The organism is Dyella kyungheensis (assembly GCF_016905005.1).
GTDB lineage: Bacteria > Pseudomonadota > Gammaproteobacteria > Xanthomonadales > Rhodanobacteraceae > Dyella > Dyella kyungheensis.
The window spans coordinates 57,672-113,968 of record NZ_JADIKC010000012.1 but is presented as its reverse complement, the minus strand read 5'-3'; the positions used below and the strand labels follow the sequence as shown (position 1 = coordinate 113,968).

Below are 56,297 nucleotides of genomic sequence, written 5' to 3'. Positions count from 1 at the left end.
CCAGGTGAGGTAGCCCAGGCCGGAGACGTCCTGCAGCTTGTAGCCGCCACCGCCGGCGTAGTCGGCGTTGTGCTGGCCGATGTTCATGGCCACGCCGCCGGACCAGTTGTCGTTGAAGCGCACGTCCGCACCGAAGGTCAGGTTGACGTTGTCGCTGGAAGTGCGCGGCGAGCCCGAGCTCGCATCGAAGCGCTGGTCGCCGTAGTCGACGTTGGCGAACACGCGGGTGTCGCTACCCTGGACGTCGGCCAGCATCTGGTTGCGGATGGCGCGGTTCTGGGCCTGGATCGAGGCCAGCGGCGCTTCCGCCAGCAGCGAGGCGTAGCCCGGCGCACTGAGGATGGAGATCACGTACTGGCCCAGCATCACGTCGGCCGCGGTGGTCGGGTGCACGCCGTCGGCGAACAGGTAGGTCTGGTTGGCGCCGGCCGCGTAGGTGTACGGCAGGCCCGAACCGGCCGGGCCGCAGGCCACGGAGCTGGAACCCACGCCGCAGGCCTCGTTGGTGACGTTGGTGAAGCCGTAGGCGCCCGGGTTGGCGATCACTTCATTGAGCAGGCTGTAGGTGTCGACCGGGACGATGCCCTTGCCCATCTGGGCGAGGCCGGCGCTGAGCGTGCCGTTGAAGATCAGGCTGAGGCCGGTCAGCGAGGCGGCGGCGCTGGCGCCCTGCTCGAGCGCGGACGGGGTCAGGCCGACATTGGGCAGGTTGAACACCAGGATGTTCTTGGCACCGGCCTGCTGCATCTGGCCGATCAGCTTCACTTCCTGCTGCGCGGCGGCGGCCACCGAGGCCTGCGCCTGGGCGGCGGTCTGGAAGCCCGTCACGCCGGCGGCGGCGAGCACCTGCTGGGTCACGGCGGCGGTCACGGCCTGGGTGATCTGCGGGGTCAGCGCGGCGATCTGCGCGGCGGGCACGCCGGCGTTCTGCAGCTGGGCGATCTGCAGCTGCACGTTCTGCTGGATCAGCTGCTGCGCGGTGGCGCCGGCACCGGCGGCGGTGGCCGCGTAGAAGATGTCGTTGGCACCGCCCCAGATGGAGTACAGCGCCTTGCTGTCGAACTTGCCGGCAGCGAGGTAGGCGTTCACCTGGGTGGTGATGGTCGGCACGGCCGCGGGCGTACCGGGCGAATTGGTCAGCACGCCGGCGCCGCCCCAGGCGTAGTCGCTGCCGCCCGCCAGCGAGGCGGTCAGGCTGTAGCCGTAGTGGCCCGCCACGTTCTGCACCGTCACCGCGCCCGGGTTGGTGGTGAATTCCAGCGGCGGCTGGATGGCCGGATTGGTGGCCAGCGAGATATTGCCGGCGTCGCTCAGGCTGTCGCCGAACACAACCACGCTGTCGAACTGGGATTTGGCGGCGAACGCCGGGGAACTGATCAGCAACGCGGCGGCAATGGCGCCTGCAATCGTGCGAGTACGAAGCATGTCGGTAACACTCCTTGAACCGGGGCGGTTTTGTTATTACTGCGTTACGGTAATGCATGCCCATACGTCAGCGCATGCTGCGCTGCACCGCGAAACAGCGGGGCTGGTCCAGCCCTCGACGAGGCAGGAGCGCACCTTGTGTGCGACCGGGGAGACGACAGGCTTCTGTCGCCGCCGGTCGCGCACAGGGTGTGCTCCTACAGGGGCTGGCTTTTAGCGCTTCTGCGCCTTGGAGAAGGCGTCGGCGAAGGCGCTGTTGGACGGCGCCGGCGCGGGCTTGGGCGCACCGCCACCCGGACGCGGGCCGCGGTTGTCGCGCGGGCCGCCGCGCGGGGCATCGCCGCCGCCAGCGGGGCGACCGGCGCGGGCCTGGCCTGGTTCATCGTCCAGGCGCATGGAGAGGCCGATACGCTGGCGGGGCAGGTCGACCTCCATCACCTTCACCTTGACGATATCGCCGGCCTTCACCGCATCACGGGGGTCCTTCACGAAGGTGTGCGAGAGCGCCGAGACGTGCACGAGGCCGTCCTGGTGCACGCCGATGTCGACGAAGGCACCGAATGCCGCCACGTTCGTCACGCGGCCTTCCAGCACCATGCCGGGACGCAGGTCCTTCAGGTCTTCCACGCCTTCGGCAAAGCTCGGTGCCACGAATTCCGGACGCGGATCGCGGCCGGGCTTCTCCAGCTCCTTGAGGATGTCGCGCACGGTCGGCACGCCGAACGTCTCGTCGGTGAACTGCTCGGCCTTGAGGCCGCGCAGGAAGCTGGCGTCGCCGATGATGGAACGCACTTCGCGGCCGCACTGGGCGATGATGCGCTCGACCACCGGATAGGCTTCCGGATGCACCGCGCTGGCATCGAGCGGATTGTCGCCGTTGGGCACGCGCAGGAAGCCCGCGCACTGCTCGTAGGCCTTGTCGCCCAGGCGCGGCACCTTCAGCAGCGCCTTGCGGTTGGCGAACGGGCCGTTGGCGTCGCGATGCTTCACCACGTTCTCGGCCACGCTGGCGCTGAGGCCGGCGACGCGCGAAAGCAGCGCGGCCGACGCGGTGTTCACGTCCACGCCCACCGCGTTCACGCAGTCCTCGACCTTGGCATCGAGCGCGCGCGCCAGCTTCACCTGGTTCACGTCGTGCTGGTACTGGCCCACACCGATCGCCTTGGGCTCGATCTTCACCAGTTCGGCCAGCGGGTCCTGCAGGCGTCGTGCGATGGAGACCGCGCCACGCAGGCTCACGTCCACATCCGGGAATTCGCGGGAGGCGACTTCCGAGGCGGAATACACCGAGGCGCCGGCTTCGCTCACCACTACCTTGGACAGCTTCGCGTCGCCGAGTTTCTTGATCATCTCGCCCGCGAGCTTGTCGGTTTCGCGCGAGGCGGTGCCGTTGCCGATGGCGATCAGGTCGACGTTGTGCAGCTTGCACAGCTTGGCCAACTGCACCAGCGATTCGTTCCACTGCTTGCGCGGCTCATGCGGATACACGGTGTCGGTGGCGAGCAGCTTGCCGGTGGCATCGACCACGGCCACCTTCACGCCGGTGCGGATGCCGGGATCCAGGCCCATCACGTTCTTCGCACCGGCGGGCGCGGCGAGCATCAGATCCTTGAGGTTGTCGCCGAACACGCGGATGGCTTCGTCTTCCGCGCCTTCGCGCACGCGGCCGAACAGATCCAGCGTGAGATGCAGATGCAGCTTCACGCGCCAGGTCAGCCGCACGGTTTCGCGCAGCCACGCATCGGCGGCGCGGCCGCGATCGCGGATATCGGCATGCGCGGCCACCCGGCCTTCGCCTTCGAGATGGCCTTGTTCCATATCCAGTGCCGGCGCCAACTCCAGTTCGATCACGCCTTCGTTGCGTGCGCGCATCAGCGCGAGCAGGCGATGCGAGGGAATCTTGCCGATCGGTTCGACGTGATCGAAGTAGTCGCGGAACTTCGCGCCTTCGTTTTCCTTGCCCTCGACCACCTTGGCGCGGATCTGGCCCTTGTCCCACAACCAGTCGCGCAGTTCGCCGAGCAGGCCGGCGTCTTCGGCGATGCTTTCCATCAGGATCGCACGGGCGCCATCGAGCGCGGCGCGCACGTCGGCCACGCCCTTCTCGGCGTCGACGAACGCTTCGGCAAAGGCTTCGGGCGACTTGCTGGGATCTTCGCGCAGGCCGATCGCCAACGGCTCCAGGCCCGCTTCGCGGGCGATCTGCGCCTTGGTGCGGCGCTTGGGCTTGTACGGCAGGTACAGATCTTCCAGGCGCGCCTTGGTGTCGGCGGCGAGGATGTCGTTCTTCAGCGCATCGCTGAGCTTGCCCTGTTCCTCGACGCTGGCGAGGATCGCGCTGCGGCGCTCTTCCAGTTCGCGCAGGTAGCGCAGGCGTTCTTCCAGCAAGCGCAGCTGCGTGTCGTCGAGACCGCCGGTGGCTTCCTTTCGGTAGCGTGCGATGAACGGCACGGTGGCGCCGCCGTCGAGCAATTCCACCGCAGCGTGAACCTGGTCCGGTTTGGCGGCGATGTCCTGGGCAATGCGTTGTTCAATGCTGAGCATGAGGCTGAAGCGATTCCTTAGCGATCGACAAGACGACGGGGCACGAGGTGATCCGCCGGACTCTCGATCATAGCAAGTCGACGAGCGCCACCGGCATCGCCACCAACCCAGGCTGTGGCATCACACGCGGCTGGCGGCCGGCATCCGCAGGCGCGTGCCACAGGCTGACGGCGGCGAGCACGGCCACGATCACGGCGAGCGTGATGGCCGCCGCTAGCCAGCGCGTGGCGGGCGGCGGCACGGGAGGTCGTGTCGTGGGTGTCTCTTCCGCGGTGACCAGCTCATCGTTGCTGGCGACGTCGGGCAGCAGTTCATCGGCGGGCAGCGGGCAGGAGGGCGTCCGATGCACCTCGCCGATGAATCGATAGCCGAGGCTGTACACGGTGGCGATATAGCGTGGCTGCGACGCGCAGTCGCCGAGCGCGTGGCGCAATTGCGAGATCACCCGCGTGAGCACCCCGGGAGTGACGTGCCGATGGCCCCAGGCGGCATCGAGCAGGGTGTCCTTGCCGACCACGTCGCCGGCTTGCTGCAGCAGCACCACCAGCACCGCATAGGCTTTGGGCTCGATCGAGATCGATTTGCCCGCCCGTTCGAGACGGTGGGCTCGCGGCTCGACGACGATGTCGTCGCACTGGTAAATCCAGCCGCAATCGGGATGTGACTGGGCCATGATCTTGCCCGATACACCGCCCCCTGCGCGTTAAGCATGCGCCTCTTGCGCCACGCCGAGCATCCGCCATAGGTCATAAACGTGAGACGGCGCGATGGCATGCTCGCGTGAACGCGATGTTCCGAGCGCGTCAGTTCCGCCGTGTTTTCACGGCGGAACGTCTCACGATAAGAAATCCCCTACGCCAAAGGGTCAACGCATCAAGCGTTGAACGAGCTGTTGCTTCCATCGGTGCGACGCGGATTCGCAGCGACATCCTTGGCGCGGCCGTTGAGCACCAGCGTTTGCGCGAGCAGGTCGTGGAGGCCCTGCTTGCGCTGCGTCCAGGCCACCATCAGGAAGCCGAAGCCCAGCATGAGCGCGCTGAGGAACTTGGCGAAGTAACGCCCCGTCGCGCGCGGGAAGCTGATGCGCGTGCCGTCCATGCCGGTGACGCGCAGTCCCAGCGCGAGCTTGCCCAGCGTGCCTTGCCACGCCGAACTTTCCAGCAAGGCGAAATACAGCCACGACACGATGGTCTGCGCGAGGATCGCCGGACCGATCGCATGCAGGTAGGTATCCATCGCCTGCAGCATCAATTGCGGATCGTTGCCGGCGGCGTGGATGGCCTGTGCATAGATGTCGGCAGCCTGGCTGGCGCCGAGCAGGCTGTTCAAGATCATGTTGGGAATCCACAACACGATGCCGTCGATGATGTAAGCGGCCGCGCGCTTCCAGAAACCCGCGTAATCGTCCAGCGCGGCCACGGCGCCAGCGCTCGAGGCCATCGGGGCGGCATAGGGCGGTGCCGGTGGTGGCGAGGAGAAGGCGGGCTCGGCGCGCGGCGGTTCGTCCGGAAACAGCGTTGAAAGCGGTGCCCAGTCGGTCATGCCTTCATGCCAGCCCAGATCGTTCGGGCTCAGCTGGCCGCTCTGCAGCCACTGGCGTACTTCCACTTCCTTGTACGGGCCGTGTCGCTCGCCATCGCGTCCGATCCAAACTTCCATGGTGTGCTCCGAGATCAACCGTCAGACCCGCATGATGCCATGCGGGAGCGATGTCTTGGGCCGCTGGGTGGCCTTGGATCAGGCCGCGTCGCGGCGCTTGAGGTGCACCAGCAGCAGGGAAATGGCAGCGGGCGTGACGCCGCTGATGCGTGCGGCCTGACCCACGGTCTCGGGCAGCACGCGCTTGAGCTTCAGCAGCACTTCGGCCGACAGGCCGCGCACCTTGTCGTAGTCGAAGCTGCTGGGAATCGCGGTCTGTTCGTGGCGGCGCTGGCGTTCGATCTCTTCGCGCTGGCGCTCCAGGTAGCCGGCGTACTTGGTCTGCACTTCCACCTGCTCGGCCACGCTGGCGTTGTCCACGGCGGGGCCAAGCCCATCGACGGTGGTCAGGGTGGCGTAGTCGAGTTCGGGGCGGCGAAGCAGATCGAGCGCGTTCGTCTCGCGGCTCAGCGTGATGCCGAGCGTCTGCGCCACGCTGGCGCCGAGTGCATTGGCGGGCGCGGCCCAGATCGCGGCAAGACGCTGCATCTCGCGTTCCACGGCGTCGCGTTTCGCACGCAGGGCGTCGTAGCGGGCCTGCGGGACCACGCCCAGGCGATGGCCTGTTTCGGTAAGACGCAGATCGGCGTTGTCCTCGCGCAGATGCAGGCGATATTCCGCCCGCGAGGTGAACATCCGATACGGCTCGATGGTGCCATTGCTGGTGAGATCGTCGATCAGCACGCCGATATACGCCTCGTCGCGGCGCGGATACCACGGCGTCTCGCCCTTCACCGCCAGGGCGGCGTTGAGGCCGGCGATCAGGCCCTGCGCCGCGGCCTCTTCGTAGCCGGTGGTGCCGTTGATCTGGCCGGCGAAATACAGGCCGGGGATGGTCTTGGTCTCGAGCCACGGATGCAGGCCGCGCGGATCGAAGTAGTCGTACTCGATGGCATAGCCGGGACGCGTGATGTGCGCCTTCTCGAAGCCCTTGATCGAGTGCACCAGCGCCAGCTGCACGTCATAGGGCAGCGAGGTGGAAATCCCGTTCGGATAGACCTCGAAGGTATCCAGGCCTTCCGGTTCGATGAAGATCTGGTGCGAGCTCTTCTCGGCGAAGCGCACCACCTTGTCCTCGATGGACGGGCAATAGCGCGGGCCCACGCCTTCGATCTGGCCGCTGTAGAGCGGCGAGCGGTCCAGCGAGCCGCGGATCAGTTCGTGCGTGTGCTCGCTGGTGTGGGTGATCCAGCAGCTGACCTGGCGCGGATGCTCGTCACGCGACCCCAGGTACGAGAACACGGGCGCCGGATCGTCGCCGGGCTGTTCTTCCAGGCCGCTGAAATCGATGCTGCGCAGGTCGATGCGGGGCGGCGTGCCCGTCTTCAGGCGCTCGGCCGCCACTGGCAGTTCGCGCAGCTTCTGGGCCAGCGTGCTGGCCGGCGGATCGCCGGCGCGGCCGCCGGCGTACTGCGCGGGACCAATATGGATCTTGCCCGCCAGGAACGTGCCGGCGGTCAGCACCACGCTGCGGGCGCGGAACGACAGGCCCATCTGCGTCACCACGCCGGTGACGCGGCCGCCTTCCAGGATCAGGTCGTCCACCGCCTGCTGGAACAGCTCCAGGTTCGGCTGGGTTTCCACCATCCGCCGGATCGCGGCCTTGTAGAGCGAGCGATCGGCCTGGCACCGGGTGGCGCGCACGGCCGGGCCCTTGGACGCATTGAGCGTGCGCCACTGGATGCCGGCGAGATCGGCTGCGTGCGCCATGGCACCGCCGAGCGCATCGATCTCCTTGACCAGGTGGCCTTTGCCGATGCCGCCGATGGCCGGGTTGCAGCTCATCTGGCCGATCGTTTCGATGTTGTGGCTCAGCAGCAGCGTGCGCGCGCCCGCGCGTGCCGCGGCGAGCGCAGCCTCGGTACCGGCGTGGCCGCCACCGATCACGATGACGTCGTAGGAAACAGGGTGAAACATAGGAAACTGCCCCGGAAGCGCAGATTTGGACCCAATGGGACGCTTATGGTAACTCCGCCGCGGCGTTCCGGTTGTTGGCACGCTTCCTGCTTTTATTTCCCCGCACTTTCCACGGGCAGAAGCTGCGCGGTCAACGCGCGCCGAGGTCGAACGACAGGGGTTCGATCGCGTGCCGGGGAGAGGAAGCAAGAAGGCGCCCCTCGGGGCGCCTTCGCCTTTTTCTGAGCTTCGAATGAGGCGGGAAATCAGCCTGCAAGCGCTCTGAATAAGATCTGGCGCCCGGCGGTCTCAGGAACAGGGGGAATCCAGGATGACCGTGTTGCCGGGCGCCAGAAACCGGAAATGCGTTCTGGCAGCAGTACTGCACTGCGCTAGTGGGTTGAATATTTACCCCTGGCGCGTGAACGTGAAGTGACTAAAACGCCCGTTTGTGCCGAGTCTTGGCACCTCATGACGTACAGCGTCATTCCGTGATCCGCGGCCAAAATGAATGTGATGAAGATCACGTTGCTGGCACGCCCATTGCTTCGTCTCCCATGCCGGAAAAGGCGATTGGTTTGGGGGACTCAGATCATGGATAACAGTTTCGATTTGCAACCGGTGTACCAGCACCACGATCTGTTGATCGAACTTGGCCGCGTCGAAATGGCCATGGACTATCTGGAAGAACGTAGCGAGAACGAACGCCAGGCCTTGCGCCCGCGTCTGCTCTCGCGCATGACCCGCTTGCGCGACGAACTGGCGCAGCTGGCGATCTGATCGCCGCGTCCGCGGGCCGGCAACACCGCTTCATCAGGTTTCATCCTCTCGCAAGACCCCATTACGCCCGGGTGCCCCGTCCAAGGACGGGACGCACTCGGGTGTTTTTCTATGCGGGTACGCCTCAGCCGTGCTGCATGCTGCGCACGATCTCGCCGAGGTTGCGCGAGAGTTGGGGTTGCGCCGCCAGCGACTCGATGGCCGCGCGTGCTGCCGCGTGGCGCGTCGGCTCCAGCCGCTGCCAGCCGTTGAATGCGGTGGCGAGGCGGGCGGCCACCTGCGGATTGAGCGCATCGAGCTGGTGCAGGCGCTGCGCCAGCAGCTGATAGCCGCTGCCGTCGGGGCGATGGAAGCCGTCGGGATTGCCGCGAGCCCACGCGCCGAACAACGAGGTGACGCGATTGGGATTCTTCAGCGTGAAGGCGCCATCGCGCTCCAGTGTCTGCACGCGTTCGATCACGGCGTCGGCCGGCAACTGCGTTTGCACCGAGAACCACTTGTCCATTGCCAGCGGATTGTCGGCGTAGCGTTCGCGGAAGTGCAGCAGCGCCGCATGCGCCTGCGTGGCATTGCCGCGCACCAGCACCGACAGCGCCGCGAGGCGGTCCGTCATGCTTGGCGCGTTGTCGTACTGCAGCGTGGCGAGCGTGTGTGCGTTCCACGGATCGATCGAGGCGATCAGTTCCAGCACGCGGCGCTTCAGGCGGCGCTGTGCCTGGCTTGCGGCATCCAGCTGCAGATTGGTTTGCGCAGCCAACGCGTCGTAGCGCTGCTGCAGGGGTTCGCGGCCGATGCGCAGCGCCAGGTGCTCGTGCAGCTTCAGGCGCAGGGCGTGCACGTGCGAAGGATCCACCACGCGCTCGCGCTCGGCCAGTTCGATTTCACCCGGCGGCGTGAGCAGGTCGGCGAGCAGGGCGTCGTCGATGGCGTCCTCGCCGAACAGCGCGGCCAATGCATTGCACCAGGCATCGAGCGCCTGCGTGGCGTTGCCGTCGCGCAGATTGTCGAACGCGCGCGCCGCCAGCTGCTGGCCCGCTTCCCAGCGATTGAAGCCGTCCACGTCGTGACGCAGCAACAAGGCCAGTTGCTCGGGCGAGTAATCGCATTCGAGGATCACCGGCGCGGAAAAACCGCGCAGCAGCGACGGCACCGGCGCCGATGGCACCTGCTGGAACACGAACGACTGCTCGGCGCGATCGAGCACGATCACGCGCTCGGTGGCGCCCGATGTCTCGGCGCTGTCGTCCGGCAGGTGCAGCGGCATCAAGCGGCCCTCGCCATCGAACAGCGCCAGCTTCACCGGAATCGGCAGCGGCTGCTTGGTCGGCTGGTTGGGCGTGGGCGGCGTGTGCTGCGACAGCGTGAGCGTATAGCTGCGATGCGCGGCATCGTAGTGACCGCGCGCGGTCAGGCGCGGCGTGCCGGCCTGCGCATACCAGGCGAGGTAGGGCATCAAATCGATGCCGTTCGCTTCGCCGAGCGCGCCGAGAAAATCTTCCAGCGTGGCCGCGCGGCCGTCGTTGCGCGAGAAATACAGATCCATGCCGCGGCGGAAACCTTCGCGCCCGAGATGGCCCGCCACCATGCGCACCAGTTCCGAACCCTTCTCGTAGACGGTGGCGGTGTAGAAATTGTTGATCTCGCTGTACTGCGCCGGACGCACCGGATGGGCCAGCGGGCCGGCATCTTCGGGGAACTGCGCGCGACGCAACAAGGCCACGTCCTCGATGCGCTTGAGCGGTGCGGAGTTCATGTCCGCCGAGAATTGCTGCTCGCGGAACACGGTCAGCCCTTCCTTGAGCGACAACTGGAACCAGTCGCGGCAGGTCACGCGGTTGCCGCTCCAGTTGTGGAAATACTCGTGCGCCACCACCGCCTCGACCGCGCGGTACTCGTCGTCCGTGCTCGAATCGGGATCGGCCAGCAGGTACTTCGCGTTGAAGATGTTGAGGCCCTTGTTCTCCATCGCGCCCATGTTGAAGTCGTGCGTGGCGACCACGTGGAACACATCGAGATCGTATTCGCGGCCGTAGGTCTCCTCGTCCCAGCGCATGGAGCGCTCCAGCGCATCCATGGCGTAGCCGCACTGGCCGATGGCGTCGGGCTCGGCCCAGATCACCAGCTGCACCTTGCGGCCGCTATGGGTGGTGTAGTCGTGGGCGATCTTCTGCAGGCGTCCCGCCACCAGCGCGAACAGGTAGCTGGGCTTGGGATGCGGATCGACGAAGCGCGCCCAGTGACGGCCGCCTTCCAGTTCGCCGCTGCCATCGGGATTGCCGCCGGCCAGCAAGACGGGAAAGCGCGCGCGATCGGCGCGCAGCGTCACCGTGTAGCTCGCCAGCACGTCGGGGCGATCGGGGAAGAAGGTGATGTGGCGGAAGCCTTCGGCCTCGCACTGCGTCAACAGGAAGCCGGCCTCGCGCGAGCCGGACAGGTACAGGCCTTCCAGCGCGGTGTTGGCAGCCGGGCGCACGCGCACGCGCGTCTCCAGCACGCTGCCGTCACGCGCGCCATCCACTTCCAGCACGTTGTCCGCGTAGCGCCAGGCGTCGTCGGGCAGCGCATCGCCGTCCAGCGAGATCGACAGCAGCTCCAGGCCTTCGCCATCCAGCCGCAGCGCTTCGTCCTGCGCGGGATCGCGTTGCAGATGAAGGCGCGAGGTGACCTCGGCGGTATCGATGCCCAGATCGAAGGCCAGCTCGATCTTCCCTACGCGCCAGGCCGGCGCCCGGTAGTCGCTGAGCCGGATCAGGGGGGAAGCGGTGTCGTTGCGGTTGCTCATGGGGCCGGAACTGCGGAAGCGGGGGATGAGTCAGGCTAACATGCGGACCTTTCCCAGCAGGACAAGGCAATGGCGGAGTTTCTTGCGGAACGCGGGCAGGTGGGCGAGCACGGCATCGTGGTGCTGACCGACGTGGCACGGGGCCGGCGCGTGCGCATCGCGCGACGCGGTGCCACCGTGCTGAGCTTCGAGGTGCCGTCGCCGGAGGGCGTGCGCAACATTGCCGACGGCTATCGCGATGCCGGCGAGCTCGATACCCGACCGAGTTCGCGCTACGCGATCATGGTGCCGTTCGCCAATCGCATTGCCGACGCCCGCTATGTGTTCGATGGCGTGCCGCACGATCTGCAGCCGGGCATCGAAGGCGCCTCGCGCGCGGCGCGCCACGGCTTCGTGCGTGGCGTGGATTTCGACGTCACGGACCTGCGCGCCGATGCCCAGGGCGCGCACGTCACCTTCGTCACGCAGGCGATTCGTCCTGGCGTTCACCCCGGCTATCCCTTTGCCATCGACCTGGCGGTGAGCTTCACGCTCGATGCGGGCGGACTCGCGCTGGACGTCGTCATGCGCAACGTCGGCGAACGCGCCGCACCGTGTTTCTTCGGCTGGCATCCGTACTTCCGTCTCGCCGATTCGCCCATCGAGGGTTGGGAGCTGCAGATTCCGGCCGACAGCGTCGTGCGCACGGACGAGCAGTTCATCCCCATCGCCGGCGAAGGCGCACGCGCGCCGCTGGAGCAGGCGCCGGAACTGGATTTTCGCCGGATGCAGGCGATCGGTCCGCGCGAACTCAATCACGCGTTCGCCGATCTTCGCTGCGATACCGATGGTCGCGCACGCACGCGACTGCGCGATCCGCAAAGCGGCTTGACCATTGCGGTATGGCAGCCCTCCGGCGTCATGCTGGCCTTTACGGCCGATACGGTGACGCGCGATATCCGCCGCTCGGTGGCGCTGGAACCGATGGAAAGCTGGTCCGATGCGTTCAATCGCCCCGATTGCGCCGACGCCATCCGTCTTGAACCCGGCGCCGAGCGCCGCTTTACCTGTGGCGTGGAGATCGAGAGCCCATGAGTGCTTCATTGAATCGTGCCGCCCTGCCCACCTTTGCACAGGTGCAGGAAGCCGCCGCGCGCATCGCGCCGTATGCCGTAGTGACGCCAGTGCTGCGCAGCGCGGTGTTGAATGCGCTGACCGGTGCGGATCTCTACTTCAAATGCGAAAACCTGCAGCGCGGCGGTGCATTCAAATTCCGCGGCGCCTGCAACGCGGTCTGGTCGATGGACGATGAACAGGCCGTGCGCGGCGTGGTGACGCACTCCTCCGGCAACCATGGCAACGCATTGGCCATGGCGGCCGCTACGCGCGGCATTCCTGCCCACGTGATCGTGCCCGAGGGCGCGGTGCGCACCAAGCTGGCAGCGATCGAGCGTGCCGGAGCGATACTGCACCGCTGCGAGGCGACCCAGGCCGCGCGCGAAGCGAAGGCCGACGAAGTGCAGCGCGCGACGGACGCGGAGCTGGTGCATCCGTTTTCCGATACGCGCGTGATGGCGGGTCAGGGCACGGCCGTGCTGGAATTGCTGGAGCAGAGCGGCGGCGTGGATATCGTGGTGACACCGGTGGGTGGCGGCGGCCTGATCGCGGGCACGTCCATCGCGGCACACGGGGTGGCGCCGCAGTTGCTGATTCACGGCGCCGAACCGACGGGCGCGGACGATGCTGCCCGTTCGCTGGCGGCGGGCGCGCGCGTGGGGCCGTTCGTGCCGGACACGATTTGCGACGGGCTGCGTACGTTGATCGGCGAGACGAATTTCGAGGTGCTGCGGATGCATCGCGTGGAAGTGACCACGGTGAGCGACGCCGAAGTGGTCGCTGCGATGAAGTTGCTGTGGAACGAGTTGAAGCTGGTGGTGGAGACGTCGAGTGCGACGGTGTTGGCGGCGGTGTTGCGGCGGCCTGAAGTGTTTCGGGGGAAGCGGGTGGGGTTGATTCTTAGTGGGGGAAATGTGGATATCGAGGCGTTGCCCTGGTGACGCTTTTCTCCCTCTCCCCGTCGGGGAGAGGGTTGGGGTGAGGGGTCAATCTTGACTCAGTTCCTCTTTATGCCGGCAGCGCCTCAGACCTTCTTGATGAAACAGGTCTTCAGCACCAGCGTCGACCGCCCATCACGGCATTCGACTTCTTCCGGGTTGTCCTCGTCCACGCGGATCGACTTGAAGATCGAGCCGCGCTTGAGTGTCTGGGACGAGCCTTTGACCTTGAGGTCCTTGATCACCTGTACCGAGTCGCCGTCGGCGAGTACGGCGCCGTTGCTGTCCTTGACGTTCATGGGGTGCCTCCGGGGCGATGCAAACCGCGCATGTTAACCGGGCGCGGTGCGCAGGCTGCGTAGGCGCACGCCGCTTACGGCGATCAGCCCGAGCAGGATGAACACGATACCGAAGATTTCCATCCGGCTGGGCTGCTCGTGCAGGATCGCCCACGCCAGCAGCACGCTGACGATGGGCACGCCCAGGCTGGCGACGCTGGCGATGGCGGTCGGCAGGCGCTGCAGCACGATCAGCCACAGGCCCCAGGCGATGCTCGATGCCATGATCACGCTATAGGCAAGGCCGGCGATGAGGTCCCTCGTCCATTCGAACGGACGCTGCGGCACGCACAGCGCGACCACGATCAATGCCAGCGCACCGAACAGCATCTGCCACGCGGTGAGGTTGAGTGGCGTGGGCTGGTGGCGTACGAACACCCGTTTGCTCAGCACCGTGCCCATCGCCCAGGCCAGGCCGGCGCATATCGCGAGCAGGGTACTCTCGGTGCTGCCCAGGCCGTGCCAGGGTTCGATGATGCAGATCAGTCCGATTGCCGCCAACCCGAGGCCCAGCCAGCGGCGCCGGGTCAGCCGCTCGTCGAGGATCATCCACGCCAGCAGCACCGACCAGAACGGCATCGTGTACGCCAACAGGGCCACACGCCCTGCGCCTCCGGTTTCCAGCGCCAGTTGTCCCAAGCCCTGGAAGGCGGTGGTCTGACACAGGCCGATGGCTACAGTGGGCAGCAGCGGTGGCGGCCGCAGCGATTGCCGGCTTACGACCAACGCGCTGAACAACACGAGCGCTCCCAGCGAATAACGGAGGGCGGAAAAGTTGAACGGCCCCGCGTGTTGCAGCACCTGCTTCATCACGATCCAGCTGTAGGCCCAGATCAGGATGGTGGCGAGCAGGGCCAGCAGGGCGCCGCGCGGGACGGAAGGCGGGGTCATGTGATGATGCCTGCAAGATTCGGCTGAGCGTTCAAATGGCGACCTTGTTTGGCGCGTGTGAGTGGGATAGCGTCACGCTTCGCACCGCAACGATGCAGTGGAACGGACATGACTGGAAAAACCGATTGGAGTCGTCTCATAGCCTGTCTTGGTCTCGCTGCATGCGCGGACATGTGGCCGCTTGGACGGGTATTACGTGCCGTGATTCCAACCGGTGAAATGTCTGTGCTCCGTGGCCTGTACATCATTCTTGGTGTCTTGTTGTTGGCAGTGGCGAGTATGCGGTTGCTGGTGAAAGGGTCTACGCGTGGCAAGATGTTCTTGATCGCGGCAGGCCTCATGCTCGTCAACCTGATTCATTTCTACGACTGGCCTGTGTATTCGTACAGGTTGGGTCCCGGTGTGGCGATGGCGCTGGTTGGTGCCGCTTTGGGCTTCTATGCGCGACGCGGTGCCAAGCTCGCCGTAGCGGAAGAACCGCAATGATGGCAACGGCGATCTTGAAACAGCGCTGCCCCTGGGGCAACAGTGAAGACATGCACGACTACCACGACACCGAGTGGGGTACGCCGCTGCATGACGACCAGGCGCTATTCGAGTTCCTCTGCCTGGAAGGTGCGCAGGCCGGCCTGTCGTGGCGCACCATCCTGCTCAAGCGCGACAACTACCGCCGCGTCTTCCACGACTTCGAGATCAAGCGCGTCGCCGCGATGAAGGAGCGCGAACTGGAGAAGGCGCTGCTCGATCCCGGCATCGTGCGCAACCGGCTCAAGGTCTACTCCACGCGCGACAACGCTCTCGCGGCACTCAAGGTCATCGAAGAGTTCGGCAGCCTCGATCGCTACCTGTGGTCGTTCGTCGACGGCAAGCCCATCCGCAACAAGTGGACCGGCCAGGGCGACGTGCCCGCCAGCACGCCGCTGTCGGACCGCATGAGCAAGGATCTGAAGAAGCGCGGCTTCCGCTTCGTCGGCACGACCATCTGCTATGCCTTCATGCAGGCCACCGGCATGGTTAATGACCATGTGGTGAGTTGCTTTCGCTACAAGCAGGTGTGATAAGCCGCGTGCCTCACTATCGGGCGCGCGCAGCCTGACGGAGGTCGCTCGGACCTCCGTCAGCCGGTCGATCAGTTCATGAGCGTCTTGAAGCGCGGATCGGAGATCGCTTTCTTGATCAGGTCCTGCACGGCCGGTCCGAGCGCCTGGGCGGTCTGATTGCAGGCGGTAATGGCGTCGAAACCGCTCTTGAACTCGTACTTGTTCTCGACGGCAAGCGATTGCCCATTGTTGGATTTCAGCGTCAGCGACAGATCCCACCAGCCACTGGTCAAGCCGGCGCTGGAAGAGAAAGCGATCTTGTCCATGCGCCCGTTCAGAACAGCGCTGCCGTCGCCGTAGACGCCGGCGAACTTGAACTCATCGTTGAAGGCCTTGCGCACGAACTCCGGAATCGTGACGCCGTCGGAAGCCTTGATGGGACCCATCAAGCGGCAATTCGCATCGTAGTCTGCGGGAGCATCCAGGGACGCGAGGCTCACCGTCTTGCCTTGGTAGCCCTTGAGAATCATGTCGTTGTCGACCGATACGGAATACCGTGCGGGCGTCATGGTGGAGCAGCCAGACACAGCGAACACCACGCCCAAAAGAGCGAGTCGAATCCTTTTCACGCTTTTCCCCTGTTCTGAGATCACGCACGGACGCAAGCTTCGCACCCGCGCAGCACGGCCGCCCCCCGGCGGCCGCGAGCAATCTAGCGAACCTGATTTCGGAAAGCGAGGTGCTTATATCGAAAGTAATGTCATCCGACAGCCTCTCTTCCGGAGGGCCCATCGACGAGATCAGCGTCGACGCGTGCCGCGCAGGCTGTCGACGGAAAAACTTGCGATCTCGCCGCCGCCCGCGATGCGCCGCGATTGCCCCGGCGGCGGACCCCATGCATGCGCGGTGACCACTTCCCACGTGGCGGGAATGCGGCCGTCGACGCGCATCGTTTCGTAAGCCGCCAGCATGCGCTGGTAATGCTGTTTGCCCAGCAGGTGGCGCTCGCGTTCGCGGTCGGCGTTGGTGGCGCCCAGGCCCTGCAGTTCCTTGAGCAGCATGCGCGGCTCGCTGTAGGTGAGCGTGTAGCGGTCCACGTCGAGCACGGGATCGCGCAGGCCGGCGCTGATCATCGCGTCGCCCAGGTCGTGCATGTCGAGGAAGCGGCTCACGTGCGGCTGCTGATCGGCTTCGGCCCAGGCAGCGCGCAATTCCTTCAGCGTATCGGGGCCAAAGGTGGAGAACACCAGCAGGCCGCCGGGTTTGAGCACGCGCACGCATTCGCCGAACAGTGCCGGCAGATCGTCGATCCACTGGAAGCACAGGTTGGAATGCAGCACGTCGACGCTGTGATCGGGCAGCGGCAGCGACGTCGCTTCGGCGCACACGCGCTGGAAGGGTTTCAGCCAGCTGCTGTGCTTCTTGGCGGCGCGCAGCATTGGCAGCGCCAGGTCCATCGCGATCACTTGCGCCTTCGGATACTGCTTGCGCAGCAATGCCGCGCCGCGACCGGTGCCAGCGCCCACGTCGATCACGCGCTCCGGGGTTTCCAGATAGAAACCCAGACGCTCGAGCAGCAGCGACTGCACTTCGCGTTGCAGGGCGTCGTGCTGCTCATAGGTGTTGGCCGCCCGGCCGAAATTGCGGCGTACCTGCTGGCGGTCGAAATGCGAGTCGGTCATCGAAAGCTGTCCAGCAGCGGCGCCAGTGCGTTGGCGACGTCGCCCGCGTAGCCGAAGAAAGGTGCGTGACCCGCGTGGGCGATTTCCACATAGCTGCCGTGTGCCTGCTCGGCCGACCAGGCCATCGCGGGCGGCGGCACGATGCGGTCGCGACGGCCGACGATCCACGCATTGGGCACGGACAGCGTGGCCAGTTCGGCGCGGCGGTCGGTGACTTCCAGGATGCGGATGCCTTCCTGCAGGACGCGCAGATCGGGTTCGCCACGCTGGAAGATCAGGCTGCGCAGGTGGCGCACTTCGGCCATCGGATCGCGGCTGCCCATCGCTTCGAGGGCGATGAAGCGCTCCAGCGTGCCGTGGTAGTCGGTTTCCAGATCGGTGGCGAGTTGGCGCACCAGTTTCGGGTCGCTGCCGTGCGGCCAGTCGTCGCTGCGCGAGAACTTCGGCGTGCCGTCGATGACGCCGAGCGCGCGAGCGTGTTGCGGGTGCTCCAGTGCTGCCGTCATCGCGATCAATCCGCCCAGCGACCAGCCTATCCAGATCGCCGGCGGCGTCATCCGCGCAATCGCTTCGGCGCAGGCGGAAGGTTCGAGCGGCAGGGTGCTGTCACGCGAGTAGCCGTGACCCGGAAGATCGACCACATGCAGCGTGCAGCGATCGGCCAGCACGTCGCACAGCGGTTCCATCATGCCGCCATGCATGGCCCAGCCGTGCAGGATCACCACGGGGATGTCGCCGTGGCCGTGGGTTTCGATGTGGAGCGTCATTCGCGCTGTGCTCCCTCTCCCCTTTGGGGAGAGGGTTGGGGTGAGGGGCGGGTGCTTGCGGACGGGTTGAACGGAGCGCGCTCTAGCGTGGCCATTTCGCTAGATTGGCCCCTCATCCCAGCCTTCTCCCCGGAGGGGAGAAGGGGCGAAGGCGCCAAGCCCTTGTCCACCGCGCCGCGCTCGTCGAACACGAAACACTCGCCGCGCCAATGGGCGCCATCGGTTTCCTCGAAGTATTTCAGGATGCCGCCCTCCAGCTGGAACACGTGCTCCATGCCGATGTCCTGCATGTGCAGCACCGCCTTCTCGCAACGGATGCCGCCGGTGCAATACGACACCACCGTCTTGTTCTCGTAGCGTGCGCGATCGGCGGCAAGCGCGCCGGGGAATTCGGTGAAGCTGCCGATGCGATAGTCCACCGCGTTGTGGAACACGCCCACGTCGGTTTCGTAGTCGTTGCGAGTGTCGAGCAGCACCACTTCGCGACCATGGTCGTCGTGGCCCTGCGCCAGCCAGCGTTGCAGCGTGGCGGGTGCGACCGACGGCGCACGTCCGCCTTCGGGGCGGATGGTGGGCATGCGCATGGTGATGATCTCCTTCTTCAGGCGCACGCGCATGCGGCCGAACGGCACCTCGTCGGAGATCGACTCCTTCGGCTCCAGCCCGGCAAAGCGCGCATCGCTGCGCAGCCAGTCCATGAACGCATCGATGGGCCCGCGTGGACCGGCCAGGAACAGGTTGATGCCCTCGGGCGCCAGCAGGATGGTGCCCTTGAGTTCAAGCGCCTCGCAGCGCTCGCGAATGCGCTCGCGCAGCTCCGGCAGGTCGTGCAGGCTGACGAAGCGATAGGCGGAAAGATTGATGATGGGCATGGCGGGGAAGGGGTACGGCAAGACCGCCATTATACGGGGCCGACCGCCGGGAGCCGGGACAGCGCCTCCAGCAGCCGATCCACCTGGCCTTCCTGGTGGGCGGCCGACAGCGTGATGCGCAGGCGCGCCTTGCCTGGCGGCACCGTGGGCGGGCGGATGGCGGTGACCAGGAAGCCCTGCTGTTGCAGGGTCTCGGATGCCGCCAGTGCGGCCTGGGCGTCGCCCAGCAGCAACGGTTGGATGGCGGTGGATGAGGGCATCAGCGGCAGGCCAAGCTGAGCGGCGCCCGCGCGGAAGCGTGCGATCAGCGCCTGCAGTTGGTCGCGCCGCCAGGTTTCCGATTGCGCCAGCCGCACGGCGGCCAGCGTGGCGGCGGCCAGGGCGGGCGGCATGGCAGTGGTGTAGATATAGGTACGCGCGGCCTGCACCAGGCCATCGATCAGGGAAGCCGAGCCGGCCACGAACGCCCCGCTGCATCCCAACGCCTTGCCCAGCGTGGCCATCAGCACGGGCACGTCGTGCTGCGACAGTCCGGCCGCACTCACGCTGCCTTCGCCGTGCGCACCCAGTACGCCGAGGCCGTGCGCATCATCGACCATGAAGGTGGCGTTTTCGCGGTGGCACAGCGCAGCCAGTTCGCCCAGCGGTGCGATGTCGCCGTCCATGCTGAACACGCCGTCGGTGGCGAGCAGTGCGGCGGCGTCGGGACGCGTGCGAAGCTGGCGTGCCGCGCCTTCCACGTCGGCGTGCGGATAGCGCTTGAGTTCGCAGCCGGCGAGTTGGGCGCCGTCGAGCAGGCAGGCGTGGTTGAGTTTGTCCTGCGCGCAGAGGTCGTCGCGCTGCAGCAGTGCCTGCATCACGCCGAGATTGGCCATGTAGCCGGTGGAGAACAGCAGGGCGCGTTCGCGGCCGGTCCATGCGGCGAGCGCTTCTTCCAGCGCGGCGTGCGCCGAACGATGGCCGCTGATGAGATGCGCGGAACCGCTGCCTACGCCGTTTTCGTCGGCGGCGCGCTTGAGTGCATCGATCAGCGAGGGATGCTGCGCAAGGCCGAGATAGTCGTTGCTGCAGAAGGAGAGCAGGCGCCGGCCATCGCGTTCCACCCACATGCCGTCGGCACGCGTCACCGTGTGCAGGCGGCGACGCAGGCCGGCCTGTTCGCGCTGTTGCGCGAGGGCGGCGAGGCGGGTGAGCAGGTCAGTGCGCATCGGCTGGAATCACCTTGTGGGAGCGCACCCTGTGCGCGACCGCAGAGCAGTGATGTATCTCTGTCATCGGTGGTCGCGTCATGCAGTGTGCGCTTCGGACCCGTCGCGCACAGGGACTGAGGCGCATCAAGCCGCGCAGTGCTCCACGATGTCCGCGTGCACCGTGCTCGACGTTTCCACCACTTCCAGCGCGTGCAGGTCCAGGCGCTTGAACAGCGCGCGGTCGTGCTCCACATCCGGGTTGCCGGTGGTGAGCAGCTTCTCGCCGTAGAAGATGGAATTGGCGCCGGCGAAGAAGCACAGCGCCTGCACGGCGTCGTCCATCTGCTGGCGGCCGGCGGAGAGGCGGACCATCGAGGCCGGCATCATGATGCGGGCGACGGCAATCGTGCGCACGAAGTCGAACGGATCGATCGCCTCGGTGCCGTTGAGCGGCGTGCCTTCCACCTGCACCAGCTGGTTGATCGGCACCGATTCGGGATGTTCCGGCAGGTTGGCCAGGGTCTGCAGCAGGCCGGCGCGCTGGTCGCGCGTTTCGCCCATGCCCACGATGCCGCCGCAGCAGGTCTTGAGGCCGGCTTCGCGCACGTTCTCCAGCGTGTCCAGGCGATCCTGGTACTGGCGCGTGTGGATGATCTCGCCGTAGAACTCCGGCGCGGTGTCCAGGTTGTGGTTGTAGAAGTCCAGGCCCGCGCCCTTGAGCGTCTTGGCCTGCTCGCCATTGAGCATGCCCAGGGTGGCGCAGGTTTCCAGGCCCAGTCCCTTTACCGCGCGCACGATCTCGGCGACCTTGGCCACGTCGCGGTCTTTCGGGCTGCGCCAGGCGGCGCCCATGCAGAAGCGGCTGGCGCCGGCATCCTTGGCGGCCTTGGCGCGTTCCAGCACGGCTTCCACGCTCATCAGTTTCTGCGCCTGCACGCCGGTGTCGTAGCGGGCGGCCTGGGGGCAGTAGGCGCAGTCTTCCGGGCAACCGCCGGTCTTGATCGAGAGCAGGGTGGATACCTGCACCGCGTTCGGATCGTGGTGTTCGCGGTGCACCGAATGGGCACGGTGCAGCAGCTCGTTGAACGGCAGTGCGAACAACGCGGCCACTTCGGCGCGCGTCCAGTCGTGACGGATGGGTGAGGCCATGGCGACAGCTCTGGGATGGGGGATGGCCACAAGTGTGGCAGCGCGTCTCTTCTTGTCAACTTCCGAAAAATTGTGCGAGTTGACGATGCGCGAACGTATGGCTGCCGCTACCATCGGGTTATCACCCAAGCGGAGTCGTTGGCATGAGCGCGGGACAAGGCAGCACGGGCAATGTGCTCGCAGCCATCTGCAGTTTCTTCATCCCCGGCCTGGGTCAGCTGGTGCAAGGGCGCTTCTGGCTTGCACTGGTGATGTTCGTGCTGGCGGCGATCCTGTGGATCGTCTGGCTGGGCTGGATCATCCACCTGTGGTCGATCCTCGACGCGGCGATGTTCAAGCCGAAGGTCTGATCGAGCATGCGCATGGATGCGCTCCCCGTCATACGCCCCCTGCTCGGTGCACTGCAACGCTTCGTGCTGCCGCACCGCTGCCTGCTGTGCGGCGCCGCGGGTGACCACGGCCTGGATCTTTGCCGCGACTGCGCCGCCGAACTTCCACGCAATCGGGTCTGCTGCGCGCGTTGTGCGTTGCCGTTGCCAGAGCCGGCGGAGCTGTGCGGTCTATGCCAGCGCCGCCCGCCGCCATGGGACGCGGCCTGGGTGCCGTTCCGCTACGCATGGCCGCTGGATCGGCTGGAGTCGCGCTTCAAGTTCGGCGCCGATCTCGCCACCGGGCGCGTGCTTTCGTCGCTGTGGTTGCGAGAGCCGCGACCGCCGGAGCTGCCGACCTGGCTGGTACCGGTGCCGTTGCATCTCGGCCGCCTGCGTACCCGTGGCTACAACCAGGCGCTGGAGCTGGCCAAGCCGCTGGCTGGCTGCCTCGATGTGTCGATTCATGCCGATGCCCTGAAGCGCCTGCGCAGCACCGCGGCGCAGACCGAACTCGGCGCACTCGACCGCCGACGCAACGTGCGGGCTGCCTTCAGCACACGTCCATCCGTCACCTGGCCGGCCCATGTCGCCTTGCTCGACGACGTCATGACCACCGGTGCGACGCTGGCCGAATGTGCCCGCGTGCTCAAGCGGGCCGGCGTGCAGCGCGTGGACGTCTGGGCGCTGGCCCGTGCACCGGCGGCGAAACACTAGCGGCGGCCGGGCACAGGCGCGGTATCAGCCCGGGACGCCTGCCTCGATGGCGATGCGGATCGCGTCGGCGCTGGTGGTGGCGCCCAGTCGCTTGAGCAGGCTGGCGCGATGCATCTTCACGGTCTTCTCTTCGATGCCCAGCTGCTCGCCGATTTTCTTGTTGCGCAGGCCGAGGGCCATGCATTCCAGCACCTGCTTCTGGCGGGGTGTGAGTGCTTTCACCAGGGCCGAGGCATGCGTGATGCGCAGGCTCTGCGACCGGTCGGGCGCCTCGGTGATATCCATCTGCGAGCCGATGAAATACTCGATGGTGCCATCGGGACCGAACAACGGCGCCACCATCACGGCGTTGCGGAACGGCGTGCCGTTCTTGCGGTAATTGGTGAGCACCACCAGCGCGGGACGCCCGTGTTCGATGGCCTCGCGCAGCGCCGTGCGCTGCGTGGGCTCGGTATCCGCGCCTTGCAGAAAACGGCAGTTGCGGTCCAGGATCTCGCGTTCCGGGTAACCGGTGAGCGTGCAGAACGCCGCATTGACGCAAACGATCGGGTTGTCCGGCAAACGCGGGTTGGTCACCAATGTCGCGATTGGAGAGAGGCTGATGGATGCGAACAAGGCGCCTTCAAACCCAGCTTCATGCATTGCTACTTTCCTCAGTCACCTGCTGCACAGGCAGATCAGATTCGAGCAGAACCGGTCGGTCATTCCAAGCCCTGCATACATACCGTTACAGCTAGCACTGTACCTGCAAGAGGCGGGCCGTCCAGCATTAAACCATTGGCGTATTCACGTCGTGCGGCAAGCGGCGCAGCATCGACGCGTTGTATCCCCTGGAGAAGCGTCATGCTGAACTGGCCCGAATACCGCAAACAACTGCTCGGCCGCATTGGCGAGATCGCCAAGCTGAGTCCCGACACGGTGGCTGGCTACCAGACGCTGTCCGGCGCCGGCAGCAAGACCGGGCATCTCGATGCCAAGACGCGTGAGTTGATTTCGCTGGCGGTGGCGGTGACCACGCGCTGCGACGGCTGCATCACCGTGCATACGGCCGAAGCGCTCAAGCAGGGCGCCACGCAGGACGAAATCGCCGAGGCGCTCGGCGTGGCCGTGGCCATGAACGCGGGCGCGGCGCTGGTGTATTCGGCGCGCGTGCTCGATGCCGTGCACGGTTATCAGTCAGAGCATTCCTAAGGCACCGATCGATAGGAATCGCCCACCACCCAGGCGCCGCTGGCGATGGCGGCGGAAATCACCAGTGCCGTCCACGCGGTGCGGTCGGTGGGTGTTGCGACGATGGCCGGTATCCACACCAGCGCGGTGATGATCGCCAGCATCGCCGCTTCCAGTCGTGCGGCCAGTTGCGGCAGCACGCCGAACAGCACCGCCAGGCAGGTGGCGATGCTGCAAGCGCCGGTGAAATAGGCCCAGCCCAGCGGGTACGGCAACCATGCAGGCACCAGCGCCACGGTCTGCTCGCTGTAAACGAAATGAGACAGTCCGATCATCGGCAGCGACAACGCAAACAGCACCCGCGCCGCACGCACGCCGCGCCGGCCGGCCAGATGGCGCAGCACGTCGCCGCGGTCGCCGAGCAGGCAGGCGAACAGCACCCATGCTCCCGCGAGTATCACCGCGATCTCGCCAAAGCCCAGCCAGGTGGCTTCCATCGATGGCACCACCAACACGGCGGGCAGCTTCAGCAGCACCACCCATACCAGCATGAACGCCACCAGCAGCGCCGAGGCCGGTCTTGCCGTGATTGGCAACAGCAAGCCGATGCCGGCGGCGAGTTCGATCAGCGCGAAGGCGTAGGCCACGGGACGCGCACCGGGCATGTGTTCGATCGGCAGGTGCTGCCAGACGAGGGCAACGTCGCCATAGATGAGGCCGAGCACGCCCAGCGCGATCATGCTCAGGGCAAGGAACGACTGCGACAGACGTGCGGGCGCCAGCGACGCGGCGCCGAAGGAGTTCAATGCCTCGCCACCCAGGGCGGTAGCCGATGACCGGTACGAACGCTCCATGCCTTGCTCCTTCACGATGGACGGACAGGGGAACAGCGATTCGATGCGAAGCCGGCCAGGATGCGGCCGTTGGATGAGATGGCCAGCGCCGAGGGCAGCGGCCGGGCCATTAGATCGGCTGATGCATCGCGGCGCAATCGAATGCGATGATGCGATGCCGCAGCCGCCGCTCGTTCGACCGCGCTGAAAGGAAGGAATGCCATGTATCGCCCACGCCCCATCGTCAGCCTGCCCGCCGACACGGATGCCGACGGCATCAAGCTCTACACGATTTCCGCCAGCGACGATGCGGTCGCCATCGCGCCCTATCTGCCGCGCCTGGCAGCCATGAAACAGGCACGGGCCATCCCCTGGTCGACCACGCCGGCCTTCGCCATTTGCCACGAAGCGGCGAAGGCGCGCTATCTGGTGCTGGGCTGGTGGGGCAACGACAACGAGATGTTCATTGCCGTGGCGGCGCAGGATGCCTCAGGCTGGGTCGAGGATCTCGCGCGCTATTCGTTCTGCCTGTGGGACATGGAAGTGATGTGGCATGAGCGCAATGCGTTCGTCGAAACCCTCTATGGCGAGGTGCCCAGTCTCGCGGCCTATCGCGCGAAGCGGATGGGCGACCGCTAGGCCGCGCGGCTGGCGGCGGCACGCTGCAACAGGAATTCGCGCTCGCGTTCGTTGCGCGTGAGCGAGGCGGCGCGTTCGAATTCCTCGCACGCCTCGTCGTGCCGGCCCAGTTTGCCGAGCAGGTCGCCGCGTACGCTCGGCAGCAGGTGATAGTGGCGAAGCAACGGTTCGTCGCGCAGTGCATCCACCAGCGACAGGCCGACCTCCGGACCGAATGCCTGCGCATGCGCCACCGCACGATTGAGTGCGACGACGGGCGATGGCATGCAGCGGGCGAGTGTGTCGTACAGCGCGGCGATGCGCGGCCAGTCGGTTTCGTCCGCGCTGCGTGCGCGTGCATGGCAGGCCGCGATGGCGGCCTGCAAGGTATACGGCCGCGCATTGCCGCCCAGCGCTTCGGCGCGTTGCAAAGCGGCGAGGCCGCGCCTGATCAGCAGCTGGTCCCAGCGTGCGCGGTTCTGCTTGTTCAACAGGGTGAGTTCGCCCTTCGGCCCCTGGCGCGCCGCCATGCGTGAAGCCTGGATCTCCATCAGCGCCACCAGCCCGTGCACTTCCGCTTCGAGCGGCGCGAGTCCGGCCAGCACGCGGCCCAGCCGCAGTGCTTCCTCGCACAGCGCCGGACGCATCCAGTCCCGGCCGGAGGTGGCGGCGTAGCCTTCGTTGAAGATGAGATAGACCACCTCCAGCACGGAGGCGAGGCGCACGGCGAGCTCATCGCCGCGCGGCACTTCGAACGGCACCTGCGCTTCGCTGAGCGTGCGCTTGGCGCGTACGATGCGCTGCGCCACCGTGGGCTCGGGCACCAGGAAGGCACGCGCGATTTCCGCAGTGGTGAGGCCGCCGAGCAGGCGCAGCGTCAGCGCGACACGCGCCTCGGTGGACAACACCGGATGGCATGCCGTGAAGATCAGGCTGAGCAGGTCGTCGCCGACCGGATTGTCGAGCATGGCATCCGGGTCCCCCGCGGATTGTTCCAGCTGGTCTTCGATCTCGCGCGTCAGTTCGCCTTCCTTGCGTCGATGCAAGGCATGGCGTCGCATCTGGTCGATGGCACGGTGCTTGGCGGTGGTCATCAGCCAGGCCCCCGGATTGCGGGGCACGCCTGTCTGCGGCCATTGTTCAAGCGCCGTGACCAGCGCGTCCTGCGCCAGTTCCTCGGCCACGCCGACGTCGCGGACGATGCGGGCGAGGCCGGCGATAAGTCGTGGCGATTCGATGCGCCAGACCGCGTCGATGGTGCGATGGATGTCGGAGGCCGTCATGGTCTCCGATCACAACACCACGCGTGGAGCCGCGCAAGTTCGTGCGCACCACGCGCCCCCCGTCACGGCGGTGACATCACCATCCAGTGCACGCCGAAACGATCGCGCAACATGCCGAAGCTCGACGCGAAGTAGGTCTTCGACAACGGCATGGACGCCTCGCCGCCGCCTTCCAGCAAGGCCTCGAACGAGCGCCTGGCTTCGCTGTCGTCCTTGGCGTTGATCACCAGCGAGAAACCGCGGAATTCCGGCGTGCCGCCGCATTCGCCGTCGGAGGCGTTGACCAGCGATTCGCCGATCTTCATCGACGCATGCATGATCTTCTCGCCGTCGGGCGGACGCGGGCCGGCGGCCTGGTCACCGGGCTGTTCGGGGCTGTCCTTGAAGCGGATCAGGTTCTGTACCTGTGCGCCGACGGCCTTGCCGTAGAAGGCGAGGGCTTCCTCGCAGCGGCCGTCGAAGAACAGATAAGGCTGGATGAGCATGGCTCGGATCTCCTGGCGGTTTCAGCGCACATCGCCGATGCGGGCGCGCTGCTGGGCTTCGAGTTCCCGTGCCTCGGGCGTGAACGCGTCGCCGAAATCCTCGGCTTCGAACACGCGGCGGATCTCGATCTCCGAGACGCCGTTCTCGAACGGGTTGGGTGCGCGTTTCATCCACTCGACGGCTTCGTCCAGCGAATTCAGCTGCAGCAGCCAGAAGCCGGCGATCAGCTCCCTGGTTTCCGCAAAGGGACCGTCGATGACGGTGCGCCGGTCGCCTTCATAGCGCACGCGCGCGCCGCGGCTGCTGGGATGCAGGCCTTCGCCGGCCAGCATCACGCCGGCCTTGACCAGTTCCTCGTTGAAGCGGGTCATCTCGGTGAGCAGCTTCTCGCTCGGCATCTCGCCGGCCTCGGAAGCGCCGGTGGCCCTGACCATGGCTATGAATCGCATTGTCGTCACTCCTGTCGGTCGAATCGTGGCCACCGGAAGGCGGCTCTCATGCACACGACGAACGAGCCTGGGGGGAATCGACAGGGTAGGAGGTCGAACTTGTAGACGACGTGGAGATTCCCTTGTGGGAGCGCACTCTGTGCGCGACAACCCGGCCGCGAGGCGATCGGTTGTCGCGCACAGGGTGCGCTCCCACAGGAGGGAAGGGGTCAGCGGAACGCCAGTGCCAGCACGATGCCGATCCACACCGCCATGCCCAGCCAGTTGTTGTTGCGGAAGGCCCACAGGCAGGCGGCGCGGTCGTGGCCGCGGATGCGCCACAGTTGCCAGCCGAACAGGCCGGCCGCCGCCAGCAGGCTCAGCCAATACGGCCAGCCCAGCGTGGCGCGCTGGCCCACGAACACCATGGCCAGCAGGAAGGTGGCCATCAGGATGCCGAGGATCGGTAGGTCGGCATCGCCAAACAGGATCGCGGTGGACTTGGCGCCCGCCTCGATGTCCTCGTCGCGGTCGACCATCGCGTACTGGGTGTCGTACACCACCGACCAGATGATGTTCGCGATGAACAGCAGCCAGCCCACTGGCGGCACCGTGTTCATCACGGCGGCGAATGCCATCGGGATCGCCCAGCCGAACGCCGCGCCCAGCACCACCTGCGGCAGATGCGTATAGCGCTTGGTGAACGGATAGACCGCGGCCAGCGCCGCGCCCGCGAACGACAGCCAGATGGTGAGCTTGTTGGTGAACAGCACCAGCACGAAGGAAAACACCAGCAGGCTGGCGAACACGATCAGCGCCTCGCGCGGCGTCACCCGTCCAGCCGCGATGGGTCGCCCGGCAGTGCGTTCTACCTGCGGATCGAGCTTGCGGTCGGCGAAGTCGTTGATGGCGCAACCGGCTGCGCGCATCGAGAACACGCCCAGCGTAAAGATCACCAGCAGCTTCACCGGCGGAAAGTCCGAGGCCGCCAGCCACAACGCCCACCAGGTCGGCCACAGCAGCAGCAGGGCGCCGATCGGGCGATCCATGCGGGTCAGCACGAGGTAGTCGCGGGCCTTGCTGCGATAAGGCGCCGGCAGCCGCGTCAGCAGCCAGTCGAGCACGCGGGTGGCGCGGGAGGAACTGTCCGCCGGCTGCGCGGTGCGCGCGGGCTTGGCGCCGGGACGCGGACGCGGCGTACTGGTGGTCGGCAGGTTGCGCCGCTGGCGCTTGCGGGAAGTAGGAGCCATCCATCCAGTGTAGCGTGGCCTACCGCGACGGGTCGCGTGACGCAGGCCCGCTTTGCAAGCCGCACGGTGTCGCAACACGGTCACAAAGCGGCCTAAACTTGAGGTTTCACCGCCGGACCAGGCCCATGCCCCAAGCCCTGAGCCACATCGCCCTGATCGTTGCCCATCCCACCCGTACGGCCGATCTGTTGACCGGGGTATTTCCGGACGCGCGCATCGTTCGCGGGGAGGATCCGCAGGATGCGCATCCCGAAGTCATCGTCGAGATCGGCGGGTTGGAGTTCGCGTTGATCCGAGGTAATGGGCCGGCCTCACGCAACGGCGATCACATCGCCTTCGCCGTGAGCAAGGAAGAGCAATTGGCCTGTGCCGCACGCATGGACGCGTTGGCGCTGGATTATCAGATGGCGCGCGAGGACACGGCGTTGTATTTCAGCGACTACGACAACCATGTGTTTGAGTTGGAGGTGGTGGGGTCGTGACTGTAGGAGCGCACCCTGTGCGCGACTGACGGACCTCATTCCCTCAACAACAACCGATACGCCGGATTCTCGCTCTCATCCCGGAACGGATAGCCCAGCGTGTCGAGAAAGGCCTGGAACAGCGCGCGCTCGTCCGGTGGTACCTGGATACCGACCAGGATGCGGCCGTAGTCGGCACCCTGGTTGCGGTAATGGAACAGGCTGATGTTCCAGTCCGGATGCATGTTGCCGAGGAAGCGCGTGAGCGCGCCCGGCCGCTCGGGAAACTCGAAACGGTAAAGCCGCTCGTCGCGCGCCAGCGGTGAACTGCCGCCGATCATGTGGCGCAGATGCAGTTTGGCCAGTTCGTCGTCGGTGAGATCGAGCACGCCGAAGCCGTGCTCGCGGAAGGCGGCGATCAAGGTCTCGCGTTCATCGCGATGCGCCGTCTGCACGCCCACGAAGATATGCGCCTGGGCGGCATTGCCGATGCGGTAGTTGAATTCGGTGATGCTGCGCTGGTCCAGCGCGGCGCAGAAGCGGCGGAAGCTGCCGCGTTCCTCGGGAATGGTGACGGCGAACACCGCCTCGCGCTGCTCGCCCACTTCGGCGCGCTCCGCCACGAAGCGCAGGCGGTCGAAGTTGAGATTCGCGCCAGACACGATGGCGACCATCGGATGTTCCGACGCACCACGCGTTGCCACGTATTGCTTGAGTCCTGCCAGCGCCAGCGCACCGGCCGGCTCGGGCACGCTGCGCGTGTCCTGGAACACATCGCGGATGGCGGCGCAGATGGCGTCGGTATCGACGCGCAGCATGTCGTCCACGTAGCGCTGGCACAGCGCAAAGGTGAGATCGCCGACGCGCTTCACCGCGGTGCCGTCGGCAAACAGACCCACTTCGGACAAGCTGACCGGCGTGCCCGCGTGCAGCGACTGCACCATCGCATCGGAGTCGCAGGTCTGCACGCCAATCACTTTCACCTCAGGGCGCAGTGCCTTCACATAGGCTGCCACGCCCGCAATCAGGCCGCCGCCGCCCACCGGCACGAAGATCGCGTGCAGCGGGCCCGGATGCTGGCGCAGGATCTCCATGCCTACCGTCGCCTGTCCCGCAATCACCGCGGCATCGTCGAACGGGTGCACGAAGGTGTAGCCGTGCTCGGCCTGCAACCGCGCGGCGGCCGCCTGCGCATCGCTATACGAGTCGCCTGTCAGCATCACCGCCACATACTTGCCGCCCAGGCGACGCACCGCTTCCACTTTCACCTGCGGCGCGGTGACCGGCATCACGATCACCGCGTGGATGCCCAGTCGTGCGGCAGCGAGCGCAACGCCTTGGGCATGGTTGCCCGCCGAAGCGGCTATCACGCCACGTGCGCGCTCGCCCGCGCTCAGCTGCGACATGCGGTTGTAAGCGCCGCGCAGCTTGAACGAGAACACGGGCTGCTGGTCTTCGCGCTTGAGCAGCACGCGCTGGCCCAGCCGTTCTGACAGCAGTTCCGCCGGCTCAAGCGCGGTTTCGCGCGCCACCTCGTAGACACGCGCGCCCACCGTCTGCCGCAACAGCTCGTGTTCGCTCAGCCGAGTCTCGTCATCGGCGGTGGCGGCAAGTGCGTTCATGACGTGGCGAGCGGGTGGCTCACTTCGATCACATCCACCAGCTTTCGCGTCTGCTTGATGATCTGCTCCACCGTGTCGTCCGCGCCTTGCAGCACCAGGGTGAGTTGCGATACGGCCGGATCTTCCGTCGCAGCGACCGTCAACGTATCGATATTGCAGTGACGCGCGGCGAACAGGCCGGCCACGCGCATCAGTGCGCCGGATTCGTTTTGCAGGAGGATGGAAAGCGTGTGTTTCATTTTCAACTCCGTAGCCCTACCTATCCGTCATCCCGGCCTGCGCCGGGATGACGAGCGTTAGAACATGTCGCTCGTCGAACTACCCTGCGCATCCGGCGCTACCCGCGACGGAATGAAATCTCCCGTGATCATCTGCGCATACGTCGCACCGGGCCCCACCATGGGATACACGCCGGCATCCGGATCGATCATCACCTCAAGGAACGCCGGTCCCTCGAAGGCCAGAAAGTCCGCGATCGTCTCCGCCAGTTCCGCCTTGCTCTCAAGCCGTCTCGCCCATTCGAAACCGTCGGCCTGCGCGGCCTTGATGAAGTCCTTCTTGTGCAGGCTCTTGTCGGACGATGCAAAGCGGCCGCGGAAGAACAGCTTCTGCCACTGGCGCACCATGCCGTCGCCGATGTTGTTGAGCACCACCACTTTCACCGGCAGGCCATAGGTGGTGACGGTTTCCAGCTCGCCGAGGTTCATGCGGATGCTGGCATCGCCGTCGATATCGATCACCACGGCATCGCGGCGTGCGAACTGCGCACCGATCGCCGCGGGAAGGCCAAAGCCCATCGTGCCCATCGAGCCGGAGGTGAGCCAATGGCGCGGCTCGCGGAAATCGAAATACTGCGCCGACCACATCTGGTGCTGGCCCACGCCGGTGCTGATCACGGCACGGCCTTGCGTGTGCTGGTTGATTGTCTCGATCACCGCCTGGGGCTGGATCAGCGCGCTGTCGCGGTCGTAGTTCAGCGCATGGGTATGCTTGAGCGCGGCGATATGCGCGTGCCAGTTCGCATAGCGGCCATCGGCAGCGAAATGCAGGTCGTGACGTTGACCATACTGCTGCAGCCGCGACAGCGTGGCGTCGAGATCGCCGTGATGATGCCAGTGCACCGACTTCACCTTGCCGATCTCGGCCGGGTCGATGTCGATCTGCGCGATGAAGCGCGCGTGCGGCGCGAACTTGTCCGGCACGCTCGCCACGCGGTCGTCGAAGCGTGCGCCCAGCGCGAGCAGGAAGTCGCAATCCTCCACCGCGTAGTTGGCGTAGGCCGTGCCATGCATGCCCAGCATGTGCAGCGCGAGCGGTTCGGTCGTGTCCATGGCGCCGATGCCCATCAGGGTGGTCGTCACGGGCAGGCCGAACTGCTTGACGAACGCACGCAGGGTGGCCGACGACTCGCCCGCGATGATGCCGCCGCCAGCGTAGATCAGGGGTCGCTTCGCGTTCGCCAGCGCATCGAAGAAGGCCGCGCATTGCGCATCGTCCACGCGCGCGTTCTGGATGGCGTGCTGGCGTGCGCGATAGCCGGGAATGGGCAGGGTGCCTTCGCCGGCAAACGTCAGGGGACTGTTCTGCACGTCCTTGGGAATATCCACCACCACGGGTCCGGGACGTCCGCTGCGCGCGATTTCGAACGCGGTGCGCAAGGTCACTTCGAGCCGCTCCGGATCGGTGAGCAGAAATACATGCTTGGCGCACGGGCTCATGATGTTGCTGACGGGCGCTTCCTGGAAAGCGTCGCTGCCGAGTGCGCCTGTGGGCACCTGGCCGCAGATCACCACCATCGGCACCGAGTCGGACATGGCATCGCGCACCGGCGTCACCATGTTGGTGGCACCCGGACCGGAGGTGACGATGGCGACGCCCACCTTGCCCGAGGCGCGCGCATAACCGGCAGCCATGAAGCCCGCGCCCTGTTCGTTGGCAGGCACGATCAGCGGCATCGGCTCGCCGCCCATGGGTGACAGATGGGTGGCATTGAAACGGAACACCGCGTCGTACACAGGCAGGATCGCGCCGCCCGAATAACCGAACAGCACGTCGACGCCTTCATCGGCCAATACCTGCACCACCACTTCCGCGCCGCTCATGCTCTGGCCGGCGAGCGGATGGGTCGCGATGGGTGCGGGTATTTCCTTCTGCAGTGGCATGTTCACGTGGTCGGTTTTCCCCAGGGTGCCGCCGTTGCAACGGCGGTCGGAAGTCGGTTGGAAAAACTCCCTCCCTCGATCGCCGAGGGAGGGCCAAGGAGGGGCAATGCGTGCTTGCGGGAGAAGCACCCCTCTTAAGTCGAACAACAACCTGTGCGCTGCTGCGACGTGTGCAGCAGCGGTGTGACTTCAACCTACTTTCTTGAGCGGCTCGGCAGCGGCCTTCGGTGCATTGGCCTGCAGCCACGGCATGCGCGCGCGCAACTTGGCGCCCACCTGTTCCACCGGGTGCTCCAGGTCCGCCTGCTTGAACTTCTTGTAGTTCGGCAGGCCGGCCTGGTATTCGGCGATCCAGTTCTTGGCGAAGGTGCCGTCCTGGATGTCCTTGAGCACGTCCTTCATGCGCGCCTTGGTGTCGGCATCGATGATGCGCGGGCCGCTGACGTAGTCGCCGTACTGCGCCGTCTCGGAAATGAATTCGAGCATGCGCGAGATGCCGCCTTCGTAGAACAGGTCCACGATCAGCTTCAGCTCGTGCAACACTTCGTAATAGGCGATTTCCGGCTGATAACCGGCTTCCACCAGCGTTTCGAAGCCGGCCTGCACCAGCGAGCTGGCGCCGCCGCACAGCACCGCCTGTTCGCCGAACAGATCGGTCTCGGTCTCTTCCTTGAAGTCGGTCTTGATCAGCAGCGCGCGGCCGCCGCCAATGCCATCGGCATAGGCCTTGGCCTTGGCTTCGGCGTTGCCGCTGACGTCCTGATGCACGGCCCAGATGCTGGGCACGCCACGGCCGATTTCGTACTCGCGGCGCACCAGCGCGCCCGGCCCTTTCGGTGCCACCAGCACCACGTCGATATCCTTGCGCGGATCGATCTGCTTGAAGTGCACGTTGAAGCCATGCGCGAACAGCAGCGCGGCGCCGGGCTTGATGTTCGGCTCGATGTGCTCGCGATACAGCGCCGGCTGCACCATGTCGGGCGTGAGCACGGCGACCAGATCGGCGTCTTTCACTGCTTCGCCGGGCTCGGCCACATGGAAGCCTTCGGCGCGGGCCTTCTCCCACGAGGGGCCGCCCTTGCGCAGGCCAACCACCACGTCGAGACCGGAGTCGCGCAGGTTGAGTGCGTGGGCGCGGCCCTGGCTGCCGAAGCCTAGGACGGCGATGCGGGCCTTGGCCAGCGTGTCGTTGTTGTTGCTCATGCGGTGACTCCTGCGTTCGTGTCTTCGTTGACGTGTCGGGAAACAGAGGCGGATGAACTGCGTGATGCGGAGGGTTGCGTGGTGGCGCCTTCGGAAGCGGAGCCCACCAGGGCGACGTACTTGGCCATGGCGCCGCGTGTGACCTTGGGCGCCGGCGGTTGCCAGTTCGCGCGGCGCGCGGCGAGATCGGCGGTGGTGCTGATCTGGCGCGACTCGGCATCGATGCGGATGCGGTCGCCTTCGTGCAACAGCGCGATCGGGCCGCCACGTGCGGCTTCCGGTGCGATGTGGCCGACCATGTAACCGTGGGTGGCGCCGGAGAAGCGGCCGTCGGTGATCAGCGCCACGTCGTCGCCCATGCCGCGGCCGATCAGCGCCGCGGTGACGCCGAGCATTTCGCGCATGCCGGGACCGCCCGCGGGGCCTTCGTTGCGGATGACGATGACGTCGCCCTTCTCGATGCTGCCCCCCTGCACGGCGGCGAAGGCTTGTTCCTCGCTTTCGAACACCCGCGCGCGGCCTTCGAAATGATTGGCGCCTTTGCCGGCCAGCTTGAGGATGCATCCTTCCGGCGCGAGATTGCCGTACAGGATGGAATAGCCGCCGCGCGGCTTCAGCGGCTGCGCGACCGGATGCACCACGTCCTGTGTCTCCGCTCGCGGTGCTGCCGCTACTTCCTCGAACAGGCTGCGGCCGGTGACGGTGGGCGCATCGATCAGCATGTCGGCCGCGATGAGTTCTTCCGCCACGCGCGCGCTGCCGCCGGCGCCGAACATTTCCACCGCGGTATAGCGGCCGCCGGGCAGGAGATCGGCAATCACCGGCGTGTGCCTGGAGGCCGGCTCGAAATCCTCCAGCGTCCATGGCGTACCGGCTTCGCGCGCGATGGCGAGCAGATGCAACACGGCGTTGGTGGAACCGGCGGTGGCGGCGACCATGCGCGCGGCATTGCGGAACGCCGTTTCGCTGAGCAGTTCGCGCGGCGTGCGGTTCTCCTTCAGGCACTCCATCACCAGTTCGCCGCAGCGATGTGCTGCGACGGCCTTCGCCGGATGGGTGGCGGGAATATCGTTGAAGCCCATCGGCGACAGGCCGAGCGTAGACAACACCATCGCCATGGTGTTGGCGGTGAACTGGCCGCCGCAGGCACCCGCGCCGGGGCAGGCATCGCGTTCCACCGAAGTGAGTTCGGCGTCGCTGATCTTGCCCGCACCATGCGCGCCGACGGCCTCGAACACCTGCTGGATGGTGATCGGATGGTTGTCGTGGGTACCGTGCGCAATGGTGCCGCCGTACATCGCGACGGCCGGGATATTGAGCCGGGCCATCGCCATGGCGGCGGCAGGAATGGTCTTGTCGCAGCCGCACAGCACCACCATCGCATCGAGGCAGTGGCCGTCGACCGCTAGTTCGATGGAATCGGTGATCACCTCGCGGCTGATCAGCGAGGCACGCATGCCGGGCGTGCCCATGGCGATGCCGTCGGTGACGGCAATGGTGTTGAACTCCACCGGCGTGCCGCCCGCGGCGCGGATGCCGTTGGCCACATGTTCGGCCAGCTCGCGCAGGTTGAGGTTGCACGGGCTCACGTTCGACCACGTATGCACCACCGCCACCAGCGGCTTGGCGATCGCTTCGTCGTCCAGGCCGGTGGCGCGCAACATGGCGCGTGCGGGCGCGCGGTCGGGGCCGGTCTTGATCAGGTCACTGCGCATGCGTGTTCCTTGAAGTGTTCGTCGATGACTCAGCCACAGGCGCGCCCCCAGCGAAGGAAGGCCGCGGCGTTGCAGGCGTGTTCGTCGATGGCGGCGAGCACGGCGTCCAGCACGTCCTGCGTGCCGGCGCTGCCGCCGATGTCGCGGGTGTGCGGACCGTGTTCCAGCACGTCGGCGACGGCGGCCTCCACCATCGCGGCCTCCTGTTCCAGGCCCAGCGAGTGGCGCAGCAGCATGGCGGTGGAGAGGATCGCGCCGATGGGATTGGCCACGCCCTGGCCGGCGATATCCGGCGCTGAACCGTGGATCGGTTCGTACAGTCCGCCCTTCGCTTCACCCAGCGACGCCGACGGCAACAAGCCGAGCGAGCCGGCCAAGGCGGCGGCCTCGTCGGTGAGGATGTCGCCGAACAGGTTCTCGGTGACCACCACGTCGTACTTGCCGGGCTGGGTGAGCAGCAGCATGGCCATGGAATCGACCAGCTGGTGTTCCAGTTTCACATCCGGGAATTCCTGCGCGATGCGCTGAACGGTGGTGCGCCACAGGCGCGAGGTTTCCAGCACGTTGGCCTTGTCGACCGAGGTGACGTGCTTGCGCCGTTCGCGCGCCAGCTGGAAGGCGCGGCGGGTGACGCGCTCGACTTCGGCCACGGTGTACTTGCACTCGTCGATGGCGGTGTCGATGGTGCGCGTCTTGGCGCCGAAGTACGCGCCACCGGTGAGTTCGCGCACGAACAGCACGTCGACGTTCTTCAGCTTCTCGTTCTTCAACGGCGACAGCTCGGCCAGCGCCGGATGGACCTGCAGCGGACGCAGGTTGGCGTAGACGCCCAGCGCGGCGCGCAGCGCGAGCAGACCCTGCTCCGGACGTACCGGTGCATTCGGATCGGACCACTTCGGCCCACCCACCGCGCCCAGCAACACCGCGTCGGCCGCCTTGCATGCGTCCAGCGATGCCTTGGGCAGCGGTTCGCCGGTGGCATCGATGGCGCAGCCGCCGATCTGATGTTCCTCAAAATGGAAATGGTGGTCGTAATGCGCGGCAATCGTGTCGAGCACGGCGACAGCCGCTGCGGTGACTTCGGGGCCGACGCCGTCGCCGGGCAGGGTGACGATGTGCGCTCTCATGCGGCTTTCTCCACGCGTTGTTCGTAGGCAGTGATGGCGTCAGCGTGTTGCTGGAGGTATCCAAGCTGATCGACGCCGTTGAGCAGGCAGTGGCGTGCGAAGGCTTCGAGCTGGAAGCGGATATGGCCGCCGTCGGGCAGGGCGATCACCTGCTCGCGCACGTCGATGGAAAGCTCGACGCCGGGATGCTCGAGCAGCCAGCGGTGTTCGGCTTCGTTCAGCACGATGGCGAGCAGGCCGTTCTTCAGCGCGTTGTTGCGGAAGATGTCCGCGATCTCGCTGCACAGTACGGCCTGGATGCCGTAATCCAGCAGTGCCCACGGCGCGTGCTCACGGGAGGAACCGCAACCGAAATTGCGGCCGGCGACGAGGATGGAGCAGCCCTTCGCCTGTGGCTGGTTGAGCGGAAAAGCCGGGTTGTCGCTGCCATCGGCCTGGTAGCGCCAGTCGTTGAAGCACAGCTTGCCGAGCCCCGCGCGTTCGGTGGTGGTGAGGAAGCGCGCGGGAATGATGCGGTCGGTGTCGATGTTCTCGTCCGGCAGCACGGCGGTGCGGGAGTGGAGGCGGGTGATGGGTTTCATGCGGCAACCTCCGTCAGGTACTCGCGCGGATCGGCAATACGCCCAGCCACGGCGGAAGCCGCAGCGGTAGCGGGACTCGCCAGCACCGTGCGCGCGCCCTTGCCCTGGCGGCCTTCGAAGTTGCGGTTGGAGGTACTCACCACCAGTTGGCCCGGTTGAGCGAAGTCGCCATTCATGGCGATGCACATCGAACAACCCGGCTCGCGCCACTCGGCCCCCGCTGCAGTAAACACGTGATGCAGTCCTTCGCGTTCCGCATCGCGGCGCACCGCTTCGGAGCCCGGCACCACCAGCATGCGCACGCCTTCGGCGACGCGACGCCCGCGCAACACATGCGCGGCTTCGCGCAGGTCGGACAGGCGAGAGTTGGTACAGCTGCCCACGAACACCACATCGACCGGGGTGCCCTGCATGGGCTTGCCCGCCTCGGCCTTCATGTAATCCAGCGCACGCTTTTCCTGCGCGTTGCGTGCGGCAGGCACCGGCTTGTCCATCGCGATGGCCATGCCCGGATGCGTGCCGTAGGTGACCGTGGGGCGAACCTTGCTCGCATCGATGCGCACTTCGCGGTCGTACTCGGCGCCGTCGTCCGTGCGCAGCGACTTCCAGCGTGCGACGGCCTCGTCCCAGGCAGCGCCTTGCGGTGCACGCGGACGGCCTTTCAACCAGGCGAAGGTGGTCTCGTCCGGCGCGATCAGGCCGGCGCGGGCGCCGGCTTCGATCGACATGTTGCACACCGTCATGCGCTCTTCCATCGACAGCTGTTCGATGGCGTCGCCTCGGTACTCGATCACATGGCCGGTGCCGCCATCCACGCCGATCTCGCCGATGATGTGCAGGATCAGGTCTTTCGCGCCCACGCCTGCGGGCAGATGACCATCCACGTGGATGGCGAGCGTCTTCGCCTTGCGCTGGAGCAGGCACTGCGTGGCCATCACGTGGCCCACTTCAGTGGTGCCGATGCCGAACGCGAGCGCGCCGAAGGCGCCGTGCGTGGAAGTGTGGCTGTCGCCGCAGACGATGGTCATGCCCGGCTGCGTGGCGCCCAGCTCAGGCCCGAACACATGCACCACGCCGCGGTCGCTGCTGCCCCAGCCGTGCAGCTCGACGCCGAATTCGGCGCAGTTGGTCTCCAGTTGCGTGACTTGCGCTTTGGCCTCGGCATTCGCATAAGGGCGCTCGCCATCGGGACCGGCAGGCAAGGTCGGCGTGGAATGATCCAGCGTGGCCAGCATGCGATCGGGGCGGCGCAGCTTCAGTCCGCGCTCGCGCAGTTCGCTGAAGGCCTGCGGCGAGGTGACTTCGTGCACCAGGTGCAGATCGACGTACAGGATCGCCGGGGTGTCCGCCGATTCGGGCGCGACCACGTGCGCATCCCACACTTTCTCGAACAATGTCTTTGCCATTACGCAGCCTCCTGCGCTGCTTCGACCTGCACGGGGGTGAGCCATCCCCACTGGTCGGCTGTCGTGCCATCGAACAAACCAAAGAAAGCCTTCTGCAGCGCGCGCGTGACGTCGCCCGGACGTCCGGCGCCCACCGGCTTGCGATCAACCGAGCGCACGGGCGTGATCTCCGCCGCGGTGCCGGTCATGAAGATTTCGTCCGCGGTGTACAGCGCTTCGCGCGGCAGGTCGCGTTCTTCCACCACGATGCCCAGCTCGCCGGCCAAGGTGATCACCGATTCGCGCGTGATGCCGGCCAGGATGCCGGCGCTGGTCGGCGGCGTGAGCAGCTTGTTGTTCTTAACCAGGAACAGGTTCTCGCCCGCGCCTTCGCTCAACAGGCCGTTGTGGCCCAGCGCGATGCCCTCGGCGTAGCCCCCGCGACGCGCTTCGAGCGCGATCAGCTGGCTGCTGAGGTAATTGCCGCCGGCCTTGGCCCAGCTGGGAAAGGTGTTCGGTGCCGGGCGCTGCCACGACGACACGCACACGTCGGCGCCATGCTCCAGCGCATCGCCCAGGTACGCGCCCCATTCCAGCGCCATGATCGCCACGTCCACCGGCGAATCCGTCTTCGGCAACACGCCCAGGCCACCCGCGCCGCGGAACACGATGGGGCGCACATAGGCCGACTTCATGCGATTGGCGCGGATCACTTCGTGGCAGGCCGCGTTGATCTCGTCTTCGCTGTAGCCGATCTCGATCTCATAGATGCGCGCCGACTCGAACAGGCGGCGCGTGTGGTCGGCCAGGCGGAAATAGGCCGGTCCTTGCGGCGTCGCATACACGCGTTCGCCTTCGAACACCGAGGAGCCGTAGTGCAGCGCATGGGTGCTGACGTGGACCGTAGCCTCGGTCCATGGCTTGATCTGGCCGTTGTGCCACAGGAATGGCGTGGTCATCGCTTGAGTCTCCTTCTACAGTGCGGCGACCGCAGCCCGTGGCGTCACGGGTTGTTGTCGTTCGATGCGGTTGACGATGGCGAGCGCGGCATGGGCGGTCGCTTCGATGATGTCGGTGCTTACGCCGGAGCCGCGCCAGTCGCGTTCGGCATGGCGCGCGGTGAGCTGGGCCTGGCCTTGCGCGTCGCCGCCTTCGCTCACGGCGCGCACCTGGAACTGGGTGACGTCGAGCGCCGTGCCGGTGGCGCGTTCGATGGCGCGTAGCACGGCGTCGACCGGGCCATCGCCGATGGCCGCTTCGCCCACTTCGTGGCCGCTGTCGTGGGTGAGCTTCACCGACGCCGAGGCGCTGCCGCCCAGGTGCGAATTGGTGTTGAGCTGCACGATGCGCCAGGGGCCGGTCGCCTCAGGGTCCATGCCCAGCGCGATCGCTTCCAGGTCCTGGTCGTGCACGTCGCGCTTCTTGTCGGCCAACGCCTTGAAGCGCGCGAAGATGTTGTCCATCGCCGCTTCGTCCACCTCGTGGCCCAGGCTCTGCAGGCGCTGGCGCAGCGCATGGCGGCCCGAGTGCTTGCCCAGCACCAGCCGCGTCTCGCCCATGCCCACGTCCTGCGGACGCATGATTTCGTAGGTGCCGCGATGCTTGAGCATGCCGTGTTGATGGATGCCCGATTCGTGCGCGAACGCGTTCTCGCCGACCACTGCCTTGTTGCGCGCCACCGCCTGGCCGGTGAGCTGGGTCAGCAGGCGCGAGGTGGGGTAGAGCTTGCGCGCATCGATGCCGGTGTCCACGCCGAAGAACGCGCCGCGTACCCGCAGCGCCATCACCACTTCCTCCATCGAGGCATTGCCGGCGCGCTCGCCGATGCCATTGATGGTGCATTCCACCTGGCGCGCACCGGCGGCGACGCCGGCCAGGCTGTTGGCCACGGCCATGCCGAGGTCGTCGTGGCAGTGGGTGGAGAACACTACCTGGTCCGCACCGCGCACATGCTTGCGCAGGTAGGTGATGCGTTCGGCCATCTCCAGCGGCGTGGTGTAACCCACCGTGTCGGGCACGTTCACCGTAGTGGCACCGGCGGCGATGGCCGCGCTGAACACCTCGACCAGGTATTCCGGCTCGGTGCGCATGGCGTCTTCGGCGGAGAACTCGACCTCGTGGCACAACTTCTTCGCCCGCTCGATGGCGGCGCAGGCGGTGTCGATCACCTGCTGCTTGCTCATGTTGAGCTTGTGCTCGCGATGCAGCGGGCTGGTGGACAGGAACAGGTGGATGCGTCCGTGGCGGGCCACTTCCAGCGCGCGGCCGCAGGCGTCGATGTCGTTGTCGTGGCAGCGCGCCAGGCCGCACACGGTGGGGCCGCGGAGCACGCGGGCGATCTCCGACACGGAGGCGAAATCGTCGGGCGAGGCGCTGGGGAAGCCGGCCTCGATGATGTCCACGCCAAGCGCCTCGAGCGCATGCGCCATGCGGAGTTTGGCCCGGCGATCCATCGAAAAGCCGGGGGCCTGCTCGCCATCGCGCAGGGTCGTGTCGAAAATGCGCACGCGTTCGGCGGCTAGATCGCCCACGTCGCTGTTCTCGCTGTGGCCGCTCGCTGGCGGTGTGTTATCGGGGTTCATCGCTTTGCTCCATGGGCACACGCCTTGGGCAACAAAAAACCCCGCATCCGTTACCGGGTGCGGGGTTCTGTTGGTCGTATTCAGGTGGTCTTTCTAGTTACCTGGACACACGCCCTCAGCCCGCACCTCCGTTGGTAATAAGGAGTACGAGTACAAGGGCAAGAAGGAGGTTGGTGCGAAGTCGCAGCAGGCTGGCGACCGTCGGGGGACGGATCGGTTCGGCAATGCGATCGGGGCTGTTGCGCTGCGACATGCAGACGAACCTAACGGCCCCTCCGACGGGTTGTCAACAGTTTCTTTTGAAAATGTTTGAATCGCGTGTCGAGTTAGGCATTCGGACGTCCAGATGGCTGGACGTCCTACGCACGCGTTGCACGTGCGACACAGTCGTCGCTTCGATCAGCGCGATGCGAGTTCGCGCAAGTAGAGCGAAAGTGCTTGCTGCAGCTGGTTTTGCGCGGCCTTGCGCAGTGTCGCGGGTTGCTCGCTGTCGAGTGCGACGGCGGCTTTCATGAATTGCTGAACGACCATCGCGGCAGGACGAAGCTCGCCTGCGGCAATGCCTGGCGCGTGGATGGCGATAATCTGACTCAAATAATCGCGCATGCGCTGGCGAATGGTGCGCCCCAGCAAGGAGGGCAGCGAACCGGCCGTTTCCGCCAGCGTGGCGAAGGCGGGGTGCTGCTTGCGATAGTCCACGAAGGCGCGGATCAGCCGCGCCGCAAGTTCCTCCGTGGTCCAGTCCGGCGTCTGTGCCACCAGGCGCTCCATGGCCTCGTTCAGGCCGCTGGCGTGATGGGTCATCAGCGCTTCGGCGACCGCTTCCTTGGTCGGGAAAAACTGATACAGCGAGCCGATGGAGGCCTCCGCGCGCGAGGCGATCTCGGTCATCGTGGTGGCATCGAAACCTTTTTCGACGAAGCACGCCGAAGCCGCCGAAAGCAGCGCCGCCACGCGTTCGTGGCCGCGGCGGCGGCTGGGCGCGCGGGCGCCCTGGCTTGTAATTTGTGAGGCCATCCTCATAAACTCCAATGTGAGGCTTTCCTCACATAATAGCACTCGCCCCGAGCGGCACCCCGACACGGTGGAACGCCGCCAATTGCACGCCGATGCCTACTCATTCCCGGCTCAATCCCCACACATCTGCTGGAGTTTTTCATGGAGAAGCTTGATCCCCGTACTACCGCGCTGGTCCTGATCGACCTGCAGAAAGGCATCGCGCCGTTTGCGGCCGGTCCGCATAGCAGCGGTGAAGTGAATGAGCGCGCGGGTCGTCTGTGCGCGCGTTTTCGCGAACTGGGCGCGCCCGTCGTGCTGGTGCGCGTGGGCTTTCATGCCGACGGCGCCGACATGCTGCGTCCGCTGACGGACGAAGCCCCGCGCAACATGACCCTGCCCGATAACTGGTGGGACTACGCCGATGAACTCGCCGTGGCCGACAGCGATCTGCATGTCACCAAGCGCCAGTGGGGCGCGTTCTACGGCACCGAACTGGAGCTGCAGCTGCGCCGCCGTGGCATCACGCAGATCGTGCTGGCCGGCATCTCGACCAATATCGGCGTGGAATCCACCGCGCGCCAGGCGTTCGAGCTGGGCTTCCATCAGGTGCTGGTGGAAGACGCGATGAGCTCGGGCGATTCGGCGCATCACCAGTTCGCGGTGGAGCACATCTTCCCGCGCCTGGGTCGCGTGCGTTCCACTGCGCAAGTTCTCGCCGCGCTGGCCTGACCATCGGCGAAGTCTGTACTCTCCGGCGGATCGACTGACGGAGAGTACGGCTATGCTGATGAAACGCGCGGGATGGATGGCAGCCTCGCTGCTGCTGGGACTGGCGGGAACGACGCAGGCCGCCGACGCGCATTTCGTCGCCAGCGAAGTGACGGTGAATGGCCATCACTATCCCTTCCAGGTCTTCGTGCCGGCCGACTGGACCCCCGATCGCGCCTGGCCGGTGGTGCTGTTCCTGCATGGCAGTGGTGAGCGCGGCAGCGACAACCAGGCCCAGCTCAAGCAGGGCCTGCCGCCGTGGCTGGAAAAACACGGCGCTGACTTCCCCGCCGTGGTGGTGGCGCCGCAGGCGCCCAACGACACCCTGTGGAACGGCGAAGTCGAGCGCGCCGCCATGGCCGCGCTGGAAAAAAGCATCAGCACCTATCACGGCGACCGCTCGCGGCTGTACCTGACCGGCTTGTCGATGGGCGGCTACGGCGTGTGGCAGGTCGCGGTGGATCATCCGCACGTGTTCGCCGCCGCCGCCCCGGTCTGCGGCGGCATCCTCGGATTGGACGACGAGCCCGAGCTGAAGGTGAATGGCGTTCCGGCTGGCGTCGATCCCTATGCGTGGGTCGCCAACCGGGTGAAGCCCACGCCGGTATGGATTTTCCACGGTTCGCTCGACGACCAGGTGCCGCCGGCCGATTCGCGGGCCATGTACAAGGCCTTGACCAAGGCCGGTGGCGAAGTGCGCTTCACCGAGTTTCCCGGTGTGAACCACGGCTCCTGGGTGCCCACCTACGATTCGCCGGCCTTGTGGCCGTGGATGTTTTCGCACCGGACGGGCGGCGCGGGCTGACGGTTCGCTTTCGTCGCGGCCTCTTCACCTCCGAAATTTTAGCGATCGATGTTGCGCCGCCGTACCGCGGGTTATCCGCGGGGCGGCTTTGTCATAGCCTTGCATCGCAAGTTTCTTCGCTGACAACTTATTGCAGTGCAGCGAAAAACGCCTGATATCGTGACTTTACAAGTTTCGATGAAAACGTTTACGTTCCGCCGCGAAGCCGTCGGAGGAACACCCACCGCCGTGTCCCAGGAGCCGATGTGACCACCAAGAAGGCCACCATCAAGGATGTGGCGCGCGAGGCGAAAGTCTCGATCGCCTCGGTCTCGCGCGTGCTCAATGGCCTGGGCGGCGTCACTGCGGATACGCAGGACGCCGTGCGCAAGGCGGCGGCCCGGCTGCATTACGTGCCCGATTCGGCCGCGCGCAGCCTGATCACCGGCCGCACCCACACCATCGGTGCGGTACTGCCGGACCTGTATGGCGAATTCTTCTCCGAACTGATCCGCGGCATCGATCTGGCGGCGCGCGCGCGCGGCCTGCATCTGCTGGTGTCCAGCTCGCACGACGGCGTGGAAGACGCCGCCGCCGCGGTGCGCACCATGCGCGGCCGCGTGGACGGCATGATCATTCTTTCCGAATTCGTCGATGGCGAGTTCCTCGACCGGAACCTGCCGTCGGACCTGCCGGTGGTGCTGCTGGACAGCCCGGTCGACAGCCCGCGTTATCCGTCGATCAACATCGACAACATCGCCGGTGCCCAGGCGATGGTGAAGCACCTGCTGGACGTCGGCCACGACTCGGTGGCGTTCATCACCGGCCCGGCCGGCAACTACGACGCGCAGGAACGCGAGAAGGGCTATCGCGCGGCGATGAGCGCTTCCGCGCCCGATGCACCGCTACAGATCGTCACCGGCGACTTCACCGAGGAATCGGGCTATCGCGCCGGTCGCGAGCTGCTTGCGCTGGCGAAGCGGCCGCGCGCCGTGTTCGCGGCCAACGACATGACCGCGGTCGGTTGTCTTTACGCGTTCAAGGAAGCGGGCGTGCGAGTCCCCGAGGACATCGCGATTGCCGGCTTCGACGACATTCTCATCGCACGGTACGTAACGCCTTTGCTCAGTACCGTCAGCGTGAGCATTGCAGATCTGGGCAAGAGCGCACTGCTCCTGCTCACCGAGCTCATGGAAGGCAAGGGGCCTCAGGGCGCCAACACACGCACTTTGCGTTGCGACGTCGTCGTGCGCGAGTCGTGTGGAGCTCATAAGACCAACGTAGCAACGAAACAGCCTCCGGCGCTCGTCTGAGCGGCGGCCTTTTGTGGGTGGGGAGATTCCATATGATTATTCAAAGCCAAAAAAGTAAACGTTTACTAGCTTCCGCCATTGCCCTCGCGATGGCTTCTTCCGTCCCGGCGATCAGCTGGGCGCAGTCCTCTGACGCGACCATTCGCGGTCAGGCTGCGGCCAACGTCGATGTGGTTGCCAAGAACACGGCGACCGGCGCCTCGCGCCGCACGCACACCGACAAGGATGGCAGCTATGCGCTGGTCGGCCTGCCTCCGGGCACCTACCAGGTCGATGCCGGTCCGGGCACCGAGCGCACGGTCACGGTGACGGTGGCTTCCACCTTCACCTTGAACCTTGCGGCGCCGGCCGCCGCCGCTGCCGGGACGCCCGCTGAGGCGAACGCGCAGAACCTCGGTGGCGTGACGGTCTCGGCCACCACGCTGCAGGAAGTGAAGACCTCCGAAGTGGGTCAGCTGGTCTCCCTGCGTCAGATCGAAACCACGCCGGCGGCTTCGCGCAACTTCCTCGAGTTCGCCGACAGCGTGCCGGGCATGGTGTTCACGCGCGATGCCAACGGCAACACCAGCCTGCGTTCGGGTGCCCAGGCCAGCTCGAACATCAACGTCTACATCGACGGCGTGGGCCAGAAGAACTACGTGCTGCCCGGTGGCGTCACCGGCCAGAACAACAGCCAGGGCAACCCGTTCCCGCAGCTGGCGGTGGCCGAGTACAAGGTCATCACGTCCAACTACAAGGCGGAGTACGACCAGCTTTCCAGCGCCGCGATCACCGCCGAAACCAAGTCGGGCACCAACGAGTTCCACGGCGACGTGTTCGGCAGCTTCACCAACACCGCCATGCGCGCGGAAACGCCGGCCGAACAGGCTGACAACAAGAAAGTCGTTTCCAAAGAGAAGGATTACGGCTTCGACTTCGGCGGCCCGCTGCTGAAGGACAAGGCGCACTTCTTCATTGCCTACGAAGGCAAGGAATTCAACAGCCCGATCACGGTGACGCCCGCCGGCAATGCCGAGTTGTGGCCGCAGCTGCCGCAGAGTGCGAAGGACGGCATCGGCCCCGCCAACCTGCCGTTCAAGGAAAACAACTGGTTCGGCAAGGTGGATTGGGAGCCGACCGATCGCGATCGCATCGAAGTGAGCGGCAAGTACCGCGACGAAACGGCGATCAGCGGCGTCGGCGGTGCCAGCACGGCCAATTCCGCGCTCAATACGCGCAACACCGACAAGCGCTTCGACCTGCGTTGGGATCACAGCACCGACAGCTGGTTCAACCGCCTGCAGGCCACCTACGAAGACGCGATGTACAACCCCACGCCGATCACCACCGGCTTTGGCGCGGCATACGTAGATTCCACCAACCAGAACTCCACTCTGCTTACCGATGGCTCCTCGCCGCTGTCGTACCAGAACAAGGGCCAGAAGGGTCCGGCCATTTCGGACGACTTCACCCTCAACGACGTGCAGTGGCATGGCGATCACGTGATCAAGATGGGCGTGAAGTTCAAGTCGGTGAAGCTCACCGCACAGGACGCGGGCGATACCAACGCGCTCTACTCCTATGCCGTGACCCCGACCGGTACCGAAAGCATTCCGTACCAGGTGCAGTTCGGCCTTCCCACGCCAGGTACGAGCCCGGTGGCGACCAGCCGCGACAAGCAGTTCGGTACCTATATCCAGGACGACTGGCAGGTCGACGACCATTGGACGTTCAACCTGGGCGTGCGCTGGGATTACGAGGAAACGCCTTCGTACCTCAACTACGTGACGCCGGCCGACGTGATCGCCGGCATCAACTCGCAGGATCCGAACGCTCCGGCGGGCCAGACCTATGCACAGTCGCTCGCCAAGGGCGGCGTGAACATCAACGATTACATTTCCACCGGCAACAACCGTAGCGCCAAGAAGAACGAAATCCAGCCGCGCCTGGGTTTCTCCAACGATCTGTTCGGCGACGAGAAGCACGTGATCTTCGGCGGCTGGGGCCGTTCGTACGACCGCAACCTGTACGAATCGCTGCAGGTCGAGGAAACCAAATCGACGCTGTCGCAGCCGACGTTGAACTTCAACACGCAGGCGGAACCGTGCATTGCCAGCGCTACCTGCCTGACCTGGAATCCCGCGTACCTGAGCATTCCCGCCCTGCAGGCACTCGTGGCCGGCACCAAGGCCGGTCAGGAAGTGGACATGATCAACAACAACCTGAAGGCGCCGTATTCCGATCAGATGAGCATCGGCATGCGCAATCAGATCGGCGATTGGAACACCAGCGTCACCTTCGTCAACATCAAGAGCCACGACGGCGTGGTGTACACGCTGGGTAACCGCCGTCCGGATGGCAGCTTCTGGGCCGACGGCAGCCAGCCGTGGGGCCTGGGCATTCCGGGCTTCGGCAACCTGATCATCGGCAACAGCGGCCTGCAGACCAAGACCAACCAGCTGCTGCTCTCCGCCGAAAAGCCGTACACGGTGGACTCGCATTGGAGTGCATCGTTCGCGTACACGTACACGAACGCGGTGCAGAACAACGACAACAACGATCCGACCGACCAGTACGCGTTTGACTACGAGAAGATCGGCAACTATCCGTACTCGGCGGCGCCGGGCGTCTCCAAGCATCGCCTGGTTGCCACCGGTTCGATGGACGGTCCCTGGGGCTTCGTGTTCGGCAGCAAGCTGACGCTTGCCACGCCGGTTCCCGATCTGGGCGTGGCCTGTCCCTATGTCACTCCCCCGCCGGGCGTGGACAGCGGCTTCGTCAACGGCGGTGGCTGCCTGAACTTCGCCATCCGTCCGCCGGGCGAGGGTCGCTTCCTGATCGGTGGCAAGGTCTTCGGTTATCGCGATATCGACTTCCAGGCCACCAAGAACTTCAAGATCTACGGCAACCTCAACGCCTATGTGCGTATCGACCTGCTCAATGCGTTCAACTGGAACAACTACGTTGACTACATCGAGACCATCGGTACCAACGGTGCGGTGAACAAGCGTCAGGTGATCTACAACCCGACGGGCGACATCACCGGTTACCCGCGTACGTTGAAGGTCACTGCAGGTATCAATTTCTAAGTGGCACCCCCCTAAGCCGTCAGGACGATGGCATTTCATGAGGCCCGCATCTTGCGGGCCTCTCTTTGAGAGCATGATCGGTGCCTGCGTGGAGGCATCCGTCGGGTTTCCAGGACATCCAACATGAGCAAGCGATTTCTCCGCGCCGCACTGTTCGGCGCGCTCTCCCTCGCCATCGGCGCGGTATCGGCAGCGCCGGCCACCGGCGACGCACCCAGCCTGAAGTACAACGCGCTGCCACAGGATCAGCGCGCTGCCATGGACGAGCTGGAAAAGCGCACTTTCCAGTGGTTCTGGGACAGTGCCGATCCGAAGACGGGGTTGATTCCCGATCATTGGCCGGGCGAGTCGTTCGCCAGCATCGCCTCGGTGGGTTTTGGACTGACCGCCTATGGCGTGGGCGCGGAGCGCGGCTATGTGACGCGCGAGCAGGCGGTGGATCGCACGCTGGCCACGCTGCGCTTCTTCACCGACGCCACCCAGGACGACAGCGAAGACGGCGCCACCGGCTACCACGGCTTCTTCTATCACTTCCTCGACATGAAGACCGGCAAGCGCTACGGGCGCGGCGTCGAGCTGTCGAGCGTGGACACCACCTGGCTGATCAGCGGCGTGCTGTTTGCGCAAACGTATTTCGATCGCCATTCCGCCAAGGAAAAGCAGATCCGCGAACTGGCGGATGCCCTCTACCGGCGCGTCGAATGGACCTGGATGCAGCCCAAGGCACCGTTGATCAGCATGGGCTGGACGCCGGGCGGCAAGTTCATCCCGGCCAACTGGAAGGGCTACGACGAAGGCATGATGGTGTACGTGCTGGCGATGGGCTCGCCCACGCACCCGGTGAGCGACGACGCGTGGCAGGCCTGGACCAAGAGCTATCCCAAGCAGTGGGGCGAATTCCAGGGCCGCACCTTCCTCAACTTCGCGCCGCTGTTCGGTCACCAGTACAGCCAGAGCTGGGTCGACTTCCGCGGCATCCAGGACGCCTGGAGCCGCGATCACAACACCGACTATTTCGAGAACAGCCGCCAGGCCACGTACGCGCAGCGCTCCTATGCGATCGCCAATCCCAACCATTGGGACGACTACAGCGAGAACGTGTGGGGCCTCACCGCCTGCAACGGCCCGGGCGATGCGGTGGTGAAGCGTGACGACGGCAGCACGCGCGCGTTCTACGGTTACACCGCGCGCGGTGCGGGTCTCGATTACGTCTCCGATGACGGTACCATCGCACCGACCGCCGCCGGCGGCTCCATCGCGTTCGCACCCGAGATCGTGGTGCCTGCGCTGCTGGAAATGAAGAAGCGCTACGTTGATGCCGTCTATGGCCAGTACGGTTTCGTGGATGCCTTCAACCCGAGCTACGACACCGGCGCCAAGCCGAGCGAAGGCCGCATCGTGCCGGGCATGGGCTGGGCCGACGACAAGCAGATCGGCATCGACCAGGGGCCCATCGTGCTGATGATCGAGAACTGGCGCAGCGGCTTCGTGTGGAACGTGATGCGCAAGAATCCCTACGTTCGCAAGGGCCTGGAACGCGCAGGCTTCACCGGCGGCTGGCTGGACCAGTCGAAGCGATGAGCGATGCCTGAGCCGTCCCGCCGCGTCAACGCCACGATGAGCCGGGCGGCAAGCCGCCTGCTGACCATCGTCGCGTTGATGCTGGCGGGTTGCTCGTCCTCGCAGGATGCGCACACGCTGACCTTCTGGACCATCGGCCGCGAAGGCGAGGCGGTGGTGAAGCTGTTGCCCGAGTTCGAGCGCGAGTATCCGGGCATCCAGGTGAAGGTCCAGCAGATGCCGTTGACGGCAGCGCACCAGAAACTGCTCACCGCGTTTGCCGGCAATTCCACGCCGGACGTGACCCAGCTCGGCAACACCTGGCTGCCGGAGTTCGTCGCCCTGCGCGCGCTGGAACCGCTGCAGCAACGCGTGGCCGCATCGACGGTGGTGAAGCCGGCGGATTACTTCGACCACATCTGGTCGACCAACCTGATCGACGGTTCGCTGTACGGCGTGCCCTGGTATGTCGATACGCGGCTGCTGTTCTATCGCCGCGATCTGCTGAAGGCGGCAGGTTTCGATGCGCCGCCGCGCGACTGGGCGCAGTGGCGTACCATGCTGGCCGCGCTTAGCCATCCCGATCGCGGCAGCTACGGCATCCTGCTGCCCACCAACGAATACGAGCAGCTGATGTCGCTGGCGCTGCAGCAGCCCGAATCGATGCTGCGCGACGGCGGACGCTACGGCAATTTCCGCAGCGCCGGGTTCAAGCGCGCGTTGGCGTTCTACGTCGATACGTTCCGGTTGCACCAGGCACCGGCCATCACCGCGGTGGAAGCTGGCAACCCGTGGGAAGAATTTGGCCGCGGCGTGTATGCGTTCTATTTCTCGGGGCCCTGGAACATCGGCGAGTTTCGCCAACGCCTGCCGGCGGATCGCGAGAACGAATGGGCCACCGCCGCGCTGCCCGGACCGGATGGCGGAGCCAGCGGTGCCGCAGGCGGATCCAGTCTCGTCATCTTCCGTCGCTCGACGCACAAGGACGAGGCGTGGGCCCTCATTGAGTACCTCTCGCGCCCCGACGTCCAGCAGCGCTTCTACGATCTGCTTGGCGACATGCCGGCACGCCGCAGCGCATGGGATGGCGGCAGCCTGCGTACCGATCCCAAGGTGCAGGCGTTCCGCGAACAGCTCGAACACGTCAAGGCGACGCCGCCGGTGCCCGAATGGGAGCAGATCGCCAACGAGATGCAGCTGGTCGCCGCGCAAGCCGTCGCCGGTGAGCTGACCATCGATGAAGCCGCTGCCGAAATCGACCGCCGGGCCGATCGCATCCTGGAAAAGCGGCGCTGGATACTCGACCACCCGCACGCGACAACGGGGTCGCCATGAACAGACAGCGTGCAGCCTGGTGGTTTCTCGCGCCGGCACTCGTGGTGCTGGGCATCTTCTTCCTGCTGCCGGTAGTGGCAGCGCTCGGACTCAGCCTCACCGACTACGACCTCTACGCGCTGGCCGATATCCGGCATCTGCGCTTCGTGGCGTTGGACAACTACTGGGATCTGCTGCACCAACACAAGTTCTGGTCCGCACTGGGGCACACGTTCTACTTCGTGCTGGTCGGCGTGCCGCTATCGATCATGGTGTCGCTGGGCGCAGCCTTGCTGCTCAACTCGCCGCTGGTACGTTTCAAGACGGTGTTCCGCACCGCGCTGTTCGCCCCGGTGGTCACCACGGTGGTGGCGGTGGCGGTGGTTTGGCGTTACATCTTCAACACCAAATACGGCCTGTTGAACTATGTGTTGGGCGAAGTGGGCATCCATCCGATCGACTGGCTGGGCGACCCGCATTGGGCGATGCCGTCGATCATCGTGTTCGCCGTGTGGAAGAACTTCGGCTACAACATGATCATCTTCCTGGCCGGCTTGCAGGCGATTCCGAAGGATCTCTACGAGGCCGCGCGCATCGATGGCGCCTCCGCGCTGCAGCAGTTTCGCCACATCACCTTGCCGATGCTCGGGCCCACCTTGTTGATGGTCGGCATTCTCACGGTATCGGGCTATTTCCAGCTGTTCGCCGAACCCTATGTGATGACCGAGGGCGGCCCGCTGCAGAGCACCACCAGCGTGCTCTACCTGATGTACGACGAAGGCTTCAAATGGTGGAACTTCGGCGCCGCAAGCGCCGTGGCATTCCTGCTGTTCGTGATCATGTTCGTCGTCACCGCCGTGATGCTGCGGCTCGGCCGGCGCGGGGGCATGGCATGAATCCGCGGATTGCCAGGACCATCATCTACGGGCTGTTGATCGGCGGCACCTTCGTCGCGGTGTTTCCGCTGCTGTGGATGTTCTCCGTATCGTTCATGCAGCCGGGCGAGGCCAGCAGCCTGCCGCCGCCGTTGTGGCCCGCGCATGCTAGTTGGCACAACTACGAAGTGCTGTTCTTGCGCGCCGGCGTAGGGCGTTATCTGTTCAACAGCTTTGCGATCTCCACTGCCATCACGCTGCTGTCGCTGGCCTTCAACCTGATGGCCGGCTACGCCTTCGCCAAGCTGCGCTTCGCCGGCCGCGAGCGCCTGTTCCAGACGCTGCTCGGCATGCTGGTGATTCCGGCGCAGGTCGCGATGCTGCCGCTGTTCCTCATGCTCAAGTACCTGGGCCTGGTGAACAGCTACGCCGCGGTGATCGTGCCTGCGATGGCCACGGCCTTCGGCATCTTCCTGGTGCGCCAATACGCGCGCGGCATTCCCGATGAATTGCTGGAGGCGGCGCGCATCGACGGCGCCAGCGAATGGCGCATCTTCGGGCGTATCGTGCTGCCGCTGCTCAAGCCCATCATGGTGACGCTGGCGATCTTCACCTTCCTCACCGCATGGAACGATTTCATGTGGCCGCTGATCGCACTGACCGGACAGGAGCACTACACCTTGCCGCTGGGGCTTGCCTCACTGGCGCGCGAACACGCACAAGACAGCGAACTGATGATGGCCGGCTCGGTGGTCACGGTGATTCCCGTGCTGGTGCTGTTCCTGGCGATGCAGCGTTACTACATCGAAGGACTCCTGCTGGGCAGCGTGAAGGGATGACTGTCCGCTCAGGCGATACGCGCGCCGGAGAGGGGGTCGAAGACATGCAGACGATCAAGCGCCAGTTCGAAATGCATCACGCTGCCGGTTTCAGGCAATGCGCCCGGTGGCACGCGCGAGACCAGCGATTGTTCGCCGCGACGCAGGTTGAGGAAGATCTCGTTGCCCACCGGCTCGGTCACTTCCAGCACCGCGTGCAGCGACGCGTTCGTCTCGCTGGTGGGACGCAGGTCTTCCGGCCGGACGCCGATCACCACCTCGCGGTCGATCCAGGCCAGCAACTCGGGCGTCTGCGCGTCCAGCGGACCCAGCGGCACTTCGCCCTGCGTCGTATCCAGTTGCCAGCCATGGCCGTGACGCAACGTGCCGCACAGCAGATTCATCGCGGGCGAGCCCAGAAAGCCAGCCACGAACAGGTTCGCCGGTTTGTCGTAAAGCCGCATCGGCGTGTCGATCTGCTGGATCTCCCCACCGTTGAGCACCACGATGCGCTGGCCCAGCGTCATCGCTTCCACCTGGTCGTGCGTCACGTAGATCATGGTGGCGCCGAGCTGGCGGTGCAGCCGCGCGATCTCCACGCGCATCGACAGGCGCAGCTTGGCATCGAGGTTGGAAAGCGGTTCGTCCAGCAGGAACACCTTCGGCTCGCGCACCAGCGCGCGACCCAGTGCCACGCGTTGCCGCTGGCCGCCGGACAGCGCCGCGGGCAGCGAGCCGAGGCGCTGTTCCAGCTCCAGCTGTTTGGCCGCCTCCAGCACGCGCCGGTCGATCTCAGTCTTCGATTTGCCGCGCAGGCGCAGGCCGAAGGCGAGGTTCTCCGCCACCGTCATGTGCGGGTACAGCGCGTAGTTCTGGAACACCATCGCGATGTCGCGATCCTTCGGCGAGACATCGTTGACCACGCGGCCGTCGATGCTCAGCGTGCCGGAGGAAATCGACTCCAGGCCCGCGATCATGCGCAGCAGCGTGGTCTTGCCGCAGCCCGACGGGCCGACCAGCACAAGCAGTTCGCCATCGGCGATATCGAAGCTGGCTTCGGCCACACCGATATGGCCGTTCGAGTACACCTTGCTGACGCGATCCAGATTCACCGTTGCCATCGACGCCTGACGCTCCTTCTTTCCGGCGGCTGCATGGCTCACCGTATACGAATGGGGATGCAACCGGTGCACATCTTGGTCGCGCTCGGCTATTCTCAGTATGTAATCGTTTACATCAAGCCGCACTGCGGCATAGGGGATCTTTCCAAATGACCCAGAGCTATCGCTTTCCCCCCGGCTTCCATTGGGGTGCCGCGACCTCGGCCTATCAAATCGAAGGCTCGCCCCTGGCCGACGGTGCGGGTCCGAGCATCTGGGAACGTTTTGCGCATACGCCCGGCATGATGGCCAATGGCGACACCGGCGACATCGCCTGCGATCACTACCACCGTTACAAGGACGACGTGCAGCTGATGCGCGCGCTCGGCCTGCAGGGTTATCGCTTCAGCATCGCGTGGTCGCGTGTACTGCCCGAGGGCACTGGCCGCATCAACCAGAAGGGTGTGGATTTCTATTCGCGGCTGGTCGACGAGTTGCTGGAAAACGGCATCGAGCCGAACGCGACGTTGTTCCACTGGGATCTTCCCGCAGCGCTCGACGATCGCGGCGGTTGGCTCAATCGCGACATCGCCCACTGGTTCGCCGAATACGCCAACGTGATGTACAAGGCGCTGGACGGCCGCGTGAAACGCTGGTCCACGCTCAACGAGCCCTGGGTGGTCACCGATGGCGGCTACCTGCACGGCGCGCTGGCGCCGGGTCATCGCAGCAAGTACGAAGCGCCGATCGCCGCGCACAACCTGATGCGCGCCAGCGGCGCCGGCATCCAGGCGTATCGTGCGGTGGGCAAGCACGAGATCGGCGTGGTGTTCAACATCGAGCCGAAGTATCCCGCCTCCAACAGCCCGGAAGACATCGCCGCCACGCGTCGCGCGCATGCGTACATGAATGAGCAGTTCGCCGATCCGGCGCTGCTGGGCAGCTATCCGCCGGAACTCAAGGAAATCTTCGGGCCGGCCTGGCCGGATTTCCCCGAGGACGATTTCAAGCTCACCCAGCAGAAGGTCGATTTCGTCGGCCTTAATTACTACACCCGCGCCGTGGTGAAGCACGATCCCAACGCCTATCCGCTGAAGGCGGTGCCGGTGAAGCAGCCCAACACGACGTACACGGAGACGGGTTGGGAAGTGTACGAGCAGGGCTTCACGGATATGTTCACCTGGTTCAAGCAGCGCTACGGCGATATTCCGCTGTACGTCACCGAGAACGGTTCGGCGTTCTACGACGCGCCGGTGGCCGAGGGTGATGTCGTGCAGGATCCGCTGCGCACGAGCTATCTGCGCAAGCATCTGAAGGCGATGCATCACGCCATCGAGCAGGGCGTGAATCTCAAGGGCTATTACGCGTGGTCGTTGCTGGACAACCTCGAATGGTCGCTGGGTTTCGCCAAGCGCTTTGGTCTGTATCACGTGGATTTCGCGACGCAGAAGCGGACGCCGAAGGCGACGGCGAAGTTCTATGCGCAGGTGATCGAGACGAATGGCGCCGTGCTCGACGACTGATCGATAACCCCTGTGGGAGCGCACCCTGTGCGCGACTGCCACGCTGGGAGGTATCGCTCCGTCGGCTTGTCGCGCACAGGGTGCGCTCCCACCGGAAGCAGGGGGATTCAGCCGGCCACGGCTTGACTCACTTCCACCGGCTGCGCCAGCCACGCCTTCAACGCATCGTCGCTTGCCGACATTGGCTCCGCGTGCGCCGGGCGTTGCAACATCGCCGCCAAGGCGGGCGGCACTTCGATGTGTCGACCGATCAACGGCTCGACCACGCTGTCGAACTTGGCCGGATGAGCCGTCGCCACCACGGCCCAGGGCAGGCCGGTGACGCCCATGCTGTCGAGCAGGTGTACCGCGGTGGCGGTATGCGGGCAGAACACCTCGCCGTGGTCGCGCGCGTGCTGCACGATGGTTTCGGCAATGGTGGCGTCGTCGACGCTGTTCGCGTGCAGTTGCAGGCGCAGTTCGTGGTCGTGCGGGTAGGTCCAGCGCAGCCGCTCGAAGTTGCTGGGAGCGCCTACGTCCATCGCGTTGGCCAGGGTGGCGACGGCGGGGCGGGGTGAATAGGGCGAGCCGTCGAAGTAGTCGCTGAGCGTGGCGTTGGCGTTGCAGGCGAGATGGATCTCGCCGATCGGCAGGCCCATGTCGCGTGCCCACACGCAGGCCAGTGCATTGCCGAGATTGCCGGTGGGCACGATGAAGTTGAGCGGCGCACGATGGCGATACCACCAGGCCAGCGATGCGTGTGCGTAGTAACTCATCTGCGGCAGCAGGCGGCCGAGACTGATGCTGTTGGCGGAAGAAAGCGGTACGCGTCGCTGCAGTTCCGTGTCGTTGAGCGCGGCTTTCACCATCCGCTGGCAGTCATCGAAGCTGCCGTCCACGCGCAAGGCCTGCACGTTGTCGCCGAAACATCCCAGCTGATGCGCCTGGCGCGGCGATACGCGCCCATCCGGATAGAGGATCACCACGCGTACGCCATGCTGCCCATGGAACGCGGAAGCGACGGCCGCTCCGGTATCGCCGGATGTCGCCACCAGGATGGTCAGCGGTGTCTTCGTCCCGGCACGCAGCCGGCGAAAACAGGCGGCAAGAAAACGTGC

General features: G+C 65.7%; 52 protein-coding genes (2 of these 52 cut by a window edge). 19 read left to right on the top strand and 33 right to left on the bottom strand.

All coding sequences use genetic code 11. The features are described 5' to 3' along the window. From ISP20_RS20345 to mnmG, 5 genes are all read right to left on the bottom strand, one after another. On the bottom strand, positions 1-1,425 hold the 5' portion of the coding sequence (locus ISP20_RS20345) for an autotransporter outer membrane beta-barrel domain-containing protein (protein WP_204637983.1). 600 nt of this gene lie to the left of the window's left edge; 1,425 of the gene's 2,025 nt are visible here — the first part of the coding sequence; it begins with the start codon at positions 1,423-1,425; the stop codon falls past the left edge of the window. 213 nt (positions 1,426-1,638) lie between these two features. Continuing rightward, positions 1,639-3,969, bottom strand: coding sequence for a Tex family protein (locus ISP20_RS20340; RefSeq protein ID WP_204637977.1), 2,331 nt, complete (start codon positions 3,967-3,969; stop codon positions 1,639-1,641). A 67-nt stretch (positions 3,970-4,036) separates the two neighbouring features. Continuing rightward, the gene (locus tag ISP20_RS20335; protein ID WP_204637975.1) at positions 4,037-4,642 is read right to left on the bottom strand and encodes a winged helix-turn-helix domain-containing protein; all 606 of its coding nucleotides are present in this window, start codon (positions 4,640-4,642) and stop codon (positions 4,037-4,039) included. A 200-nt stretch (positions 4,643-4,842) separates the two neighbouring features. After that, on the bottom strand, positions 4,843-5,628 hold the full coding sequence (locus ISP20_RS20330) for an RDD family protein (protein WP_204637973.1): 786 nt from the start codon (positions 5,626-5,628) through the stop codon (positions 4,843-4,845). A 78-nt stretch (positions 5,629-5,706) separates the two neighbouring features. Continuing rightward, complete coding sequence (mnmG, locus tag ISP20_RS20325) at positions 5,707-7,584, bottom strand: tRNA uridine-5-carboxymethylaminomethyl(34) synthesis enzyme MnmG (RefSeq protein ID WP_204637971.1); 1,878 nt, start codon at positions 7,582-7,584, stop codon at positions 5,707-5,709. A gap of 573 nt (positions 7,585-8,157) precedes the next feature. Between mnmG and ISP20_RS20320 the strand changes: the two genes are divergently transcribed. Then, positions 8,158-8,343, top strand: coding sequence for a hypothetical protein (locus ISP20_RS20320; protein ID WP_204637970.1), 186 nt, complete (start codon positions 8,158-8,160; stop codon positions 8,341-8,343). A gap of 124 nt (positions 8,344-8,467) precedes the next feature. On the opposite strand, the gene pepN is transcribed toward ISP20_RS20320, so the two are convergent. Further along, positions 8,468-11,125 carry an aminopeptidase N gene (pepN, locus tag ISP20_RS20315; protein ID WP_204637968.1) on the bottom strand — a complete coding sequence of 886 codons (2,658 nt, stop codon included), beginning with the start codon at positions 11,123-11,125 and terminating at the stop codon, positions 8,468-8,470. Between the two features lie 69 nt (positions 11,126-11,194). On the opposite strand from pepN, the gene ISP20_RS20310 reads away from it, so the two are divergent. Both ISP20_RS20310 and ISP20_RS20305 read left to right on the top strand, forming a co-directional pair. After that, the gene (locus tag ISP20_RS20310; protein WP_204637967.1) at positions 11,195-12,199 is read left to right on the top strand and encodes an aldose 1-epimerase; all 1,005 of its coding nucleotides are present in this window, start codon (positions 11,195-11,197) and stop codon (positions 12,197-12,199) included. After that, complete coding sequence (locus ISP20_RS20305; RefSeq protein ID WP_204637966.1) at positions 12,196-13,161, top strand: pyridoxal-phosphate dependent enzyme; 966 nt, start codon at positions 12,196-12,198, stop codon at positions 13,159-13,161. Before ISP20_RS20310 ends, ISP20_RS20305 begins: the two co-directional genes overlap by 4 nt. Before the next feature lie 83 nt (positions 13,162-13,244). On the opposite strand, the gene ISP20_RS20300 is transcribed toward ISP20_RS20305, so the two are convergent. Further along, positions 13,245-13,457 (bottom strand): alkylphosphonate utilization protein, encoded by a 213-nt coding sequence (locus ISP20_RS20300; RefSeq protein ID WP_204637964.1) that lies wholly within the window; start codon positions 13,455-13,457, stop codon positions 13,245-13,247. Between the two features lie 33 nt (positions 13,458-13,490). Further along, a complete protein-coding gene (locus ISP20_RS20295) occupies positions 13,491-14,387 on the bottom strand; it encodes a DMT family transporter (RefSeq protein ID WP_204637962.1) in 897 nt (298 codons plus the stop codon). 108 nt (positions 14,388-14,495) lie between these two features. On the opposite strand from ISP20_RS20295, the gene ISP20_RS20290 reads away from it, so the two are divergent. Both ISP20_RS20290 and ISP20_RS20285 read left to right on the top strand, forming a co-directional pair. Beyond that, positions 14,496-14,873, top strand: a complete 378-nt coding sequence (locus tag ISP20_RS20290; protein WP_204637961.1) for a hypothetical protein — start codon at positions 14,496-14,498, stop codon at positions 14,871-14,873. Next, entirely contained in the window at positions 14,873-15,445 is a 573-nt protein-coding gene (locus ISP20_RS20285; RefSeq protein ID WP_204638034.1) for a DNA-3-methyladenine glycosylase I, read from the top strand. The genes ISP20_RS20290 and ISP20_RS20285 overlap by 1 nt, the downstream gene beginning before the upstream one ends. A 71-nt stretch (positions 15,446-15,516) precedes the next feature. On the opposite strand, the gene ISP20_RS20280 is transcribed toward ISP20_RS20285, so the two are convergent. The 6 genes from ISP20_RS20280 to bioB all read right to left on the bottom strand — a co-directional run bounded on the left by ISP20_RS20280 (position 15,517) and on the right by bioB (position 21,087). Beyond that, a complete protein-coding gene (locus ISP20_RS20280; RefSeq protein WP_204637960.1) occupies positions 15,517-15,996 on the bottom strand; it encodes a hypothetical protein in 480 nt (159 codons plus the stop codon). 231 nt (positions 15,997-16,227) lie between these two features. Continuing rightward, positions 16,228-17,109 (bottom strand): malonyl-ACP O-methyltransferase BioC, encoded by an 882-nt coding sequence (gene bioC, locus ISP20_RS20275; RefSeq protein ID WP_204637959.1) that lies wholly within the window; start codon positions 17,107-17,109, stop codon positions 16,228-16,230. Beyond that, on the bottom strand, positions 17,106-17,876 hold the full coding sequence (gene bioH, locus ISP20_RS20270) for a pimeloyl-ACP methyl ester esterase BioH (protein ID WP_204637958.1): 771 nt from the start codon (positions 17,874-17,876) through the stop codon (positions 17,106-17,108). The genes bioC and bioH overlap by 4 nt, the downstream gene beginning before the upstream one ends. Continuing rightward, positions 17,873-18,748 carry a sulfurtransferase gene (locus tag ISP20_RS20265; protein ID WP_204637957.1) on the bottom strand — a complete coding sequence of 292 codons (876 nt, stop codon included), beginning with the start codon at positions 18,746-18,748 and terminating at the stop codon, positions 17,873-17,875. Before ISP20_RS20265 ends, bioH begins: the two co-directional genes overlap by 4 nt. A gap of 29 nt (positions 18,749-18,777) precedes the next feature. Continuing rightward, positions 18,778-19,956, bottom strand: coding sequence for an 8-amino-7-oxononanoate synthase (bioF, locus tag ISP20_RS20260; protein ID WP_204637956.1), 1,179 nt, complete (start codon positions 19,954-19,956; stop codon positions 18,778-18,780). A gap of 126 nt (positions 19,957-20,082) precedes the next feature. Next, complete coding sequence (gene bioB / locus ISP20_RS20255; protein WP_204637955.1) at positions 20,083-21,087, bottom strand: biotin synthase BioB; 1,005 nt, start codon at positions 21,085-21,087, stop codon at positions 20,083-20,085. Between the two features lie 143 nt (positions 21,088-21,230). Here bioB and ISP20_RS20250 point away from each other — a divergent pair, with 143 nt between their 5' ends. Beyond that, positions 21,231-21,437 carry a hypothetical protein gene (locus ISP20_RS20250; protein ID WP_204637954.1) on the top strand — a complete coding sequence of 69 codons (207 nt, stop codon included), beginning with the start codon at positions 21,231-21,233 and terminating at the stop codon, positions 21,435-21,437. 12 nt (positions 21,438-21,449) lie between these two features. Then, entirely contained in the window at positions 21,450-22,172 is a 723-nt protein-coding gene (locus ISP20_RS20245) for a ComF family protein (RefSeq protein ID WP_204637953.1), read from the top strand. Between the two features lie 24 nt (positions 22,173-22,196). Here ISP20_RS20245 and ISP20_RS20240 read toward each other — a convergent pair whose 3' ends face one another. Continuing rightward, positions 22,197-22,814 (bottom strand): PAS domain-containing protein, encoded by a 618-nt coding sequence (locus tag ISP20_RS20240; RefSeq protein WP_204637952.1) that lies wholly within the window; start codon positions 22,812-22,814, stop codon positions 22,197-22,199. 201 nt (positions 22,815-23,015) lie between these two features. Here ISP20_RS20240 and ISP20_RS20235 point away from each other — a divergent pair, with 201 nt between their 5' ends. Next, on the top strand, positions 23,016-23,363 hold the full coding sequence (locus ISP20_RS20235) for a carboxymuconolactone decarboxylase family protein (protein WP_204637951.1): 348 nt from the start codon (positions 23,016-23,018) through the stop codon (positions 23,361-23,363). Here the strand turns inward: ISP20_RS20235 and ISP20_RS20230 are convergent. Beyond that, positions 23,360-24,196: a DoxX family protein gene (locus ISP20_RS20230; protein WP_204637950.1), complete on the bottom strand. Its 837-nt coding sequence runs from the start codon at positions 24,194-24,196 to the stop codon at positions 23,360-23,362. The two genes, ISP20_RS20235 and ISP20_RS20230, sit on opposite strands and share 4 nt — an antisense overlap. A 201-nt stretch (positions 24,197-24,397) precedes the next feature. Here ISP20_RS20230 and ISP20_RS20225 point away from each other — a divergent pair, with 201 nt between their 5' ends. Then, a complete protein-coding gene (locus tag ISP20_RS20225) occupies positions 24,398-24,814 on the top strand; it encodes a hypothetical protein (RefSeq protein ID WP_204637949.1) in 417 nt (138 codons plus the stop codon). Here ISP20_RS20225 and ISP20_RS20220 read toward each other — a convergent pair. The 4 genes from ISP20_RS20220 to ubiA all read right to left on the bottom strand — a co-directional run bounded on the left by ISP20_RS20220 (position 24,811) and on the right by ubiA (position 28,240). After that, the gene (locus tag ISP20_RS20220; protein WP_204637948.1) at positions 24,811-26,076 is read right to left on the bottom strand and encodes an RNA polymerase sigma factor; all 1,266 of its coding nucleotides are present in this window, start codon (positions 26,074-26,076) and stop codon (positions 24,811-24,813) included. The genes ISP20_RS20225 and ISP20_RS20220 overlap by 4 nt on opposite strands. 62 nt (positions 26,077-26,138) lie before the next feature. Beyond that, positions 26,139-26,561, bottom strand: coding sequence for a VOC family protein (locus ISP20_RS20215; protein WP_204637947.1), 423 nt, complete (start codon positions 26,559-26,561; stop codon positions 26,139-26,141). A 21-nt stretch (positions 26,562-26,582) separates the two neighbouring features. Further along, complete coding sequence (locus ISP20_RS20210; RefSeq protein WP_204637946.1) at positions 26,583-27,011, bottom strand: YciI family protein; 429 nt, start codon at positions 27,009-27,011, stop codon at positions 26,583-26,585. 209 nt (positions 27,012-27,220) lie between these two features. Beyond that, complete coding sequence (ubiA, locus tag ISP20_RS20205; protein ID WP_239536219.1) at positions 27,221-28,240, bottom strand: 4-hydroxybenzoate octaprenyltransferase; 1,020 nt, start codon at positions 28,238-28,240, stop codon at positions 27,221-27,223. 125 nt (positions 28,241-28,365) lie between these two features. On the opposite strand from ubiA, the gene ISP20_RS20200 reads away from it, so the two are divergent. Next, a complete protein-coding gene (locus ISP20_RS20200) occupies positions 28,366-28,722 on the top strand; it encodes a VOC family protein (RefSeq protein ID WP_204637945.1) in 357 nt (118 codons plus the stop codon). Between the two features lie 35 nt (positions 28,723-28,757). On the opposite strand, the gene ilvA is transcribed toward ISP20_RS20200, so the two are convergent. The 11 genes from ilvA to ISP20_RS20145 all read right to left on the bottom strand — a co-directional run bounded on the left by ilvA (position 28,758) and on the right by ISP20_RS20145 (position 42,161). After that, complete coding sequence (gene ilvA, locus ISP20_RS20195) at positions 28,758-30,323, bottom strand: threonine ammonia-lyase, biosynthetic (protein ID WP_204637944.1); 1,566 nt, start codon at positions 30,321-30,323, stop codon at positions 28,758-28,760. Further along, complete coding sequence (gene ilvN / locus ISP20_RS20190) at positions 30,320-30,562, bottom strand: acetolactate synthase small subunit (RefSeq protein WP_204637943.1); 243 nt, start codon at positions 30,560-30,562, stop codon at positions 30,320-30,322. The genes ilvA and ilvN overlap by 4 nt, the downstream gene beginning before the upstream one ends. 57 nt (positions 30,563-30,619) lie before the next feature. Then, complete coding sequence (ilvB, locus tag ISP20_RS20185) at positions 30,620-32,485, bottom strand: biosynthetic-type acetolactate synthase large subunit (RefSeq protein WP_204638030.1); 1,866 nt, start codon at positions 32,483-32,485, stop codon at positions 30,620-30,622. A 189-nt stretch (positions 32,486-32,674) separates the two neighbouring features. Beyond that, a complete protein-coding gene (ilvC, locus tag ISP20_RS20180) occupies positions 32,675-33,688 on the bottom strand; it encodes a ketol-acid reductoisomerase (RefSeq protein ID WP_204637942.1) in 1,014 nt (337 codons plus the stop codon). Beyond that, complete coding sequence (gene ilvD / locus ISP20_RS20175) at positions 33,685-35,403, bottom strand: dihydroxy-acid dehydratase (RefSeq protein ID WP_204637941.1); 1,719 nt, start codon at positions 35,401-35,403, stop codon at positions 33,685-33,687. Before ilvD ends, ilvC begins: the two co-directional genes overlap by 4 nt. 29 nt (positions 35,404-35,432) lie before the next feature. Then, entirely contained in the window at positions 35,433-36,530 is a 1,098-nt protein-coding gene (leuB, locus tag ISP20_RS20170; protein ID WP_204637940.1) for a 3-isopropylmalate dehydrogenase, read from the bottom strand. Then, positions 36,527-37,111, bottom strand: coding sequence for a 3-isopropylmalate dehydratase small subunit (gene leuD, locus ISP20_RS20165; protein WP_204637939.1), 585 nt, complete (start codon positions 37,109-37,111; stop codon positions 36,527-36,529). Before leuD ends, leuB begins: the two co-directional genes overlap by 4 nt. Then, a complete protein-coding gene (gene leuC, locus ISP20_RS20160) occupies positions 37,108-38,517 on the bottom strand; it encodes a 3-isopropylmalate dehydratase large subunit (RefSeq protein ID WP_204637938.1) in 1,410 nt (469 codons plus the stop codon). The genes leuD and leuC overlap by 4 nt, the downstream gene beginning before the upstream one ends. Continuing rightward, on the bottom strand, positions 38,517-39,455 hold the full coding sequence (locus ISP20_RS20155; RefSeq protein ID WP_121883563.1) for a branched-chain amino acid transaminase: 939 nt from the start codon (positions 39,453-39,455) through the stop codon (positions 38,517-38,519). Before ISP20_RS20155 ends, leuC begins: the two co-directional genes overlap by 1 nt. A gap of 15 nt (positions 39,456-39,470) precedes the next feature. Then, positions 39,471-41,078: a 2-isopropylmalate synthase gene (locus ISP20_RS20150; RefSeq protein WP_204637937.1), complete on the bottom strand. Its 1,608-nt coding sequence runs from the start codon at positions 41,076-41,078 to the stop codon at positions 39,471-39,473. A gap of 399 nt (positions 41,079-41,477) precedes the next feature. After that, positions 41,478-42,161 carry a TetR family transcriptional regulator gene (locus tag ISP20_RS20145; protein WP_204637936.1) on the bottom strand — a complete coding sequence of 228 codons (684 nt, stop codon included), beginning with the start codon at positions 42,159-42,161 and terminating at the stop codon, positions 41,478-41,480. A gap of 75 nt (positions 42,162-42,236) precedes the next feature. On the opposite strand from ISP20_RS20145, the gene ISP20_RS20140 reads away from it, so the two are divergent. The 8 genes from ISP20_RS20140 to ISP20_RS20105 all read left to right on the top strand — a co-directional run bounded on the left by ISP20_RS20140 (position 42,237) and on the right by ISP20_RS20105 (position 52,598). Then, on the top strand, positions 42,237-42,806 hold the full coding sequence (locus tag ISP20_RS20140) for a hydrolase (RefSeq protein WP_204637935.1): 570 nt from the start codon (positions 42,237-42,239) through the stop codon (positions 42,804-42,806). A gap of 52 nt (positions 42,807-42,858) precedes the next feature. Then, positions 42,859-43,650 (top strand): carboxylesterase family protein, encoded by a 792-nt coding sequence (locus ISP20_RS20135; protein ID WP_239536217.1) that lies wholly within the window; start codon positions 42,859-42,861, stop codon positions 43,648-43,650. Positions 43,651-43,895: 245 nt separating this feature from the next. After that, positions 43,896-44,942: a substrate-binding domain-containing protein gene (locus tag ISP20_RS20130; RefSeq protein ID WP_204637934.1), complete on the top strand. Its 1,047-nt coding sequence runs from the start codon at positions 43,896-43,898 to the stop codon at positions 44,940-44,942. A 32-nt stretch (positions 44,943-44,974) separates the two neighbouring features. Beyond that, a complete protein-coding gene (locus ISP20_RS20125) occupies positions 44,975-48,010 on the top strand; it encodes a TonB-dependent receptor (protein ID WP_425490877.1) in 3,036 nt (1,011 codons plus the stop codon). Positions 48,011-48,133: 123 nt separating this feature from the next. Next, positions 48,134-49,591 (top strand): glucoamylase family protein, encoded by a 1,458-nt coding sequence (locus ISP20_RS20120; protein WP_204637932.1) that lies wholly within the window; start codon positions 48,134-48,136, stop codon positions 49,589-49,591. A 78-nt stretch (positions 49,592-49,669) separates the two neighbouring features. Beyond that, on the top strand, positions 49,670-50,905 hold the full coding sequence (locus ISP20_RS20115; protein ID WP_239536231.1) for a sugar ABC transporter substrate-binding protein: 1,236 nt from the start codon (positions 49,670-49,672) through the stop codon (positions 50,903-50,905). Next, on the top strand, positions 50,902-51,780 hold the full coding sequence (locus ISP20_RS20110) for a carbohydrate ABC transporter permease (protein ID WP_204637931.1): 879 nt from the start codon (positions 50,902-50,904) through the stop codon (positions 51,778-51,780). Before ISP20_RS20115 ends, ISP20_RS20110 begins: the two co-directional genes overlap by 4 nt. After that, a complete protein-coding gene (locus ISP20_RS20105; protein WP_204637930.1) occupies positions 51,777-52,598 on the top strand; it encodes a carbohydrate ABC transporter permease in 822 nt (273 codons plus the stop codon). Before ISP20_RS20110 ends, ISP20_RS20105 begins: the two co-directional genes overlap by 4 nt. Before the next feature lie 8 nt (positions 52,599-52,606). Here the strand turns inward: ISP20_RS20105 and ISP20_RS20100 are convergent, their stop codons facing one another. Then, positions 52,607-53,698 (bottom strand): ABC transporter ATP-binding protein, encoded by a 1,092-nt coding sequence (locus tag ISP20_RS20100; RefSeq protein WP_204637929.1) that lies wholly within the window; start codon positions 53,696-53,698, stop codon positions 52,607-52,609. 149 nt (positions 53,699-53,847) lie between these two features. Between ISP20_RS20100 and ISP20_RS20095 the strand changes: the two genes are divergently transcribed. Further along, complete coding sequence (locus ISP20_RS20095; protein WP_204637928.1) at positions 53,848-55,200, top strand: GH1 family beta-glucosidase; 1,353 nt, start codon at positions 53,848-53,850, stop codon at positions 55,198-55,200. 107 nt (positions 55,201-55,307) lie between these two features. Here ISP20_RS20095 and thrC read toward each other — a convergent pair whose 3' ends face one another. Further along, positions 55,308-56,297, bottom strand: the 3' portion of a protein-coding gene (gene thrC / locus ISP20_RS20090) for a threonine synthase (protein WP_204637927.1). Its footprint extends 342 nt past the window's final position; only the last 990 of its 1,332 coding nucleotides appear in the window; its start codon lies beyond the right edge, outside the window; the stop codon is at positions 55,308-55,310.

Bases quoted from the DNA above. Each gene is read 5' to 3' on its own strand.
- ISP20_RS20340 (WP_204637977.1), bottom strand. From the start codon at position 3,969: ATGCTCAGCATTGAACAACGCATTGCCCAGGACATCGCCGCCAAACCG.
- ISP20_RS20335 (WP_204637975.1), bottom strand. From the start codon at position 4,642: ATGGCCCAGTCACATCCCGATTGCGGCTGGATTTACCAGTGCGACGAC.
- ISP20_RS20330 (WP_204637973.1), bottom strand. From the start codon at position 5,628: ATGGAAGTTTGGATCGGACGCGATGGCGAGCGACACGGCCCGTACAAG.
- mnmG (WP_204637971.1), bottom strand. From the start codon at position 7,584: ATGTTTCACCCTGTTTCCTACGACGTCATCGTGATCGGTGGCGGCCAC.
- ISP20_RS20320 (WP_204637970.1), top strand. From the start codon at position 8,158: ATGGATAACAGTTTCGATTTGCAACCGGTGTACCAGCACCACGATCTG.
- pepN (WP_204637968.1), bottom strand. From the start codon at position 11,125: ATGAGCAACCGCAACGACACCGCTTCCCCCCTGATCCGGCTCAGCGAC.
- ISP20_RS20310 (WP_204637967.1), top strand. From the start codon at position 11,195: ATGGCGGAGTTTCTTGCGGAACGCGGGCAGGTGGGCGAGCACGGCATC.
- ISP20_RS20305 (WP_204637966.1), top strand. From the start codon at position 12,196: ATGAGTGCTTCATTGAATCGTGCCGCCCTGCCCACCTTTGCACAGGTG.
- ISP20_RS20300 (WP_204637964.1), bottom strand. From the start codon at position 13,457: ATGAACGTCAAGGACAGCAACGGCGCCGTACTCGCCGACGGCGACTCG.
- ISP20_RS20295 (WP_204637962.1), bottom strand. From the start codon at position 14,387: ATGACCCCGCCTTCCGTCCCGCGCGGCGCCCTGCTGGCCCTGCTCGCC.
- ISP20_RS20290 (WP_204637961.1), top strand. From the start codon at position 14,496: ATGACTGGAAAAACCGATTGGAGTCGTCTCATAGCCTGTCTTGGTCTC.
- ISP20_RS20285 (WP_204638034.1), top strand. From the start codon at position 14,873: ATGGCAACGGCGATCTTGAAACAGCGCTGCCCCTGGGGCAACAGTGAA.
- ISP20_RS20280 (WP_204637960.1), bottom strand. From the start codon at position 15,996: ATGACGCCCGCACGGTATTCCGTATCGGTCGACAACGACATGATTCTC.
- bioC (WP_204637959.1), bottom strand. From the start codon at position 17,109: ATGACCGACTCGCATTTCGACCGCCAGCAGGTACGCCGCAATTTCGGC.
- bioH (WP_204637958.1), bottom strand. From the start codon at position 17,876: ATGACGCTCCACATCGAAACCCACGGCCACGGCGACATCCCCGTGGTG.
- ISP20_RS20265 (WP_204637957.1), bottom strand. From the start codon at position 18,748: ATGCCCATCATCAATCTTTCCGCCTATCGCTTCGTCAGCCTGCACGAC.
- bioF (WP_204637956.1), bottom strand. From the start codon at position 19,956: ATGCGCACTGACCTGCTCACCCGCCTCGCCGCCCTCGCGCAACAGCGC.
- bioB (WP_204637955.1), bottom strand. From the start codon at position 21,087: ATGGCCTCACCCATCCGTCACGACTGGACGCGCGCCGAAGTGGCCGCG.
- ISP20_RS20250 (WP_204637954.1), top strand. From the start codon at position 21,231: ATGAGCGCGGGACAAGGCAGCACGGGCAATGTGCTCGCAGCCATCTGC.
- ISP20_RS20245 (WP_204637953.1), top strand. From the start codon at position 21,450: ATGGATGCGCTCCCCGTCATACGCCCCCTGCTCGGTGCACTGCAACGC.
- ISP20_RS20240 (WP_204637952.1), bottom strand. From the start codon at position 22,814: ATGCATGAAGCTGGGTTTGAAGGCGCCTTGTTCGCATCCATCAGCCTC.
- ISP20_RS20235 (WP_204637951.1), top strand. From the start codon at position 23,016: ATGCTGAACTGGCCCGAATACCGCAAACAACTGCTCGGCCGCATTGGC.
- ISP20_RS20230 (WP_204637950.1), bottom strand. From the start codon at position 24,196: ATGGAGCGTTCGTACCGGTCATCGGCTACCGCCCTGGGTGGCGAGGCA.
- ISP20_RS20225 (WP_204637949.1), top strand. From the start codon at position 24,398: ATGTATCGCCCACGCCCCATCGTCAGCCTGCCCGCCGACACGGATGCC.
- ISP20_RS20220 (WP_204637948.1), bottom strand. From the start codon at position 26,076: ATGACGGCCTCCGACATCCATCGCACCATCGACGCGGTCTGGCGCATC.
- ISP20_RS20215 (WP_204637947.1), bottom strand. From the start codon at position 26,561: ATGCTCATCCAGCCTTATCTGTTCTTCGACGGCCGCTGCGAGGAAGCC.
- ISP20_RS20210 (WP_204637946.1), bottom strand. From the start codon at position 27,011: ATGCGATTCATAGCCATGGTCAGGGCCACCGGCGCTTCCGAGGCCGGC.
- ubiA (WP_239536219.1), bottom strand. From the start codon at position 28,240: ATGGCTCCTACTTCCCGCAAGCGCCAGCGGCGCAACCTGCCGACCACC.
- ISP20_RS20200 (WP_204637945.1), top strand. From the start codon at position 28,366: ATGCCCCAAGCCCTGAGCCACATCGCCCTGATCGTTGCCCATCCCACC.
- ilvA (WP_204637944.1), bottom strand. From the start codon at position 30,323: ATGAACGCACTTGCCGCCACCGCCGATGACGAGACTCGGCTGAGCGAA.
- ilvN (WP_204637943.1), bottom strand. From the start codon at position 30,562: ATGAAACACACGCTTTCCATCCTCCTGCAAAACGAATCCGGCGCACTG.
- ilvB (WP_204638030.1), bottom strand. From the start codon at position 32,485: ATGCCACTGCAGAAGGAAATACCCGCACCCATCGCGACCCATCCGCTC.
- ilvC (WP_204637942.1), bottom strand. From the start codon at position 33,688: ATGAGCAACAACAACGACACGCTGGCCAAGGCCCGCATCGCCGTCCTA.
- ilvD (WP_204637941.1), bottom strand. From the start codon at position 35,403: ATGCGCAGTGACCTGATCAAGACCGGCCCCGACCGCGCGCCCGCACGC.
- leuB (WP_204637940.1), bottom strand. From the start codon at position 36,530: ATGAGAGCGCACATCGTCACCCTGCCCGGCGACGGCGTCGGCCCCGAA.
- leuD (WP_204637939.1), bottom strand. From the start codon at position 37,111: ATGAAACCCATCACCCGCCTCCACTCCCGCACCGCCGTGCTGCCGGAC.
- leuC (WP_204637938.1), bottom strand. From the start codon at position 38,517: ATGGCAAAGACATTGTTCGAGAAAGTGTGGGATGCGCACGTGGTCGCG.
- ISP20_RS20155 (WP_121883563.1), bottom strand. From the start codon at position 39,455: ATGACCACGCCATTCCTGTGGCACAACGGCCAGATCAAGCCATGGACC.
- ISP20_RS20150 (WP_204637937.1), bottom strand. From the start codon at position 41,078: ATGAACCCCGATAACACACCGCCAGCGAGCGGCCACAGCGAGAACAGC.
- ISP20_RS20140 (WP_204637935.1), top strand. From the start codon at position 42,237: ATGGAGAAGCTTGATCCCCGTACTACCGCGCTGGTCCTGATCGACCTG.
- ISP20_RS20135 (WP_239536217.1), top strand. From the start codon at position 42,859: ATGCTGATGAAACGCGCGGGATGGATGGCAGCCTCGCTGCTGCTGGGA.
- ISP20_RS20125 (WP_425490877.1), top strand. From the start codon at position 44,975: ATGATTATTCAAAGCCAAAAAAGTAAACGTTTACTAGCTTCCGCCATT.
- ISP20_RS20120 (WP_204637932.1), top strand. From the start codon at position 48,134: ATGAGCAAGCGATTTCTCCGCGCCGCACTGTTCGGCGCGCTCTCCCTC.
- ISP20_RS20115 (WP_239536231.1), top strand. From the start codon at position 49,670: ATGCTGGCGGGTTGCTCGTCCTCGCAGGATGCGCACACGCTGACCTTC.
- ISP20_RS20110 (WP_204637931.1), top strand. From the start codon at position 50,902: ATGAACAGACAGCGTGCAGCCTGGTGGTTTCTCGCGCCGGCACTCGTG.
- ISP20_RS20105 (WP_204637930.1), top strand. From the start codon at position 51,777: ATGAATCCGCGGATTGCCAGGACCATCATCTACGGGCTGTTGATCGGC.
- ISP20_RS20100 (WP_204637929.1), bottom strand. From the start codon at position 53,698: ATGGCAACGGTGAATCTGGATCGCGTCAGCAAGGTGTACTCGAACGGC.
- ISP20_RS20095 (WP_204637928.1), top strand. From the start codon at position 53,848: ATGACCCAGAGCTATCGCTTTCCCCCCGGCTTCCATTGGGGTGCCGCG.